Origin of the sequence: Streptomyces humidus, assembly GCF_014649655.1 — a bacterium.
In the GTDB taxonomy this organism is placed as follows: domain Bacteria; phylum Actinomycetota; class Actinomycetes; order Streptomycetales; family Streptomycetaceae; genus Streptomyces; species Streptomyces humidus.
Map to the genome: position 1 here is coordinate 1 of NZ_BMTL01000051.1, position 46071 is coordinate 46071.

Annotated in this window: 46 protein-coding genes and 3 pseudogenes; 17 read left to right on the forward strand and 32 right to left on the reverse strand. The window is 69.2% G+C overall.

Annotated elements, in window-relative coordinates; all coding sequences use genetic code 11:
• Positions 1-705: HpcH/HpaI aldolase/citrate lyase family protein (locus IE239_RS37715; RefSeq protein ID WP_229878654.1), on the reverse strand; the 705-nt coding region annotated here is incomplete at its 3' end.
• Positions 706-783: 78 nt separating this feature from the next.
• Here IE239_RS37715 and IE239_RS37720 point away from each other — a divergent pair.
• The 3 genes from IE239_RS37720 (at position 784) to IE239_RS37730 (ending at position 3784) form a co-directional block, all read left to right on the forward strand.
• Positions 784-1941: an acyl-CoA dehydrogenase family protein gene (locus tag IE239_RS37720; RefSeq protein ID WP_190153976.1), complete on the forward strand. Its 1158-nt coding sequence runs from the start codon at positions 784-786 to the stop codon at positions 1939-1941.
• A gap of 75 nt (positions 1942-2016) precedes the next feature.
• Positions 2017-3066: an LLM class F420-dependent oxidoreductase gene (locus IE239_RS37725; RefSeq protein ID WP_190153977.1), complete on the forward strand. Its 1050-nt coding sequence runs from the start codon at positions 2017-2019 to the stop codon at positions 3064-3066.
• Between the two features lie 7 nt (positions 3067-3073).
• Positions 3074-3784 carry a TetR/AcrR family transcriptional regulator gene (locus IE239_RS37730; protein ID WP_190153978.1) on the forward strand — a complete coding sequence of 237 codons (711 nt, stop codon included), beginning with the start codon at positions 3074-3076 and terminating at the stop codon, positions 3782-3784.
• A 124-nt stretch (positions 3785-3908) separates the two neighbouring features.
• On the opposite strand, the gene IE239_RS42705 is transcribed toward IE239_RS37730, so the two are convergent.
• The 3 genes and pseudogenes from IE239_RS42705 to IE239_RS43420 form a co-directional block, all read right to left on the reverse strand.
• Positions 3909-4163 carry an MDR/zinc-dependent alcohol dehydrogenase-like family protein gene (locus IE239_RS42705; RefSeq protein ID WP_229878655.1) on the reverse strand — a complete coding sequence of 85 codons (255 nt, stop codon included), beginning with the start codon at positions 4161-4163 and terminating at the stop codon, positions 3909-3911.
• 23 nt (positions 4164-4186) lie between these two features.
• Positions 4187-4594: pseudogene (locus tag IE239_RS43415) on the reverse strand (zinc-binding dehydrogenase); the annotation flags it as partial.
• 10 nt (positions 4595-4604) lie between these two features.
• Entirely contained in the window at positions 4605-4820 is a 216-nt protein-coding gene (locus tag IE239_RS43420) for an alcohol dehydrogenase catalytic domain-containing protein (protein WP_350818478.1), read from the reverse strand.
• A 496-nt stretch (positions 4821-5316) separates the two neighbouring features.
• Between IE239_RS43420 and IE239_RS37745 the strand changes: the two genes are divergently transcribed.
• A complete protein-coding gene (locus IE239_RS37745) occupies positions 5317-6309 on the forward strand; it encodes an NAD(P)H-dependent flavin oxidoreductase (RefSeq protein WP_190153981.1) in 993 nt (330 codons plus the stop codon).
• Positions 6310-6461: 152 nt separating this feature from the next.
• On the opposite strand, the gene IE239_RS37750 is transcribed toward IE239_RS37745, so the two are convergent.
• The gene (locus tag IE239_RS37750; protein WP_190153982.1) at positions 6462-6770 is read right to left on the reverse strand and encodes an enoyl-CoA hydratase-related protein; all 309 of its coding nucleotides are present in this window, start codon (positions 6768-6770) and stop codon (positions 6462-6464) included.
• Positions 6771-6925: 155 nt separating this feature from the next.
• On the opposite strand from IE239_RS37750, the gene IE239_RS37755 reads away from it, so the two are divergent.
• The 3 genes from IE239_RS37755 (at position 6926) to IE239_RS42710 (ending at position 8921) form a co-directional block, all read left to right on the forward strand.
• Positions 6926-7642 (forward strand): nitroreductase, encoded by a 717-nt coding sequence (locus tag IE239_RS37755; protein WP_229878656.1) that lies wholly within the window; start codon positions 6926-6928, stop codon positions 7640-7642.
• 44 nt (positions 7643-7686) lie between these two features.
• Positions 7687-8460 (forward strand): enoyl-CoA hydratase-related protein, encoded by a 774-nt coding sequence (locus IE239_RS37760; RefSeq protein ID WP_190153983.1) that lies wholly within the window; start codon positions 7687-7689, stop codon positions 8458-8460.
• A gap of 167 nt (positions 8461-8627) precedes the next feature.
• A complete protein-coding gene (locus IE239_RS42710; protein WP_373308212.1) occupies positions 8628-8921 on the forward strand; it encodes an LLM class flavin-dependent oxidoreductase in 294 nt (97 codons plus the stop codon).
• Positions 8922-9156: 235 nt separating this feature from the next.
• Here IE239_RS42710 and IE239_RS37770 read toward each other — a convergent pair.
• A pseudogene (locus IE239_RS37770) lies at positions 9157-9599 on the reverse strand (transposase); the annotation flags it as partial.
• 1128 nt (positions 9600-10727) lie between these two features.
• On the opposite strand from IE239_RS37770, the pseudogene IE239_RS43425 reads away from it, so the two are divergent.
• From IE239_RS43425 to IE239_RS37800, 6 genes and pseudogenes are all read left to right on the forward strand, one after another.
• Positions 10728-10946: pseudogene (locus tag IE239_RS43425) on the forward strand (alcohol dehydrogenase catalytic domain-containing protein); the annotation flags it as partial.
• 277 nt (positions 10947-11223) lie between these two features.
• A complete protein-coding gene (locus tag IE239_RS42715; RefSeq protein ID WP_268254560.1) occupies positions 11224-11631 on the forward strand; it encodes a zinc-binding dehydrogenase in 408 nt (135 codons plus the stop codon).
• The gene (locus tag IE239_RS37780) at positions 11628-11864 is read left to right on the forward strand and encodes a hypothetical protein (protein ID WP_190153985.1); all 237 of its coding nucleotides are present in this window, start codon (positions 11628-11630) and stop codon (positions 11862-11864) included. The genes IE239_RS42715 and IE239_RS37780 overlap by 4 nt, the downstream gene beginning before the upstream one ends.
• Positions 11865-12085: 221 nt before the next feature.
• Entirely contained in the window at positions 12086-13627 is a 1542-nt protein-coding gene (locus IE239_RS37785; RefSeq protein ID WP_190153986.1) for an acyl-CoA synthetase, read from the forward strand.
• Between the two features lie 137 nt (positions 13628-13764).
• Positions 13765-14268, forward strand: a complete 504-nt coding sequence (locus IE239_RS42720) for an SDR family NAD(P)-dependent oxidoreductase (RefSeq protein WP_229878666.1) — start codon at positions 13765-13767, stop codon at positions 14266-14268.
• Positions 14269-14481: 213 nt separating this feature from the next.
• Positions 14482-14916 carry a nuclear transport factor 2 family protein gene (locus IE239_RS37800; RefSeq protein WP_190153987.1) on the forward strand — a complete coding sequence of 145 codons (435 nt, stop codon included), beginning with the start codon at positions 14482-14484 and terminating at the stop codon, positions 14914-14916.
• A gap of 74 nt (positions 14917-14990) precedes the next feature.
• On the opposite strand, the gene IE239_RS37805 is transcribed toward IE239_RS37800, so the two are convergent.
• The 21 genes from IE239_RS37805 to IE239_RS37905 form a co-directional block, all read right to left on the reverse strand.
• Entirely contained in the window at positions 14991-16133 is a 1143-nt protein-coding gene (locus IE239_RS37805) for a CaiB/BaiF CoA transferase family protein (protein WP_190153988.1), read from the reverse strand.
• Between the two features lie 11 nt (positions 16134-16144).
• Positions 16145-17380 (reverse strand): NAD(P)/FAD-dependent oxidoreductase, encoded by a 1236-nt coding sequence (locus IE239_RS37810; protein ID WP_190153989.1) that lies wholly within the window; start codon positions 17378-17380, stop codon positions 16145-16147.
• Positions 17380-17571, reverse strand: a complete 192-nt coding sequence (locus IE239_RS37815) for a ferredoxin (RefSeq protein ID WP_190153990.1) — start codon at positions 17569-17571, stop codon at positions 17380-17382. The genes IE239_RS37810 and IE239_RS37815 overlap by 1 nt, the downstream gene beginning before the upstream one ends.
• The gene (locus IE239_RS37820; protein ID WP_190153991.1) at positions 17571-18902 is read right to left on the reverse strand and encodes a phytoene desaturase family protein; all 1332 of its coding nucleotides are present in this window, start codon (positions 18900-18902) and stop codon (positions 17571-17573) included. The genes IE239_RS37815 and IE239_RS37820 overlap by 1 nt, the downstream gene beginning before the upstream one ends.
• 23 nt (positions 18903-18925) lie before the next feature.
• A complete protein-coding gene (locus IE239_RS37825; protein ID WP_190153992.1) occupies positions 18926-19789 on the reverse strand; it encodes an SDR family NAD(P)-dependent oxidoreductase in 864 nt (287 codons plus the stop codon).
• Positions 19790-19834: 45 nt separating this feature from the next.
• Positions 19835-21001: an acyl-CoA dehydrogenase family protein gene (locus IE239_RS37830; RefSeq protein WP_190153993.1), complete on the reverse strand. Its 1167-nt coding sequence runs from the start codon at positions 20999-21001 to the stop codon at positions 19835-19837.
• Positions 21002-21003: 2 nt separating this feature from the next.
• A complete protein-coding gene (locus tag IE239_RS37835; protein ID WP_229878661.1) occupies positions 21004-22206 on the reverse strand; it encodes an enoyl-CoA hydratase-related protein in 1203 nt (400 codons plus the stop codon).
• A gap of 77 nt (positions 22207-22283) precedes the next feature.
• Positions 22284-23477: an acetyl-CoA acetyltransferase gene (locus tag IE239_RS37840; protein ID WP_190153995.1), complete on the reverse strand. Its 1194-nt coding sequence runs from the start codon at positions 23475-23477 to the stop codon at positions 22284-22286.
• Complete coding sequence (locus IE239_RS37845; protein WP_190153996.1) at positions 23474-24892, reverse strand: OB-fold domain-containing protein; 1419 nt, start codon at positions 24890-24892, stop codon at positions 23474-23476. Before IE239_RS37845 ends, IE239_RS37840 begins: the two co-directional genes overlap by 4 nt.
• A 5-nt stretch (positions 24893-24897) precedes the next feature.
• Positions 24898-26103: an acetyl-CoA C-acetyltransferase gene (locus IE239_RS37850; RefSeq protein ID WP_190154017.1), complete on the reverse strand. Its 1206-nt coding sequence runs from the start codon at positions 26101-26103 to the stop codon at positions 24898-24900.
• A 5-nt stretch (positions 26104-26108) separates the two neighbouring features.
• A complete protein-coding gene (locus tag IE239_RS37855; RefSeq protein WP_190153997.1) occupies positions 26109-27371 on the reverse strand; it encodes an acetyl-CoA hydrolase/transferase family protein in 1263 nt (420 codons plus the stop codon).
• A gap of 11 nt (positions 27372-27382) precedes the next feature.
• A complete protein-coding gene (locus tag IE239_RS37860) occupies positions 27383-27652 on the reverse strand; it encodes a hypothetical protein (RefSeq protein ID WP_229878663.1) in 270 nt (89 codons plus the stop codon).
• A gap of 11 nt (positions 27653-27663) precedes the next feature.
• A complete protein-coding gene (locus tag IE239_RS37865; protein ID WP_190153998.1) occupies positions 27664-28173 on the reverse strand; it encodes an aromatic-ring-hydroxylating dioxygenase subunit beta in 510 nt (169 codons plus the stop codon).
• Positions 28170-29447 carry an aromatic ring-hydroxylating oxygenase subunit alpha gene (locus tag IE239_RS37870; RefSeq protein WP_190153999.1) on the reverse strand — a complete coding sequence of 426 codons (1278 nt, stop codon included), beginning with the start codon at positions 29445-29447 and terminating at the stop codon, positions 28170-28172. The genes IE239_RS37865 and IE239_RS37870 overlap by 4 nt, the downstream gene beginning before the upstream one ends.
• Complete coding sequence (locus tag IE239_RS37875) at positions 29444-30100, reverse strand: class I adenylate-forming enzyme family protein (protein ID WP_229878664.1); 657 nt, start codon at positions 30098-30100, stop codon at positions 29444-29446. The genes IE239_RS37870 and IE239_RS37875 overlap by 4 nt, the downstream gene beginning before the upstream one ends.
• 330 nt (positions 30101-30430) lie before the next feature.
• Positions 30431-32050 (reverse strand): class I adenylate-forming enzyme family protein, encoded by a 1620-nt coding sequence (locus IE239_RS37880; RefSeq protein ID WP_190154001.1) that lies wholly within the window; start codon positions 32048-32050, stop codon positions 30431-30433.
• 2 nt (positions 32051-32052) lie between these two features.
• Entirely contained in the window at positions 32053-32859 is an 807-nt protein-coding gene (locus IE239_RS37885) for an enoyl-CoA hydratase/isomerase family protein (protein ID WP_190154002.1), read from the reverse strand.
• A gap of 9 nt (positions 32860-32868) precedes the next feature.
• The gene (locus tag IE239_RS37890; protein WP_190154003.1) at positions 32869-33678 is read right to left on the reverse strand and encodes an enoyl-CoA hydratase/isomerase family protein; all 810 of its coding nucleotides are present in this window, start codon (positions 33676-33678) and stop codon (positions 32869-32871) included.
• 1 nt (position 33679) lies between these two features.
• Positions 33680-34462, reverse strand: coding sequence for an enoyl-CoA hydratase/isomerase family protein (locus tag IE239_RS37895; RefSeq protein ID WP_229878665.1), 783 nt, complete (start codon positions 34460-34462; stop codon positions 33680-33682).
• Entirely contained in the window at positions 34459-35232 is a 774-nt protein-coding gene (gene fabG / locus IE239_RS37900) for a 3-oxoacyl-ACP reductase FabG (RefSeq protein ID WP_190154004.1), read from the reverse strand. The genes IE239_RS37895 and fabG overlap by 4 nt, the downstream gene beginning before the upstream one ends.
• On the reverse strand, positions 35232-35684 hold the full coding sequence (locus IE239_RS37905) for a MaoC family dehydratase (RefSeq protein WP_190154005.1): 453 nt from the start codon (positions 35682-35684) through the stop codon (positions 35232-35234). Before IE239_RS37905 ends, fabG begins: the two co-directional genes overlap by 1 nt.
• A 103-nt stretch (positions 35685-35787) precedes the next feature.
• On the opposite strand from IE239_RS37905, the gene IE239_RS37910 reads away from it, so the two are divergent.
• The 4 genes from IE239_RS37910 (at position 35788) to IE239_RS37925 (ending at position 39618) form a co-directional block, all read left to right on the forward strand.
• Positions 35788-36588, forward strand: a complete 801-nt coding sequence (locus IE239_RS37910; protein WP_190154006.1) for an SDR family NAD(P)-dependent oxidoreductase — start codon at positions 35788-35790, stop codon at positions 36586-36588.
• 36 nt (positions 36589-36624) lie between these two features.
• On the forward strand, positions 36625-37230 hold the full coding sequence (locus tag IE239_RS37915; RefSeq protein ID WP_190154007.1) for a TetR/AcrR family transcriptional regulator: 606 nt from the start codon (positions 36625-36627) through the stop codon (positions 37228-37230).
• Between the two features lie 68 nt (positions 37231-37298).
• On the forward strand, positions 37299-38453 hold the full coding sequence (locus IE239_RS37920) for an acetyl-CoA C-acetyltransferase (protein WP_190154008.1): 1155 nt from the start codon (positions 37299-37301) through the stop codon (positions 38451-38453).
• 4 nt (positions 38454-38457) lie between these two features.
• Positions 38458-39618: an acyl-CoA dehydrogenase family protein gene (locus IE239_RS37925; RefSeq protein WP_190154009.1), complete on the forward strand. Its 1161-nt coding sequence runs from the start codon at positions 38458-38460 to the stop codon at positions 39616-39618.
• Positions 39619-40015: 397 nt separating this feature from the next.
• Here the strand turns inward: IE239_RS37925 and IE239_RS37930 are convergent, their stop codons facing one another.
• The 5 genes from IE239_RS37930 to IE239_RS37950 all read right to left on the reverse strand — a co-directional run bounded on the left by IE239_RS37930 (position 40016) and on the right by IE239_RS37950 (position 45715).
• Positions 40016-41098 carry an IS110 family RNA-guided transposase gene (locus IE239_RS37930; protein WP_190154010.1) on the reverse strand — a complete coding sequence of 361 codons (1083 nt, stop codon included), beginning with the start codon at positions 41096-41098 and terminating at the stop codon, positions 40016-40018.
• A 569-nt stretch (positions 41099-41667) separates the two neighbouring features.
• Complete coding sequence (locus IE239_RS37935) at positions 41668-42525, reverse strand: 3-hydroxybutyryl-CoA dehydrogenase (RefSeq protein ID WP_190154011.1); 858 nt, start codon at positions 42523-42525, stop codon at positions 41668-41670.
• Entirely contained in the window at positions 42512-43870 is a 1359-nt protein-coding gene (gene ccrA, locus IE239_RS37940) for a crotonyl-CoA carboxylase/reductase (protein WP_190154012.1), read from the reverse strand. The genes IE239_RS37935 and ccrA overlap by 14 nt, the downstream gene beginning before the upstream one ends.
• 105 nt (positions 43871-43975) lie before the next feature.
• Positions 43976-44818, reverse strand: coding sequence for an SAM-dependent methyltransferase (locus IE239_RS37945; protein ID WP_190154013.1), 843 nt, complete (start codon positions 44816-44818; stop codon positions 43976-43978).
• A 135-nt stretch (positions 44819-44953) separates the two neighbouring features.
• Positions 44954-45715 (reverse strand): thioesterase II family protein, encoded by a 762-nt coding sequence (locus IE239_RS37950; RefSeq protein WP_190154014.1) that lies wholly within the window; start codon positions 45713-45715, stop codon positions 44954-44956.
• Positions 45716-46071: the final 356 nt, after the last annotated feature.

The following is a 46071-nucleotide window of genomic DNA, read 5'->3' on the forward strand; positions in this document are numbered from 1 at the left end:
TGCCTGGATCTGGCACGGGTGGATGACCCACTTGCCGTCGAAGCCCAGTTGTGCGGCGCGGCGCACGCTCTCGGTGAACCGCTCGTCGGCCGCCACCCCGAGGTACGGCCCGTCCACGACCGCCAGGCCGGCACTGCGGGCCGCTGTCACAACGGTGTCCTGCGCCCACAGCCAGGTCTCGGCCGGAATGTCGGCCGCGCGGCCGAGCGAGGCCGCCAAGTCGGCGTAGCCGATGATCAGGGTGGTCAGCCGGGAGGTCACCGCCACGATCTCGCGCAGGTTGGCCAGGCCGGCCGCCGTCTCGATCAGCGCCTGTACAGTGACCGGCTCGACGCATCCGGCAGCAGCCTCCGCCCCCTCCAGGAGCCGGTCTACGAAGGCCAGGTCCCCAGCCGATTCCACCTTGGGCAGAACTATCGACGCCGTGCCACCCTGACGCACGCAGGCGATGACATCAGCGTGGCACCACGGCGTCCGCGGCGCGTTGACCCGTACCGCGATCCGCGGGCCGATCTCCGCCCTCCGGCCCAACCAGGAGGCCACGAGGTCCCGCGCGCAGGCCTTGCCGGCCGGGGGCACCGCGTCCTCGAGGTCGAGCACGATCTCGTCCGCCTCCGATGCGGCCGCTTTCGCGATCTTGCGGTCGTCCGATCCCGGCACCGACAGACACGACCTGATCGCACCCACCGGGTTGCCCTCTGTCATCCGAACCCCTCTCGTCACTTAATTTAATTTAGACTATAATTGGTCGGCAAGTAGCGGAAGCCGAGCGAGGAGACCCGTATGCCCATCCTGGCCGACGAGGAACAGGCCGTCGTCGACATCGTCCGGGAGTTCGTCGACCGGGACGTACGGCCCGTGGTGCGGGAGCTGGAGCACGCCAACGCGTATCCCGATAAGCTGATCGAGCAGATGAAGGCGCTCGGCGTCTACGGCCTGGCCATCCCCGAGCCGTACGGCGACGCGCCGGTCTCCACGTCCTGCTACGTCGGCGTGACCGAACAACTGGCCCGGGGCTGGATGAGCCTGGCTGGGGCCATGGGCGGCCACACGGTGGTCGCCAAGCTGCTGCTCGCCTTCGGTACCGAGGAGCAGAAGAACCGCTACCTGCCGAGGATGGCGACCGGCGAAGTACGGGCCACGATGGCACTGACCGAGCCCGGCGGCGGCTCCGATCTGCAGGCGATGGGCACCGGGGCCCGCCGCCTGCCGGACGGCGGATACGTCGTCAACGGCACCAAGACCTGGATCAGCAACGCCCGCCGCTCGCAGCTCATCGCGCTGCTGTGCAAGACCGACCCCGGCGCGTCGCCCCGCCACAAGGGCATCAGCATCCTGCTCGTCGAGCACGGTCCGGGTCTCACCGTCTCGCGGGACCTGCCCAAGCTCGGCTACAAGGGTGTCGAGAGCTGCGAACTCTCCTTCGACGACTATCAGGCGCCCGCCGAGGCGCTCCTGGGCGGCGTCGAGGGACACGGCTTCGCCCAGATGATGAAGGGCCTGGAGGTCGGCCGGATTCAGGTGGCCGCCCGGGCGCTCGGCGTCGGGCAGGCGGCCTTCGACGACGCGCTGCGCTACGCCCAGGAGCGCGAGAGTTTCGGCAAGCCGATCTGGAAGCACCAGTCGATCGGCAACTACCTCGCAGACATGGCCACCAAGCTCACCGCGGCCCGCCAACTGGTACTGCACGCCGCGGAGAAGTACGACTCCGGAGGCCGCTGCGACATGGAGGCCGGCATGGCCAAGCTGTTCGCCTCCGAGACGGCGATGGAGATCGCGCTCAACGCCGTACGGATCCACGGCGGCTACGGCTACTCCACGGAGTACGACGTCGAGCGCTACCTCCGGGACGCGCCCCTGATGATCGTCGGCGAGGGCACGAACGAGATCCAGCGCAACGTCATCGCCGCCCAGCTGATCAGCCGGGGCGGCCTGGGGTAGCGCCACACACGCGGCACCCCGCCACCGCCGTACATCGGCGACGACCCCACGTTCGCACAACTGAAGGAGGACCGAGTGAAACTGTCGATGCTGCTGTCCAGGTACACCGGTGATCCGGTGGAGACGGCCCGGCTGGTCCGGGACCTGGAGTCTGCCGGCCTGGACATGGTGTGGGTCCCGGAGGCCTACGGCTTCGACGCCATGACGCTCGTCGGCTACCTCGCCGCGACGACCGAGCGGATGCAGATCGGGACCGGCATCGTCAACGTCTTCACCCGCACCCCCACCCTGCTGGCCATGAGCGCCGCCTCCGCGGACAGTCTCTCCCGCGGCCGCTTCGCCCTCGGCCTCGGTGCTTCCGGACCGCAGGTCGTCGAGGGCTTCCACGGAGTGCCGTTCGATCAGCCGCTGCGGCGGATCACCGAGACCATCGAGATCTGCCGCAAGGTGTGGCGCCGGGAGGCACCCCTGACCCACGACGGAAGGGTCTACCAACTCCCCCTGCCCGCCGACCGGGGAACGGGGCTCGGCAGGCCACTACGGCTGATCAACCACCCGTACCGCAACAGCATCCCGGTCTACTGGGCGTCGCTGATGGAGCGCTCGCTGCGCGCGACGGCCGAACTGGCGGACGGATGGCTGCCCTTGTTCTTCATGCCGGACAGGGCGAAGGAGGTCTTCGGACCCGCACTCGCCGCAGGGACCGCACGCCGCTCACCCGATCTGGCACCGCTGGACATCGTCGCCGGCGGCCCGGTCGCCGTCGGCGAGAACCTCCCGGTCGACGATCTGCTCGACCGGGAACGGCCGACTGCCGCCCGGTACATCGGCGGTATGGGCGCCCGTGGCAAGAACTTCTACAACGACCTGGCCTGCCGGTACGGCTTCGAGGCCGAGGCCAAGGTCATCCAGGACCTCTACCTGGACGGCAAGCAGCGGGAGGCCGAGGCCGCGGTCCCCCGGGAGTGGCTGGTCCGTACCACGCTGATCGGGCCGCCCGGGCATGTCGCGGAACGGATCCACGCCTACCGGGAGGCCGGCGTGACCACCCTCAGCCTGGACCCGGTCGGGCCGGACCCGGCCGGCACGGTCGAGGCGGTACGGAGCCTGGTGGACCACCTATAATTGATCCGTGTCTAGAAAATCCGCGGGCAAACCGCCGACCGAGACCTCCGACTCCAAGTCGGCGCGCACCCGCGAACGCATCCTGGACGCGGCGGCCCATGTCCTCAGCCGCAGAGGCTACGCGGGAACACGGCTGAGCGATGTGGCCGACCAGGCACAGATCCAGGCTCCCGCCATCTACTACTACTTCTCCTCCAGGGAAGTGCTGATCGAAGAGGTCATGTGGGTGGGCGTGGCCCGCTTGCGGGAACATGTCGCGGAAGCGCTCGACGCGCTTCCGGCGGACACCACTCCCATGGAACGCATCGACGCGGCCGTCGAGGAACACCTGCGCTATCAGCTGGCGATCTCGGACTTCGCCACCGCCGCGATCCGCAACGCCGGCCAGGTCCCCGAGGACATCCGCACCCGGCAGCTCTCCGAGGAGGGCAAGTACGGGGACATCTGGCGCGCGCTCATCCAGGACGCCCAGAAGGCGGGCGAGCTCCGCGCCGACCTCGAACCCCGGGCCGCCCGCATGCTGGTCCTGGGCGCCCTGAACTGGACGACCGAATGGTGGAATCCCCGCCAGGGCTCGCTCGACGTCGTGGTACGCACCGCGAGGTCCCTGGTGCGAAACGGCCTGGGGGCGCCGGCCGTACAGGAAGAGGGCGCCACCCCGCCGTCAGGGACATCCCGGACCCGGCGCGCGGCCACCACGACAGGCCGAACGGCCTGAGGCGCTCGCGGGCAGGGCTCCCGCTGAGACTGACGTGCCGATCAAACGGACCTGTGAATGGATCGGACTCGCAGACCCGAAGGTCGCAGGTAAGGCATCGCTCGAACAACGGGCCGCCCCGCGCTCATTCGGGCAGTTCGGTGACGAGCTTGCCGAAGTGCGACCCGTTCGCGAGGGTGGTCAGTGCGTCGCCCACCGATGCCAAGCCGGAGAACACGCGGTCGGCCACGGGGGTCACCCGGTGCCGGCCGACCGCGCGAGCCATGTCCTCGAACAGTTCGCGTGAACCGACTGGCACGCCTCGCATGGTGACGGCACGCATGAACACGGGCGGCAGCGAAAGGTTCTCGACGACGGCGCCCGTGACCGAGCCGACCATCGCGACGGTTCCCCCCGGCGCACCGCGCGCAGCGACTCCGGCAGAGTGACGCCTCCCCCGAGTTCTACGACGAGGTCCGCACCGCCACCGTCGAAGATCGTCCTCGCCGTTCGTCCCCATTTCGCGTCGTCGCGGTAGTTGATCAGATGGTCGGCGCCCATCTCGGAAGCGCGTGACAGTTTCGCGTCGCCCTTGGACGTGATCGCGACCTCGGCGCCCGCGAGCTTGGCGAAGCGCAGAGCGAACAGCGCCACTCCCCCGGTCCCGAGAATGAGCACGCGCCCTCCCGGCCGCAATGGCTCAGCACCGCCGAAGAGCGCATTCCATGCTGTGACACCGGCACACGGCAAGGTCGCGGCCTCGACGGCGGACAGGTGCGCGGGGACTTCCACCAGGTCGCGCTCTTCGAAGACGACGTGCTCGGCCAGCACGCCGGGTGTCTCACCCCCAAGGGCGCCGCCGGATTCCGGTGCATGGCCGGCGACCCAGCCCCGGCGCGTGGATCGGCATGACGCGGGTGCCCACCGGAAACTTCGTGGCCCCGGCGCCGGACTCGACGACGGTTCCCGCCGACTCGGACATCGGAACCAGCGGCAGGGCGATCCTCGGGTTGTACTGCCCCGCCACGACCAGAAGATCCCTGCAGTTCAAGGACACCGCCGCCCAAACCCAAGAGCCAGAACAACCTAACGGAGTCCTGCTAGTCGGGGGTTGCCGTGGCGACCGAATTTAACATAGAATAAAAAAATGCTGCATCGACCAACCGCTTCTCGCCGCGCGCGGTCCTCAGGGTCCCCGCGGGCGAGCCGCACTGGATCGACAAGGTGCTCGCCTCAGGCGCCGACTTCGTCACCCCCGACCTTGCGGATGCGGTGGTGCCTGGAATCGAAGTCCGCCGCTCGTGACGTCCTCGCCCACCACGACTGGCCCGACGGGCGTCCCGGTCTCGCCTGCGTGAGATCTCGCAGGGGCACGTGGAGCCCGGGGCGCACGTGGTGATGCCCGTGCGCTTCCGAGCGATGCCGGACGGATGGTGCCGTACTCGCGCTCGTGGCGGGCGCCCTTCGCCCGAACCGGAGCTGCCTCGTCGTCGCGGCGGGGGCGACTTCGACAAGTGTCAGTCACACAGGGATCGACCGTGAGGAAGTACGCCATGTCCGAGCATCGCCTTCCAGCGCGGTTGCGCGACAGGCTGCGGATCCCCGCCATTGCTGCGCCGATGCTTCGTGTGTCCGGGCCCGAGCTCGTTGTCGCCGCTTGCCGCGCAGGAGTGGTGGGAGCGTTTCCCACCGCCAACGCGCGCAGTCCGAAGGAGCTGTCGACCTGGCTCGAACACATCGGATCGGAAATCGACGAGGCGGCAGCACCCGTCGCGGCCAACCTGATTGTGCGCTCACCCAGGTTGAAGGACGATCTGGCAGTGCTGGTCGAGCATCAGGTCCCCGTCGTGATCACGAGCGTCGGTTCGCCGGCTCGTGTCGTCGGCCCGCTCCACGAAGCCGGCAGCCTGGTCCTGGCCGATGTCGCGACACTTCATCACTCGCGCCGAGCGGTCGACGATGGGGCGGACGGTCTGGTTCTACTCACTGCAGGTTCAGGAGGGCAGACCGGCTGGATCAACCCATTGGCTTTCGTGCGCGCTGTCCGGGAGTTCTACGGGGGCCCGGTGATCCTGGCGGGTGGCATCACTGACGGCGCGACACTGGCGGCGATCGAGGTGCTCGGATGCGACCTCGGCTACATGGGCACCGCGTTTCTCGCCACCCACGAGAGCAGGGCAGACCCGGACTACAAGCAGATGGTCGTCGACGCGGATCTTGACGACGTCATCCTCACGAAGGCCTTCACCGGTCTGCCGACCAGCATGCTGCGAGCATCCGTCGCGGCCACCGGCCTCGATCCGTCGAACCTCGACGAGCACGTCACCCCCGCAGAGGCGGCGGGGCTCTTCGGAAGTGCAGGCGCCGGACCGCGTCGCTGGTCCCAGGTTTGGTCGGCCGGACACACGGTCTCCGGTGTGCGGCAGCTGATCTCGACATCGGAGCTCGTCGATCGGTTGTCGCACGAATACGCGCGGGCACGATCGAACCCCGATCGGTCCGCCCCCCTCCCAACTCAGCACCCTTTGACCCAGGATCCATCATGACCCCGGACATTTCACCCGCCCATACCCCGCCGCAACTGTCGACGGTTCCCAGAGATCTCGGAGCGGTCGACATCGCGCTCCGTGCACTGCGTCGATATCCCGACAGGCTCGCCTTTCGGTCAGCTTCGGGGGACTTGACCTACGCAGGCACCTCAGAGATCGGGGTCGGAGTGGCTGTCGCGGTGGTCGGGTCCGGAGTACGAGAACGGCCGGTCGCCGACCGCACCGAGATCAGCTCCGGCGCAGAAGCCTCGCCCAGCCCCGGTCACGATGACGACGCGGACGTCGTCATCGGCCCCGGCCAGCTCGATGGCGCCGACCAGCTCGCGCCGCATGACGTGGGTGAAGGCGTTGAGCCGTTTCGGCCGCGACAGTGTGACGGTGGCGATCCGGTCATCGACGGCATAGGTGATCTGGGAGAACGGAACCTCAGGATGCTCCAACAAATCGGGCACGATCATGACCGCATCATTCCTCGATTTTATGATAGATTAAATTATTGTACGAGGTTGTCCGGCGGTAGGGGACTGTGGCGGGTCCTCGTCGGCGACGGACAGGACTCGGGACCGTCATCGCCGCAACCACTTGTCACCGATTCCGTTGGAGGAGCCCGCACATGACCACAGCTGCCGATGTCCCAAGCCGCGAGGCGCAAGCGGCTGAGACGGAGTTCGACATGGTCGACCGGCTGCTCCGCCGTCGGCACAGCTGCCGTGCCTTCAGCTCCACCCCAGTGCCGCACGAGACCCTGACGAGCCTGCTCGACTCGGCGCAACGCACGGCCTCGTGGTGCAACGTGCAGCCGTGGCAGGTGGTGGTGACATCCGGTACCGCCACCGAGCGCTTTTCGTCGGCGCTGCTCACCGCTGTCATGGGTGGATCGGTGGACCCTGACATCCCGGCACCGACCGAATATCGCGGGGCGTACAAAGCTCGACGCCGCGAGTCGGGCCTCGGCCTCTACAGCAGTCTCGGAATTCCCCCCGACGACCACGAAGCACGTACGAAGCAGACGCTCGAAAACTTCCGATTCTTCGGAGCGCCCCACGTACTGGTCATCCACTCCGAGGCGGCCCTCGGGCCCTACGCCCACGTCGACGTGGGCGGCTACATCGCCAATCTGCTCCTCGCCGCCGAGGCGCTCGGCCTCGCCGCCATCCCGCAGGCGGCTATTGCAATGCAGTCCTCCCTCGTCCACGAGCACTTCGGGCTGGGCGCGGACCGTGTCGTGGTGGCCGCCATCTCTCTCGGTTACGAAGCCGAGCATCCGGCCAACGTCTTCCGCACGGATCGCGCCGACCTCGCCGAGGTCGTCACCTGGGTCAGCTCATGAGCCGGACGACGCTCGACCAACCCGACCCGAATCACGAAGAGAGCATGAACGACCAGGTGCCTGAGGAGTCCGGGGTCCGGACGAACGTGATCGACGACGTCCTCGTCGTCACGCTCGACCGGCCAGCCAAGCGCAACGCCCTGAGCTGGGAGGTGACCGCAGGCCTCGATGCAGCCATGAACCGGCTGGAGGACGATCCCGCTCTCCGGGTCGGCGTCCTCACCGGGGGGACCGAGGTCTTCTCCGCCGGAGCGGACCTCCGAGCCGGCGTCGGCTATCCGACGGAGCGCGGTGGACTGGTAGGCCTGATCCAGCGTCGGCGCACCAAGCCCCTGGTCGCCGCTGTCGAGGGGATGGCACTGGGAGGAGGGATGGAGCTCGTCCTGAGCTGCGACCTCGTCACGGCGTCCAGCACTGCCACGTTCGGGCTTCCCGAGGTGCGGCTCGGCCTGATCCCCGACTTCGGCGGTGCCTTCCGGGCTGCCAAGCTGCTTCCTCCAAACGTGGCGCGCGAGATGCTCTTGACCGGCAAGCCGATCGACGCCGAGCGCGCGGAGCGACTGGGATTCGTCAACCGCATGACCGACCCCGGTGGCGCGCTCGACGCCGCCCTGGCTCTCGCCCGGGACATCAGCGGCAACGCTCCCTTGGCCATCCGGGAAGGCCTCGGCGTCGTCAACTCGCCGTTGCTCTACGACGACGAGGCCGACTGGCTCCGAAGCGATGCGGCGCACCTGCGGCTCATCCTCAGTCGTGACTTCCAGGAGGGCGTCTGCGCCTTCTTCGACCGCCGTAAGCCGGAATGGACGGGGCAGTAGGCCGTGCGAGCGCGCGGAGGACCCGTGCGCGTCGTTGAGCGAAAGGGTCACCGCGTGAAGGCATCTATCGAACGAGTGGCAGTCGTGACGGGAGTTGGCCGGGCCGATGTGCAGCCGCGGCCGGTCGCCGGCGGCGCTTCGCCGGTCGGGATGGACAGCGATTCCCGATCTCTCGCGGCGGAGGGCGTCTCGCGAAGCTTGGGCTCGACACCGGATACTCGGGTGCGAAGCTGGAGCTCCCGGTGGAACTGATCCAGTACGCCGAAAGGATCGGATTCGATTCGGCGTGGGCCAGCGAGGTATATGGTTCCGATGCCATCACCCCGATGGCTTACCTTGCGGCCAAGACGGAACGAATCCGGCTTGGGACAGCCATCATGCAGGCCGCTGGCCGCCCACCCGCCATGTGCGCGATGCAGGTGCAGACCGTCGATGCGATGGCGGGGGCAATCGGTTCATAGCAGGGCTTGGAGTATCGGGACCGCAGATCGTCGAGTGCTGGTACGGCCAGCCTTGGAGGTCGCCCTACTACCGTTTGCGCGACTACTACAATGCCGAAATGGACTAGGGTCGAGCGCCGGAGAACTACGCGCCAGCCATCGCCTTGAGCCTGAGGTTGGCGGTTCCAAGGCGACGAACACCGCTCAGGTCCGGTTGTAAGAGGGCATTTGATCTAGCCGAATTGCCCTTTGAGTTCTAGTAAGTTCCTCGCCAGGTGAGTGTGGTCTCGTCCGTTATGCGCTTGGCGAGGTTGTCGATCGATGCGACGTGGATCATGGCTTCGGAGCTGACGGGGAGGGTCTCGTAGTCGTAAGCGAGCCGCCGGTGCATCAGGATCCAACCGATACCCCGCTCCACTACCCAGCACCTTTCAGGACGTGGAATCCTCGGGTCCCGGGGTTTTTGTCGACGATTTCGACGTCGATTCCGAGCTTCGCGCCGTGTTCGACGACGGCCTTCTTGAAGCCGGTGTCGACCCAGTTCTTGGCGATGGTCGGGTAGGTGTTCTTGGCCTGGTCGAGCAGGCGTATTCCCAGGGCGTTTTCGGAGAGGCTCGCGGCGGTGACAGTCACGGCGAGGATCAGGCCGATCGTGTCGGTGAGGATGCCTCACTTCCGGCCCACGATCTTTTTCGTGGCCCCGCAATGGGTCGTCAGGCACCTCATCAGCGGTCAAGCGGTGCCCCGAAGCCCGGCGGCAACACCCCCCAGGTCATCCACTTCGACAGGGGGCACACAGCCATACCGGACTCGGGGGCCAGGCGCCCCATTGCGGGGCCACGAAAAAGGTAACTGGGCAGGTCCGCCGCTGGCGTATCTCACACACCCCTCCGACAATTTAAAAATCTAATCCAGTATCGAAAATGTAGCGGGCGAGTCTGACTGCTGCAAGGGGAAGCCGCCGGCATGCTACCCATGTTCCGGCCGCGACCACAGACGCGGGAGGGGTGGCCAGAGTGGTCAGTGAGGTGCAACCGAGGTTAGATCGGCGGTTAAGACGCAGGAGGACATGGCCGCATGCCGCCCGGCGGGCCCGGTGACGGGTTCATCGGGCCCGCCTGCGAACGCGAACAGGGTGGGGCGGGCGATCCGCAGGCCCTCGGCCCGTTCCTGGACTTCGGCAAGCCACGCGATGAGGCCGGCGATCGCGGCCTGGGTCTGCTCGCCGACCGGTCAGCACATGGACGGGGGCGTCGATCTTGCCCAGGAAGGTTTTCGCCGCGCTCGGTGTGGTCACACACCCCGCCACGGAGGGCGGTGGCGGCGGTCAGCCGACGCGTCATCACGTCGGCCATACCCCAGCACACGCGGCATTCCGCGCTGGCGGGGCGGTGCTCACAGTCGCGCACCAACCGTCGGTACATCATCAAGATTGCGGCGTTCACGGTAGGACGAGACGCCGTCCAGGCGGGCAGATCGGGTGCTCGGTATCGATCTGCGGCCAGCCGGATCGCAGCTGTTCGGCCACTCGCTTCCCGAGATCCACCGGTCAGCAGGCCCGGTCCACAGGACGATCTACAAACGCCCGGGCGGAACGCCGCCGCAGTACCGCATCACGTGTCTCCACAGGCATGCCTCCAACTTTCGATCGCACCTCACTCTATTATTCTAAACTAGAATAGATTACGCTCCCCAGTGGGACATCGGCTGAAGATGCTCGTCGCGGGAAGGGAGTGAGAGTGCTCGCGCAACAGCTCGGTGAGTTCGTCGGCCCGGAGGGCCTGCGGCTGGTGGAGATCGACGAACCGGACGCCGACGGGGGGGGTGGTGGATCTGGACGCCGCAGGCGTCGGCTACCCCGACCTGCTCCGCACCCGAGGTCTGTACCAGGACAGGAACAAGGTGCCCTGCAACCCGGGCTCCGAGGCCGCGGGCGTTGTGTGCCGCGCGCCCGCGGGCAGTGGGCTGGTACCGGGGCAGTCGGTCGCGGTGCTGACTCCCGGCGGGACCTGGCAGCAGGTCGTCACGGTCGACCCCGGTCAGGTGTTCGCACTGCCCGGCACCGTGCCGACCATCTCCGCCGCCGGGATGCTGGCCAGCTACCTCACCGGCCACTTCGCGCTCACCCGGCGCGCCAGGGCCGAGGCCTGCGAGACGGTGCTGGTGCACGGCGCAGTCGGCGGCATCGGCGCCGCCGCGCTGCACCTGTGCCGCGCCTTGGGGCTGCGCAGCATCGCGGTGGTCAGCGGACCTCGCAAGGCCGAGGCCACGCGGGCCGCCGGTGCCGACCTGGTCGTGAAGGTGGACGGGCTGGCTCGACCGAATCCGCGAGCATACGGGCAGCCGGGGCGTGGACATCGTGCTCGCCCCGGTGGGCGGCGACCGGTTCACCGACTCCCTGCGCGCCCTGGCCCCCGAGGGACGGCTCGTCGTCCTGGGATTCACCGGCGGCGACATCCCGACTGTGAAGGTCAACAGATTGCTGCTGCACAACATCACCGTTCTCGGTGTCGGGCTCGCCGAGGTGCTGCCGAACGACCCGGGCTATCCACGCCGGCAATGGGCCGAGCTGTATCCGCTGCTCGCCGACGGCACACTGACCGTGCCCGAACCGACTGTCCACGACCTGGCCGACGCCGCCGAAGCACTGTCCGAACTGGAGTCCCGCGCAGTGATCGGGAAGATCGTGCTGCTGACACGAGGACCTGGTGAAGGGGCGGGGCAACCGTGAAGAACCTGGTCGGCGCGGAACGGTCCGGGCGGCTGCTGGTCGTGCGCATGTGCCAGGAGAGGAAACGCAACGCCATCGACCGCGCGCTCGCCGACCAACTGGACAGCGCGATCGAGGGGCGCACCCGCCCTTGCCGAACGGATCTGCGTCAACTCCCCCACCGCCGTCCGGGCCTGTCCGGAGGCGATCAACGGGTCACTCATCGCGGATCGAGGAACCGGGCTGGCGCCTGACCGGACAGGCCCGGTCCACCATCACGACGTCCGAGGGTCTCAGGAAGCGTGGCCGCCTCCCTTGAGAAGCAGCCGCCACTCCGGACCGGCCGAGCGAGGCTTAGCGGGGCTTTAGCGCCGCTAAGCGGCGATGGCATGGGAATCCCGTTATCGGACTTGGACCTCACAAGGCCCGCGGCGCAATGAGGCGACGCGGGAATCGCCAGAGGAAGGCGAGAACTATGGCCACGATCGTCTCCGGAGACCGTCGGCTCGACGCGGCGGACCTCCAGCTCAGGAGCAGGCAAGCAGCCACAGGGTTCGCAGCTCTCGGCCTGGGACCGGGTTCCAGTGTCGCGTTCTGCCTGCGCAACGACATCGAGTTCTACGAGGTGAGCCTGGGCGCGGGCCTGCTCGGCGCCTACGCCGTCCCGATCAACTGGCACTTCTCGCCGGAGGAGATGCGGTACATCCTCGAGGACAGTCAGGCCAGGGTGCTCGTCATCCATGCCGATCTCCTGCCGAGGATGCGGAGTGGCTTTCCTGACGGTGTCCAAGTTCTGGTGGTCCCGTCCCCCGCCGCCCTTCGAACGGCATACGGCATCGAGGAGTCCGCCGGCGCCGTTCCGCCAGGAGAGACCTGCTGGCACGACTGGGTCGACGGTTTCGCGCCCCATACCGAGCCGGCCGGGGAGACGCCGATGGCCGTCTTCTACACGTCGGGCACCACGGGACGTCCCAAGGGGGTGCTCCGGTCGGCCTTCACACCGGTTCAGCAGGCCGCACTCGCACGCATTCTGTCCCTCAGCTTCGGCCTGACGATCGTCGACGATCCGGGCGAGATCGTGACCGCCGTGGCCGGGCCGGCCTACCACGGCGCCCCGAACATGCACGCGATGTTCTCCTTCCGGGCAGGGGCGAACATCGTCGTCCTTCCGCGGTTCGACGGCGAGGAACTGCTGCGGGCCATCCAGGACGAGCGGATCACCCACCTCCACCTCGTTCCGGTCATGTTCAACCGGCTGCTCAAGCTGGCACCGGAGGTGCGTGCGCGCTACGACCTCTCCTCGCTGCGGTTCGTGGCCCATGCCGCCGCACCGTGCGCACCCCACGTGAAGCGAGCCATGATCGACTGGTGGGGACCCATCATCCACGAGTACTACGGCTCGACCGAGGGCGGGATCGTGACGTTCTGCGACTCGGCGGAGTCGCTGGCACATCCCGGCACGGTGGGGCGAGTCGTCGACGCTGCCGAGATCCGCATCCTCGGCGAGGCAGGCCGGCGGCTCGGCCCGGGCGAGATCGGCGAGATCGCCGTCCGCTACGCCGGTATCGGTGATTTCAGCTACCACAACGACGACGCCAAGCGTCGCGCGGTCGACCGCGACGGGCTCGTCACGGTCGGCGACGTCGGCTATCTCGACGAGGACGGGTACCTCTACATCTGCGACCGCAAGATCGACATGGTCATCTCCGGCGGGGTGAACATCTATCCGGCCGAGATCGAAGCGGCCTTGAGCGACATGCCCGGGATCGCCGACAACGCCGTGTTCGGTATCCCCGACGAGGAGTTCGGCGAGTCGGTGTGCGCGGTGATCCAAGCCGAACCAGGGCACGCCCCGACCGTGGAGCAGGTGCAGGCGTTCCTGCGCGAGCGGATCGCCGGCTACAAGGTGCCGCGCCGCATCGAGTTCGTTGAGACGCTCCCCCGGGAGGACTCCGGGAAGATCTTCAAACGCAAACTGCGCGCGCCCTACTGGGAGCAGGCCGGCCGCGCCATCTGAGCGGCGAAGACGGTTCCGATCACAGCAATCCGATCTCAGTAAGGAGCCCGGGCACGGCGACACGCTCGTACTCGGCGGGACAGGCGCCGCGGTCCATCGCCGGCACGGCGGTGCTGATCACCGGCGCGGGAAGCGGCATGGGTGCCGCTGCGGCCCGGCTGTTCGCATCGGAGGGCGCCTGGGTAGCGGTCACGGACCGGGACGCGACTGCCGCGGAGGCGGTCGCGTCCGGCATCGTGGCCCAGGGCGGGCGCGGGCGGGCCTGGCGGCTGGACGTCGCGGACGGCACCGAGATCGAGCGCGTGGCCGGCGAGGCCGCCATCGAGTTCGACAGAGCTTTCCAGCCAATGCGGTACCCCGGCCGAGATCACCGGGGGCGGCGCGCCGCCCCCGGCCCCGCCGGACGACGAGCCGCTCACCTTCAGGATCACCTGGTCATCGGGGATCGCGGCGTGTTCGCGGACCACCGGCGACTGCATGATGCCTTGGCTGTTGGTCACGGTGTGGACCGGTATGGGCGGGTGCGGTGCGGAACTCGCGCGAATCCGGAACTCCGGCCATCGTGCGCTCATTGTTGCCCGCCCGAATGCGTTCGAGCGGTTCGCCCGAAATCACGTAGAAGTTGTAGGGCTGCGAGTTGAAGGACGGACGGTGCCCGCATGAAGCGCGAAAGTGGTGAGCGCCTCGCCGTCCGCGAGCAAGCCGCCCTTTGACGAGGAGGAAGCGCGGATGGGATCCCGCTGACGGAGGACAACGCGGCCCGAAGGACGAGCCGGTCAGCAGCCAGAAAGGGGTCTTCCTACTTCGCCGAATATAATCTAACATAGATTAAATTTCTACTCCAAGGAGCCGTCATGACCTCACCTCACCCGTCCGATCCGGCCTTCGCGGACGCCTATGCGCGTGCCTGGACGTCCGATACCGGCAGTCTCTGCGAGTTCTTCGCCGACGAGGGCACGTACACCGACGTCGCCATGGGCACGACGTACAAGGGGCACGAGAACATCAGGCGGTTCCAGCGCTTCATGCTCGGGTTCACCGCGGACTCGGTGATCGAGTTCGGCGCGCTCCTCGCGGCCGACGGCCGCCTGTACGCCGAGTGGCTGTGGAGCGGATCCTTCAGCGGGCCGCTGCGGCTGCGGTCAGGGAGGGTGATCGAGCCGACCGGCGCCAGGTTCAGTGTCGCCGGCATCGCCTCTTGCACCTACGGCGCGGACGGCAAACTGATCAGCCATCTTGACTTCTGGGATCTGGCGACCGTACTCGACCAGGTGGCCGCGGCCGGCTGAGGAACGGTCCCCCACGCATCACCGGTCGGCAGCCGTCGGCGAACGCCCATGTGAGACGCACGATTCCGGGTCTCTCACGCCTGCACGGCGGCCCCCGACCCCAGCAGGTCTTCGGCGCCCTCGACCTCCCACGCCTTCAGGACTTCGGCGGTGTGCCGGCCCGGCACGGGCGGGGGCGATCCGAGGGCGGTGGGCGTGGTCGAGAAGCGTGGTGCGGGCGCCGGCTGGAGGACGCCGTCCTGTTCCACCAGCGTGCCGCGGGCCTTGAGGTGCGGGTGTCCCGCGGCCTCGCGCAGGCTCATCACCGGTGCCACGCACGCGTCCGACGCCGAGAACGCCTGGGTCCACTCGCTGCGGGTGCGGCCGGCGAACGCCCCGGCGATGCGTTCGCGCAGCCGCGGCCACCGGGTGCGGTCGTGCTGGGCGGCCGGGTCCTCGTCGAGGCCCAGGACGGCGAGCAGTTCGGCGTAGAACTTCGGCTCCAGCGCGCCGACGGCCATGTGGCGGCCGTCGGAGGTCTCGTACACCGCGTAGAACGGCGCCCCGCCGTCGAGGAGGTTGACGCCCCGCTCGTCCTGCCACATCCCCGTCGCCAACAACATGTGCGTTCCGGCCAGCAGATGGGCCGTGCCGTCCACGATGGCGGCGTCGACGACCTGCCCCCTGCCGGTGCGCTCGGCCTCGCGCAGGGCCGCCAGGACTCCGATGACCAGGTATGTTCCGCCGCCGCCGAAGTCGCCGACGAGATTGAGCGGGATCTGCGGCGGTCCACCGGCGCTACCGATGGCGTGCAGGGCACCCGTCAGCGCGACGTATCCGATGTCGTGCCCGGCCAATTGGGCCATGGGCCCGTCCTGGCCCCAGCCGGTCATGCGGCCGTAGACCAGGCGCGGGTTCCTGGCGAGGCAGTCGTCTGGGCCGAGGCCGAGCCGTTCGGCGACGCCGGGGCGGTAGCCCTCGATCAGTACGTCGGCCCGGGCCGCCATGTCGAGCACGGCCCGTACGGCGTCGTCCTGCTTGAGGTCGAGCAGGACGGACTTCTTCCCGCGGTTCAGGACGTCGAGGTGTTCGAAGCCCGGGAACAGCCCGCTGCCGCCGGGGCGGTCGATGCGGACCACCTCGGCACCCAGGTCCGCGAGTGTCATCGCGGCGAACGGGCCGGGGCCGAGCCCGGCGAGTTCCAGTACCCTGCATCCGGACAGAGGGCCGCCTGCCATCGTTTTCTCCCTCATGCGTCAGCGGTGTCACGGGCCTTGCGGCGCGTCTGAGCGAACGTGAGGCCGTCTGCCCATGAGGCGCCCCGGGTGATCAGTCCCCGGTATTTCATGATCTCGGTGGGCCTGTTGACGGCCAGGGCCCCCACGAGCCGGTTGTCCGCGCGGTACAGGGCGACGCACTGGTGGTCACGCTCGATGTCGCCGTCGACGACGGCGATCTCGTCCGCGTCGGGAATGCCGACGAACTGGATGCGGGTGTCGTACTGGTCGGACCAGAAGTACGGCACCGTCGAGTACCCTCTGGCCGCCGCCGGGTTCAGGGCGTTGCGGGCGGCCAGGTCGCCCTGTTCGGCCGCGCTGGTCCAGTGCTCCAGGCGCATGGGCCGGTCGAAGAGCGGGTTGTGCCAGCGGGCGACGTCGCCCGCCGCGTACACGTCTTCGGCTCCGGTGAAGAGCGTTTCGTCGCAGACCACGCCGTTGTCCAGGGTCAGGCCGGAGCCCGCCAGCCAGTCGGTGGCGGGCACGGCTCCGGCACCGACCACCACCAGGTCGGCGTCGAGTGCGGTGCCGTCGGAGAGCCGGACCCTTTCGACCCGGCCCTCTCCCTCCAGCGCGATGACGCTCACCCCGCACCGCAGATCGGTGCCGTGGCGCAGGTGCAGGGAGGCGAGGGCACCGCCCATGGTCTCGCCGACGGCGCGCACGAGCGGGGTCGGCTGTGCCTCGACCACGACGACGTCCAGACCGCGCTTCCTGGCGGCTGCCGCCGTCTCGGCGCCGATGAAGCCGGCGCCGACCACCACGGTCCGGGCGCCCTTGTCGAGCGCCCGCCGGATGGCCACCGCGTCGTCCAGGGTACGCAGCGTGTGGACACCGTCCAGGCCCTGCATGCCGGGCAGTTGACGGGCGGTCGCGCCGGTGGCGATGACCAAGGCGTCGTATCCGATGGTCCGTTCGCCGACGCCGACCGCCCGGTTGCGGGTGTCGAGGAAGGTGGCGGGGGTGCCGAGCAGGAGTTCCACACCGAGATCGGTGCGCAGAACCTCCTCGGTACGGAAGGTCGGTGGTGTCCCGTCCGCGCCGATCTCCTCCAGGAACTGCTTCGACAGCGGAGGCCGGTCGTAAGGGAGGTGCGGCTCGGCCCCGACGAGGGTGATCCGCCCGTCGAAGCCGTCCTTGCGTGCGGCCTCGACGGCCCGCAACCCGGCGAGAGAGGCGCCGACGACGACCAGTCGGCGGGCACTCATCAGGGCTCCAGCCGGAGGGCTTCGGTCGGGCAGCCCGCGATGGCTTCCTCGACGTCGGAGAGGGTCCCCGGGGGTACGGTCTCGGTCTTCAGGACGAGTTCGCCGTCGTCGTTCACTTCGAACGCGTCCGGTGCCAGGGACTCGCAGATGCCCAGACCCGTGCACTTGGCACGGTCAACGATGATCTTCATCAGTGCTCCTTCGGGACTCCGGCCGACTCGGCCACGACGCCGACCGGGTAGTGCTGACGGATCTGTTCGACGACGAGCTTCGCGGTCTCGGCGCAGGCCGTGGTGCCGCCGTTGGCGTACTCCTTCACCGCGTCGCCGACGTTCCAGAGGTTGGGGACGGGGGTGGTGTTGGGCAGGTCGAAGCCCGCCACGGCGCGCTGCGGGGGCCAGCCGTCGCGGGTGACGACGGTGGACAGGATGCGGGCTCGATCGAAGCCCGGAATCTGGTCGCGGAGGTCGGCCATGAGCAACTCGGTCTCGACGGCCTCGTCGAAGTCGCCGACTGCCGGCTGGGGGACGGCCGTGCCCACGTAGAGGTGCCAGCCCTCCGGTGCCATCTCCGGGCAGGTCGCGGTGAAGTTGGCGACGTAGCACATACGGCGGGTCTTGGCGAAGCTGAGCAGGCCCGGGGACTCGACCAGGCGCTCCTGGCTGGCGAAGTTGACGGAGATCATCGCGCAGGGCCGGTCGCCGCGGCGCACCGACGTCAGGTACTCCTCGGAGAAGTGTTCCTCGCCGACGAGGGCCACGGTGGCGGCCGGGCCGGCGTCGCTCACCGCGAACCGGCAGCTGACCTCGGCGTCCTGTCCGTCGCGGGTGACGACCGCGCCGGTGACCCGGCCGGCGTCCACCGTCAGCGTGCGCACCTCGCTGTCCAGCCACACCTCGCCGCCGCCGGCGGTGACCACGTCCGCCAGCGCGCGCCAGATCCCGATGGTGCCGTCAGGACAGAACCCGAACTTCTTGAAGGCGCTCTTGCGGGTGAAGTAGGTGAGGAAGACCCGGGCGGGCAGTTCCTCGGAGCTCACCGCGAAGACGGATCCGCACATGTTGCGGAAGATGCCGTGCACGGATTCGTTCTTGGTGTAGCGGCGGATCCAGTCGGCGGTGGACAGCTCGCCTTCCGGCAGGCCGCTGTCCTCGCGGGCGGCGCCGAGGCCGCTGAGGAGTTTGGCGCCCTGACGGGTGAGCTTGGACAGCAGCATGCCCCAGCCACCACCGGTGACGTCGGCGTCCTTGCTGCCGATGCGGTACAGGATGGGCGGGTTGGCCCGGCGCACGTCGAACTTGGCGCCGACCTCCTCGAAGGTCTCCTCGGTGATGCCGCCGACCTCGATGACGATGGCCCCGTTGTTGACCTTGAAGCCGTCGATGTCGTGGGTGGAGGCGCGCCCGCCCACGCGGTCGAGGCGTTCGACGACGAGGGTGCGGTAGCCGTGGTGGGTCAGTCGGGCGGCGGTGAACAGGCCGCCCGCGCCGGCGCCTATGACGAGCGCGTCGAAGGATTTCACGATGGTGTCTCCTGTCCGGGCTCTCAGCCCAGCGGGTTGGTGCCGAGCTCGGAGGCGTTCATGTCCGTGATGTCGGGCCAGCGATCGGCGACGTCCTGGAGGGTCGGGGTGCCGGCGAAGGCCACGCCCTTGGAGACGAATTGCGCCACCCGCTGGACCCGGCCGCCGCCGGCGACCAGCACCGTGCCGGTGTCGGTGCATTCGTCGGTCAGCAGATGGGCGACGACGGGCGCCACGAACTCGGCCGGAAGCCTCTCCAGCAGCTCGGCCGGGGCGACGTCCTCGCTCATGCGGGTCCTGGCCAGCGGTGCGACGGCGTTGGCCAGGATGTTGTACTTACGTCCCTCGACAGCGAGCGTGTTGACCAGGCCGACCAGACCGAGCTTGGCGGCGCCGTAGTTGGCCTGCCCGAAGTTGCCGTACAGCCCGGAGGTGGAGGTCGCCATGACCACCCGGCCGTGTCCCTGCTCCCGGAAGTGCGGCCAGGCGGCCCTGGTGACGTGGAAGCCCCCGAACAGGTGCACGCGCTGCACGGCCTCCCACTGCTCGGCCGTCATCTTCACGAAGGAGGCGTCGCGCAGGATTCCCGCGTTGTTCACCACGCCGTGCACGGCGCCGTACTCCTTCAGCGCGGTGCCGATCACACCCGCGGCGCCCTCCTCGCTGGCCACGCTGTCATAGTTGGCGACCGCCTGTCCGCCCGCGGCGCGGATCTCCTCGACCACCGCGTCGGCCATCGCGCTGCCGGATCCGGTGCCGTCCCGGGCCCCGCCGAGGTCGTTGACGACGACCCGGGCACCCTGCCGGGCCAGCAGCAGCGCGTACTCGCGCCCCAGCCCTCCGCCCGCGCCGGTCACCACGACGACCCGGTCCTGTACTCCTGACATGTGCGTACTCCTCGTTGCTCGGTCGGGGGGGGTCAGTTGGGGGGATCAGTACGAGTTCGGCAGGCCGAGGCTGTGCTGCGCCACGAAGTTGAGCACCATCTCCCGGCTGACCGGGGCGGTGCGCAGCAAGCGGGCGACGAACCACAGGTCGGCCAGGCCGTACTCGCGGGACAGTCCGTTGCCGCCATGAGTCTGGATCGCCTGGTCGAGGGCCTTGAGCGAGGCCTCGGCGGCGGTGAACTTCGCGATGTTCGCCGCCGTCGCGGCGTCCTGTCCGGCGTCGAACAGCTCCGCGCTGCGGGCCGTGGCGAGCCGGGCGAGTTCCACCCCGATGTGCGCCTCGGCGAGGGGATGCGCGATGCCCTGGTGGGCTCCGATCGGAGTCGACCACACGGTGCGTTCACGGGCGTAGTCGCGGGCCTTGGCCACCGCGTAGCGGCCGATGCCGTTGCTGAGCGCCGAGGCGGTGATGCGCTCCGGGTTGAGGCCGGCGAAGACCTGCCGCAGGCCCTTGCCGCGCTCCCCGATCAGCGCGTCGCCGTCCAGCCGGACGTCGTCGAAGAACAGGGTGAACTGCTTGTCGGGGCAGACCAGTTCGGTCTCGATGGGCTGGTACTGCAGGCCGGGCGTGTTGATGGGCACGACGAACAGGGACAGCGGGCTGCGGCCGGACGCCGAGGGGGCGAGATCGCCGTCCCGGGTGACCACGAGCACGGCGTCCGCCTCGTTCAGGGCGGAGATGAAGTACTTGGCACCGGAGATGCGCCAGCCCCCGCCGTCGGAGCGGGCCGTGGTGGTGATGGCGTGACTGTTGGATCCGGCGTCCGGCTCAGTGACGGCGAACGCCATCCTGCGGCGGCCGGAGGCGATGTCCGGCAGCCAGGCCCGCTTCATCTCCGGCGAGGCGTGGGCGGCGAGGATCGAACCGCAGATGGCCGGCGAGATGACGCTGCTGAGGATCGGCATGCCGTGCGCCGACAGCTCCTCAAGGACCACGACGAGTTCGGAGAGGCCCGCTCCCCCTCCCCCGTACTCCTCGGGAAGGTGGACGCCCAGCAGTCCGGCCTCGCCGAGTTCGCCCCACAACTCCTCCAACCCGGCACCGGTCCGGGCCCGTTCGCTGTAGTACGCGTGCCCGTAACGGGCCGCGATCTTGGCGGTGCTCTCCCGGATCAGCCGGTGCTCGTCGCTGTCCGTGATCAGTGCGGTCATCACTACCGTCCCTGGAATGTGGGCTTGTGCTTGTCGATGAAGGCGGCGACGGCCGTTGAGGCGTCGGACGTCCGGGCAGTGCGCGCGATCGCGTCCGCCTCGGCCGTCAACTGCTCGGCCAGCGTGGCCGACCAGGATTCGCGCAGCAGGCGGCGGATCTCCCCGTGCGCGCGGGTGGGGCCGACGGCCAGTCGCCGGGCGGTGGACAGGGCCCCTTCGGCCAGTTCGCCGGCCGGCAGTACACGCGTCACCAGGCCCCACTCGACGGCCTCGTGCGCGTCGAGCACCCGCTGTTCGAGGTAGAACTCGGCGGCCCGTCGGGGCCCGAGGAGCCTCGGCAGGAACCAGGAGTTGCCGCCGTCGCCGGACAGACCGAGCGCCGCGAACCCGGAGGCGAACTTGGTGCCCTCGGCCGCCAGCACGATGTCCGCGCAGTACAGCAGCCCCAGTCCGCCGCCCGCGACGGCGCCGTGCGCGGCGCACACGATCGGCGCGTCGAGCCCGCTGAGGATGCGCAACGCCTCGTGATACGGCGAGATCATCCTGCGCAACGTGCCGGGCAGACCGGCACCGGCGTTGTCCGCGAAGACGGCGATGTCGCCGCCGACGGTCAGTGCGGGGCCGTTGCCCGTGATCAGGACCGCCCGCACCTCCGGATCGGCGGCCAGCCGCTGGGCGATTTCGTACAGGTCGTCAGCCATGGCCTGGTCGAAGGCGTTGCGGACGTGCGGACGGTCGAGGCGGATCTCGGCGAGCCCGTCGGCGACGCGGAAGTCGACGGTCGACAGGTCCCGTCGGGCCCCCAGTGCGTCGGTCCAGCGCGCGCTGTCCGTCAGCTGGACGAGTCCTGTGATCCGATCCTCGTCGAAGCTCAGGAGGTGGAAGAACTCCGCGTCGAGCTTGCCCCCGCCCTGCCGTGCCTCGCCGACGTACCGGCCGGTGACCAAGAGCTGTCCATCGTCCAGGTGACGGTACTCGGCAGGTTCTGCCCGAGCGTCGTAGCTCCGGGCGATCTGGCCCCAGAACTTCCGGCGCATGGTGTCGGCCCCGGCGTACGTCCCACCGAGGCCCAGCGGGAGCCCGTCGGTGGTCCGGCCCTCGAACGCAGGATCCAGGATCTCGTCGAGCCGCTTCCGGTCGCCTGCGGCAAGCGCCCGGTACAGCTCGGCGGCCACCGCCTGTTTCTGGTCGTGTTGCACGCTCACAGCCTCCACCATCGATTTGAATCTAATATAGATAAAATTCTGAAGGCAGGTCAACGCCTCGGTCAACGGCCGCTCACTCAGCCCGGTTCGGGCCCCACGACCGAAACGAACGAGACGCATCCGCCCGGCCGCCCGCCCAGGTTGTGGGTGAGGCCGAGGCGCGGGTCGGCCAGCTGGCGCTCGCCCGCTTCGCCGCGGAACTGCAGCCAGCACTCGTACAGCATCCGCAGCCCGCTCGCGCCGACCGGATGGCCGAAGGACTTCAGCCCGCCGTCCGGGTTCACCGGCAGCCGCCCGTCGAGCTGGAAGGCGCCGTCCAGGACGTCCTTCCACGCCTGGCCGCGCTCGGCGAACCCGAGGTCCTCCATCAGCACCACCTCGGTCGGCGTGAAGCAGTCGTGCACCTCGGCCAGCGAGATCTGGCTGCGCGGGTCGCTGATCCCCGCCTGCCGGTAGGCGTCGGCGGCGGCGTGGACCACCTCGGGGAAGGTGGTGTAGTCGTAGCCAGGGTCCATGGCGCCCCGGGCCGGTCCCGCGACCAGGGACAGGCCCTTCACGTACATGGGCCGGTCGGTGTACCGCAGGGCGTCCTCGGCCCGGACGATCAACGCGCAGGCCGCGCCGTCGGAGACCCCCGAGCAGTCGAAGACCCCGAGCCGGCCCGCGACCAGAGGCGCCCGCTCGATCTTCTCCTTCGAGACCACCGAACGGAACTGCGCCTTGGGGTTGAGGGCCCCGTTGGCGTGGTTCTTCCACGCGACGTGCGTCATCGCCTCTCGCATCGCGGCCGGATCCACCCCGTACCGGTCGCAGTACGCCGGATCGAGCAGGGAGAAGGCGGCCGGCGCGGTCAGCGACAATTCGGGGGCCGTGCCGTCGCCAGGCGGGTCGGAGCGCAGCAGCCCGGAGAAGCCGGAGTCCTTGAGCTTCTCCACGCCGACTGCCATCACCCGGTCGTACGCTCCCGAGGCGACCGCGTAGCAGGCGTTGCGGAAGGCCTCGGAGCCGGTGGCGCAGTAGTTCTCCACCCGGGTGACGGGCTTGTAGTCCAGGGACAGCGGACGGCTCAGCGTCATCCCGGACTGCCCGGAACCGAGGGTGCCCAGCCAGTACGCGTCCACGTCCTCGGCGGCCAGCGCCGGGGTCGCCGCGAGACACTCCCGGGTGGCGTCGAGCAGGAGGTCGTCGGCCGAACGGTCCCAGTGCTCGCCGAACGGGGTGCATCCCATACCGACGACCGCCACCCGGTCGCGGATCCCGTTGCTGCTCATCCCGTGCCCTCCCTGCTACTCACGTCCGCTGCCGTACGGGCCGTCAAACGGGCCTTCCAGAAGTAGTTGTGCACTCCCCCGGCGGTGTGCAGCCGCCGGAAGACCGGCTCGACCCGGGTACCGACGGCCAATTCGTCCGCCGCCCCGTCGGCGATCTCCAGCGTGCAACGACCGCCGCCGTCGAAGTCGACCACCGCGTCGATCAGCGGCGGCGAGGGCGAGTACGCGAGCCGGTCGACGGTGTACGTCGCCACCGTTCCGCGTGCTCCGGCCAGCGCCACGGGCATCATCGCGTCCACCGCCCCGCACTCCTTGCACACCCGCGCCGGCGGCAGGTGGACGAAGCCGCAGTTCTCGCAGCGGCTGCCGGTGAAGCCGAACTTCCAGCGCTCCCCGCGCGCGGACGGCGGGCCCGCCGGACGGTCGGGTTCGGGCCGGCGCGGGGGCTCGCGGTCCAGCCACCCCCGCCAGGTCAGGTACGTCGTATAGGAGACGGGCCGTCCCGCCGCGAGTTGCCCGGCGAGGGGCTCGGGCTGTCTGGCCGCGGGGAGCCGGTCGGTGGTGCGCAGCAGTACGGCGTCGCAGCCGTCGGCCGCCGAGAGCAGCAGGATGGTCTCGTCGGCGCCGACGCGGTCGAGGGCGTCGGCCAGGGCGAGCCCCGCGTCGGCCGCTCCGGTGTGGCCGAGGGGTGAGCCGCTCACAGACAGGCGTGCGGGGAAGAGCTTGGTGGCGCGCTTGCGGACGGCGGCGTTCGGCGAGACGAGCAGCACGTGGTCGGGCTGTCCGGTGCCGGCGGCCTTCAGGGCGCGCTGTCCGGCGTCCTCGATGAGCGGCAGATAGCGCTCCAGGCCGAACCGCTCCTCCCACTGCTCGCCTGCACGGTTCTCCGGAACCCGCCAGCGGTCCAGGAACTCGGCGGTGGCAGCGGTGTGGGCGACGATCTCGGCGACCGCCTCGTCCGCCGCGCCGAAGAGGAAGGCCGCCGCCCCGTCTCCCCCGTCCCGCTCGTCCGCCGAACCGGGCCGGCCGGTGCGGACGTCGGAGAGCACGGCGAGCCCGCCACCGAGACAGGCGGCGCGCAGCGCGGCGATCCCGGAGCGCGCGGAGCCGGCCAGGTCCGTCGCGAAGGCTTCGTGCGGCAGGCCGAGAGCAGCGTGCAGGGCGGCGGCGTTGGTCTTGTCGAGATAGGCGGGAGAGGTGGTCGCGAAGTACAGCGCGTCGGGCGCGCCGCGCCCGGGCAGGGCGCGTCGGGCCGCTTCGACGCCCATGGTGGTGCTGTCCTCGTCGAAGGAGGCGGCGATCCGCGCCCCTCGCCCCGCCTTGATGCCGAGCGCGGTGCCCAGCTCCTCGCGCTGAAGGCGGTGTCGTGGGAGGTAGGCGGCGTAGGAGACGATGCCGTAGGGGCTCGGGCTCATGATGTTCACGCCGCCTCGAAGATCGCGGCCATGCCCTGGCCGCCGCCGATGCACATGGTTTCGAGCGCGTATCTGCCGCCCCGGCGCCGCAGTTCGTGCAGCATCGTGGCGAGGATGCGGACCCCGGTGGCGGCGATGGGGTGGCCGAGCGAGATGCCCGAGCCGTTGACGTTCAGCCAGTCGTTGTCCTCGTCGTACTTGAGTCCCCAGCCCTTCAGGACGGCCAGCACCTGGCAGGCGAACGCCTCGTTCAGCTCGACCAGGTCCAGGTCGTCGAAGCCGATCCCGGTCCTGGCGAACAGCTTGGCGACCGCCGGGACCGGCCCGATGCCCATCATCGAGGGCTCGCAGCCGGCCGCCGACCAGCCGCGCAGGAAGCCGATCGGCTCCAGGCCGAGTGCGTCGAGTTTGTCCTCGGCGACCACCAGGCAGGCCGCCGCGGCGTCGTTCTGCTGGCTGGAGTTGCCCGCGGTGACGGTGCCGCCCGGGAGCACCGTGCGCAGTCCGGCGAGGGTGTGCGGGGTGGAGTCGGGGTGGATGCCCTCGTCCCGTCCGAAGGGCAGGGGCTCGCCTCGCCGCTGGGGTACCTCGACCGGCACGATCTCGTCGGTGAAGCGTCCTGCTCCCCAGGCCGCGGCGGCGCGCCGGTGGCTGCGGGCCGCGTACGCGTCCGCTTCCTCCCTGGTGATCGCGTATCGCTCGGCGAGGTTCTCAGCGGTCTCGACCATGCCGCTGATCGGGCCGAACCGCTCCTGCGGCTGGGAGCGTTCACGGCCGCGGTCGAGCCGGTCGTGGAGCTGTACGGAGCCGGAGCGGGTGCCCCAGCGGACGTTCGTGGAGTAGTGCTCGATGTTGCTCATGCTTTCCACGCCGCCCGCCAGCACCACGTCGGCGGCGCCGGTCTGCACCATCATCGCCGCGGTGACCACGGCCTGCAGTCCGCCGCCGCAGCGCCGGTCGAGCTGGAAGCCGGGCAACGCGACCGGCAGTCCGGCGTTCAGGGCGGCCCAGCGTCCGATGCACGGGGCCTCAGAGTTGGCGTACGACTGGGCGAAGGAAACGTCCTCGATACGCTCCGGGTCGATGCCGGAGCGCTCCACCACCGCCCTGATGACGACGGCCGCCAGGTCGTGTGCGGGGAGCGCGCGCAGCGTCCCGCCGAAGGCACCGACCGGGGTGCGCAACGGTGCGACGATCGCGGCTCGGGGCATAGCGGTCATGCCGGGGCTCCTTGCTCTTCGAGCGCGGCTTCCAGCGCCGCACGGTGGTCGGGGTGAGCGATGGCGAGCATCCGTTCACGGCGTACGCGCAGGGGTTGTCCGCGCAGGTCGGCGACCCCGTACTCGGTGACGAAGAGTCCCGCGTCGCTGCGTGAGGTGCTCACCGGGCCGGACAGCCGGGCCACCACACGACTCGCGGGGCCGGCGGTGGAGGGCAGGGCGACTACGGGCAGGCCGCCCGGGGACCTGGCGGCCCCACGCAGGAAGTCCCCTGCTCCGCCGACCGCTCCGATGTAACGCCCCCCGGCCAGTTCGGAGTTGACCTGTCCGGAGAGGTCGACCTCGATGGCCGAGTTGATGGCGACCAGCTGGTGCTGCGCCGCCAGCGTCTGCGGGTCGTGGGTGTAGCCGGTGTCGCGCAACTGGATCGCCGGGTTGCGGTGGGCGAACCGGAACAGCCGCCGGGTGCCCATCAGCAGCCCGGCGACCGCTTCGCCCCGGTCGAGCGTCTTGCGGGCGCCCGTGACGACGCCGGCCTCGATCAGGTCCATCGCCGCGTCGTTGATCAGACCTGAGTGGATGCCGAGGTCACGGCGGTCGGTCAGCAGGCCGAGCACGGCCTCGGGGAGCGCGCCGACGCCGAACTGGAGCGTGGCGCCGTCGTCCACCAGGCCCGCCACCCGGGCCGCGACGCGTGCGGTGACGCTGTCCGGTGTGCCGGGCCGCAGTTCGGCGGGCGGGCGTGAGGTGCGGACCACCACGTCGAGATCGGACGCACCGAGCGTACGGGGGCCGTACGTGTACGGGACCTGGTCGTTCACCTCGGCGATCACCACCCGGGCGGTGCGTAGGGCCGCCCCCAGGTAGTCGTCGGCCAGGCCGGGGCTGTAACGGCCGTCGCCGTCGGGCGGCGGGAGCTGGACGAGCACCACGTCCGCGCGCAGAGGGCCCGCACCGAGCAGGCCGGGGAGGCTGGAGTAGGGCGCGGGCAGCACATCCAGCCGCCCTGCCCGGTGCAGGGCCCGGTTGCCGCCGCTGCCGATGTAGGAGACGAAGGACACCAGGTCGGCGTGGTCCGGGCGGACGGTGTCGGTCGCCGGGATACCGAGGAAGCACCTGAAGTGCCCGATGTCGGCGCGCTGTTGCATCAGCCGCTCGGTCAGGGTCTGTGGCTCGGCGCATGCCTGGCCCCAGACGACGGTGTCGCCCTCCCGTATGTACCGGGAGAGGTCGAGCGCGTCGGGTGTGACGTCGTCCATGTCCCGGCCCGTCAACTGCCCGCGTCGTCGTGCCAGCGGTGCGCCGACGGATCCAGCAGCCGCCGCAGATCTCCGTCGGGGAGCCACACGAGGGTCTCGAGTTCGAGCGCGTCCAGATACCGGACCCGTCCGGTGCGCCGGTCCTCCAGCCGCAGCCGGGGACCGTTGGCCGCGGTGTCGATACTCACCGCGACCTCGGCGAATTCGCTGCCCACGGTCCCGGTCAGGGACTTGGTCCCGCTCTCGGTCTCGATTCCGGTGTCAGTCTCGGTCTCGGTCATCTGTACGGTCCTCAGATCAGGAAGGCCAGGGTGGGCAGCGCCCGGTCGTGGTTGACCAGGACGACCTTCTTGTACGCCAGCCGGATCTGCTCGTCGACGACGCGCAGCCGGTATGTGGTGCGGCCCGCCCAGGTCTCGTTGCCGCGCTCACGGGACTCCACCAGGACGAAGTTGGCGGCGACCGTGATGTCGCCCGACTCGCGGGCCCCGTCGGCGTCATCCAGGATCTCCACGTTGGAGACGATCCGGCGGAGGTTCGACGGTGGTGACTGTGAATAGCGCTTCCCGGTCCTGAGCTGCTTCAGGCGGGTCGCGATACGGCTGCGGTTGTCGCTGATCACCGACATCCGCTGGACGGAGTCACCGTCCGGGGTGCCCGCGGGCACCCAGTAGAGGGCGTCATCGGTCCACAGCGCCTCCCAGGCGTCGTAGTCGTGCTCGTCCGCGTGGCGCGCCTCTCGGTAGAGGAACTGCTCGACCTGGCGCAGGTCCAGTGCCGTCGGGGTGGCTGCTGCGGTCACTTCTCCGCCTCCATCAGGTTCCGGTAGTGGGACCAGAAGCCCCGCATCCCTGTCTCGTCGGTCGCCGTGCCGATACGGAAGCCGTTCTCGTCGGCCCGCTCTCGCTCCACGCCCCGGCGGATGTCGACCCATTCCGGGTCGCGCAGGGCGACGCCGCGTTGGTTGCGTTCGTACATCTCGGTGTCGTCGGCGAGCAGCATCCCGGCCGGGCCCACGGAGCCGACGCACTGCGACACCATCCGCCGGTTCAGCTCGGGTGCGCCCTTGAACTGGACGGCGGTGGAGTGCTGGACACACTCACCGACCGACAGCGGCTGGATGACGAAGAGCTGGATCTCGGCGATGAACAGGTTGGGAAAGATCATCACGTGCGGGGAACCCTCGATGAGGATCTCCTCAGCGGCCGGTCCATGCAGCTCCCGCATGCGTGCCACGTAATCGGGGACCCTGTCCTCGGTGGTACCGAACCAGCGCATCGGCTCGGCGAAGCGGCGGAACTCGGGCCGCAGGTCGTTCTCGCTGTGGCCGCCGCCCAGATCGCGGGTCACGGCGGTGGAGTTGTCGCTGTACAGGGCGCCGATCGGGCTGCCGGTGACGCTGAAGATCGAGCCGTGCACGAACTGCGGGTGGTAGCCGTCCGTCTCGTTCTCCGCCAGCAGCTTCCAGTTGGCGCGGGTGCGGTGCTTGAGCCAGCCGGCGGTGAGCTCGACCTCGCCCTCGGGGGAAAGGCGCGCGAGCCGGTCCAGTTCCCCGGCGGCGGCGCCGAGGTGTTCGGCGAGTGTCGGGCCGTCGGGCGCGAAGCTGCCGAAGACGAAGCCCTGGTGGGAGGCAACCCTGGGGATCCGGCCGAGGCCGAGGGCGAGCTTGCCCTTGCCTCCGTAGCCCTTGTTGTAGGGGTAGCCGAGAAGGTCTCCGTTGTTGCGGTAGGTCCAGCCGTGGTAAGGGCAGCGGAAGGAGTTGGAGTTGCCGCTCGGCGCGTCGCACACCAGGTTGCCGCGGTGGGCGCAGCGGTTGAGCAGCAGGTGCACCTCGCCGTCGCGGTCGCGCGTCATGACGACGTCCTGCGGACCGATGTTCTTGCGTACGTAGTCGCCCGGTTCGGGCACCTCGCTGACATGCCCGACGTACACCCAGGTGCGGTACCAGATGTGCTCCAGTTCCTCCGCGAAGATCTCCGGGTCGGTGTAGAGCGACCCGTGCACCCTGGTCGGCTGGATCAGTCGTGCGTACTTGTCCGTCTGTTCGTGTGCCGTCTCCGGCAGCGTGGCCGTCATGCTCCGCCATCCTCGATTCGCTTCTGGGCGTACTGCGCCAGCCGGAACTTCTGCACCTTGCCGGTGGGCGTGGTGGGCAGTTCGGCGGCGTCCAGGATCAACACGTGCTTGGGGACCTTGAACCGCGCCAGCCTCTCCTTGCACAGTGCGATGACCTCCGCGGCGGTGAGGTCCGTGCCGGGTGCGCGGACCACGCAGGCGCAGCCTGCGTCGCCCCAGCGCTCGTCGGGCACGCCCACCAGATACACCTGGGAGATCGCGGGGTGGCCGGTGAGCAGGTCCTCGATCTCCTTGGGCATGACCAGTTCACCGCCGCTCTTGTACAACTCCTTGGTGCGGCCGGTGACTTCGAGGTAGCCGTCGTCCCGGACCCGGCCCAGGTCACCGGAGTGCACCCAGCCGTCGCGCAGGGCCTTCGCGGTCTCCTCGGGCTTCTTCCAGAAGCCCCGCATGTGCGTCGGGCCCCGGGAGACCTCGCCCTCCGCTCCGGGAGGGACGTCCTCGCCGGTGAGCGGGTCGATCACCTTGTACGTGACGAGAGCTCCGTCCGGCAGACCGGCCGGGCCGGCCGTCTTGGGTCTGCCGACGGTACCGGCGTGCCGGTGCAACGGGTCCTCTGGGAGGGTGAGCGTCATCGCTCCGATGGCGGTCATGGAGATCAATACGGAGCACTCCGACTGGGCCAGGACGTAGGCCAGGGCGCACGCCGAGTGCGACGAGGCCGTCCGCGAGGCGGGCGGACCACTCGGCCGTCTCGGCGTAGCCCACGGTCCGCTCGTCGGTGATGACGAAGGGACGGTCGCCATACCGCGCGGCCCAGTGGTCGAGCCACCCGTCGAGGGTCCGTGGCGTCCAGCGCTCGAACCGGGCATGCAGGTGTTCGCGGCGCCGCTCGATGTCCGATGCCATGGCCACATCCTTTTTGAATTGATGTTAGATTAAACGACGAGTGGAGGAGTCGGCAACCGCTGGTTTCCGCGAACTCACCCGAGAGGGCGCAGGATCCCCGCAGCGACGGCCTCGCGCAGCTTGAACTTGCGGACCTTGCCCGCCGGCGTGACCGGCATCTCGTCGGCGGCGTACCAGTGCTGCGGGACCTTGTACTTGGCCAGCCGACCGCGGCAGTGGGCAACGAGAGCGTCGCGCAAGCCGTCGTAAGGCTCTCCTCGGAGCCGTACGACGGCTGTGACCGCCTCGCCCCACTGCTCGTCCGGCAGGGCGATCACGGCCGCCTCCAGCACGGCCTCGTGCCCGAGCAGACACGTCTCTATCTCGACCGGTGCGATGTTCTCGCCACCGCGGATGATCAGATCCTTCAGCCGCCCGGTGATGGTGATCACACCACGCTCGTCCATGACGCCGAGGTCACCGGTGTGCACCCAGCCCTCGGCGTCGACCGTGCGCGCGGTCGCCTCCGGGTCGTGCAGGTACCCGATCATCTGCTGGTAGCCCCGTGCGCAGATCTCCCCCGATGCGCCGAGCTGCTGCACTGCGCCGGTGATCGGATTGACGATCTTGCATTCCACCTGCGGCAGCGGCCGGCCCACCGTGTTCGCAAGGTCCTCAGGGGTGTCCGAACGCCCGGTGGCTGACAGCGTCGGCGCCAGCTCCGTCTGGCCGTACAGGTTGTGCACGGAGGCTCCGAACACCTGCCGTGTCGTCTCGATCAACGCGGCGGGCACGTTCGCGCCGCCCACCATGACCGTGCGCAGCGCGGCTGCCGTACCGCCGGTGTCGCGGGCGGCCTCGACCAGTGCGCCCAGTATCGCTGGTACGCAGAACAGAACGGTGGCCTGCTCTTTCTCCATCAGTTCCAGTACGGGTGCGGGCCGGAAGTGTTCGACGAGCAGCATGCAGCCGCCCAGCCACAACGATCCGAGGGTGGCCACCACGCAGCCGGCCGTGTGGAACATGGGCAGCGGGTTGACCTGCACCGCGCCCGGCTCGGTCTCCGCCCTCTCCACGGTCAGCTTCGCGACATTGACGAGGGAGCGGTGGCGCAGCAGCACGCCTTTGGGCAGGCCGGTGGTACCTGAGGTGTACTGCAGCATCACCGGTGCGTCGGCGTCCCGGACGGCGGCCGTGGCGGGCGGGTCCGCCGATTCGGCCAGCCAGCGGTCCCGTGCGGACAGGGAGACGACCTCGCGCAGTGCGGGGCACCGGGACGGGACGGAGGCGGCGACGGCCGCGAGGTCGTAGTCGCGGCTGACGTCCGCGTGCAGGAGCACGGCGGCCCCCGAGTGGTTGACGGCGTAGACCAGTTCGTCGGCGCGCAGCACCGGGTTGAGCGCGACGAGCGTCACCCCGGCCAGCGCGGCGCCGTACTGGATGACCGGCCACTCGATGACGTTCGGCGCCCACAGGGCGACGAACTCCCCGGGCTCGGCCAGCCGCAACAGGGCGGTGGCGACCCTCCGGGCCTCGGTGTACAGGTCCTGGTAGGTCAGCCGGCACTGCTCACCAGTGCCGTGCGCGGTGCCGACCAGGGCGAGGGCGTCGCCGTGGGTACTGGCGCGTTCGGCGAGCAGCGAGCCGACGGTGTACTCCACCAGGGGCACGCTGTCGTCTCTTGACCACAGTGATGTGGTGAGCGGCTCTCTCATGTTCAGCACCCCTTGAATACGGGCCGGCGTCGCTCGTGGAAGGCGGCGACACCTTCGGCGAAGTCCGCCGAGTCGAACAGACGGGTCTGGTGCTCGACCTCGCGATCGAGCGCCGCGCGCGGATCGCCCGCCTGGCAGGCGCCGAGCATCATCTTGATCGCGGACAGTGCGAGCGGCGGGCCCTCAGCGATCCGTTCGGCATCGGCCAGTGCCCAGTCCAAGGCGTTCCCCGGCTCGACCAGTTCGTCGGCGAGCCCGAGAGCGAGGGCTTGCGGGCCCTGGATCCGGCGGGGCAGCAACAGCAGCTGACGGGCCGCCGCGAGTCCGGTTCTGGCCGGCAGCGATACCGATATCCCCATGTCGCCGGCGAGTCCGACGCCGGTGAACGCCGTGTTGAAGGACGCGTCGGACGCGGCGACGACCCGGTCGCAGGCCAGCGCGAGCGCCGCCCCGGCGCCGTACGCGAAGCCCTCGACCGCCGCCACCACCGGTGTGGGCCCATCCCAGACGGCCCGGATCACCCGCTGGGCGGCCTGAGCCCTGGGGCGGGTCTCGTCCGGGCCCTGTCGGCGCATGGTGGAGACGTCACCGCCGGAGCAGAAGGTGCCACCGGCGCCGGTCAGCACGATCGCGCGTACGGAGGTGTCGGCCATCGCGGCTTCCAGCTTCTCCGCGAGCACCACCCGCAGGGCCAGATCGATGGCGTTGCGCTTGTCCGGCCGGTTCAGGGTCAGCACGCGGACCGGGCCGTGGTCCTGGAGCAGCACGATGTCGTCATCGCTGCCATCGCTGCCATCGCTGTGCGTCATGGCGTCCCCTCACCGTCCCGTGAAGACCGGCGGCCTGCGTTCGAGCACCGCCGCGAGCCCTTCCCTGGAATCGGCGGTGCCGGACAGTTCGGCGACCGTACGGGCCTCCTCGGACAGCCGTTCCGCCACTCCGGCGCCGACGCCGCTCCACAGCAGCCGCTTGGTCGCCGCCAACGCGAGAGGGGCGCCCGCGGCGAGGTCGCGGGCGAACGCGAGGGCCTCGTCGAGCAGCCGATCGTCCGGTACGACCCTGGTGAGCAGCCCCGCGTCCAGCGCCTCGGCGGCGGTCAGGGTGGGGTTGGCCAGCAGGATCTCCATCGCCTTGCGCAGGCCCACGAGCTGGGTCAGCGTCACCGACACCCCTGCGTCGGGCGCCATACCGACCCGGACCGCGCCCGACATGAACTTCGCCGACTCGGCGGCGAAGACGAAGTCGGCCGAGCAGACCAGCCCGAACCCGCCCCCGCCGGCCGCGAAGCCGTGCACCGCGGCGATGACCGGGGCCCGCAGCTGCAGGAGCGCGGAGGTGCAGATCTGGAGCCAGGAGGTCGCCTCCCGAAGATAGTCCGGAAGGCCTTCGCCCTTGGCGGCGAAGGTGTGGACGTCGCCGCCCGCGCAGAAGTGCCGGCCCTCTCCGGTGATCAGCACCACGCGCACGCCGGGTTCGGCGTGGCAGCGCATGACGGCCGCGTGGAGCGCCTGGAGCAACGGTACGTCCAGGCCGTTGGACGCCTCGGGACGATTGAGCCGCAGTCGTGCGACGCCGTCGGCGTCCAGGTCCAGCAGGACCGGCCCCGAGTCGATCAGTTTGTCCGTCATCTCAAGTGCCTTTCGTGCCTTTGGCCGTGAAGGTGCTGATCCCAGCGCCCGCCGCCGCCCCGCCGATGTGGTCAAGTACCGCGGCCTGCTCCAGGACGAGACCGTCCTCCAGCGGCAGCCGCAGCCCCTCATGCACCAGGTGCTTGGCGGTGGCGAGCGCCTGCTGGTCCTTGCCGCCGAGCCGCTCGGCGAACTGTGCGACCGCCTCCTCGAACCCCTCGTCCGGCAGGCACCGGTAGGCCAGCCCCCAGTCGACGGCCTCGGCGGCGGTCAGCCGGTCTCCGGTGAGGATGTGCGCCAGGGCCCGCTGGCGCCCCACGAGGCGGGGCAGCCGCTGGGTGCCGCCGCCACCGGGAATCTGGCCGAAGTTCGTGTGTGTGTCGGAGATCGTGGCCCGTTCGTGCACCAGCGCGATGTCGCAGGACTGCATCAGTTCGAATCCGCCGGCCATCGCGTAGCCCTCGACCACCGCCACCACGGGGACGGGCAGGGTCGCGATCACCGCGCAGGCCCGGCCGAAGTTGTCGAAGAGCGGCGCCATCGTCTCCGGCCCCCCGGCCCGCAGCCGCTCCAGTTCCCTGAAGTCGCCGCCGACCGAGAAGTTGCCGCCCGCGCCGCGGATCAGGATGACCCGCGCCGAGGCGGCGAGTTCCGTCAGCGCGTCCCGCAGTTGGCGGCCGAGTTCGACCGTGATCGCGTTCATCGCTTCGGGACGGTCGAGCAGGATGTGGCCCACCGCACCGTCCGTGCGGGTTCGTACGACGTGTGCGACCTGGGTACTCACATCAATCGCCCGCCGCCCACTTCCAGGACCGCGCCGGTCATGTAGCTCGACAGATCGGACGCGAGGAACAGGACGGCCCCGGCGACCTCTCTGGGCTGCCCCGCCCGCTTCATGGGGATGTCGGCCTCGCGTGCCGCGAAAACCTCCGGCGGCATCGCCTCGGTCATGGCGGTACGGATCAGGCCCGGCTGCACCGCGTTGACCCGGACTCCGCGATGGGCGAGTTCCTTGGCCGCCGCCTTCGTCAGACCCACGATGCCCGCCTTGGCGGCGCTGTAGTTGGTCTGTCCGGGGTTGCCGGACTTCCCGGACAGCGAGGAGATGTTCACGATCGATCCTCGTCCGGCCTCGCGCATCACCGCTGACGCCGCCCGCAACCCGAGCCAGGTCCCCTTGAGGTGGACCCCGATCACGGCGTCGAAGTCCGCGGCGCTCATTCTGCGCAGCGAGGCATCGCGGGTGATGCCGGCGTTGTTGACCAGGATGTCCAGGGTTCCGAAACGCTCGGCGGTGTGCCGCACCGCGTTCTCGACCGACATCTCGTCGGTGACGTCGCAGCCCAGCCCCAGTACGGAGCCAGCGTCGCCGCCTGCGATCTCCGCCGCGGCCTTCGCCGCCCGCTCGGCGTCCACATCGGCCAGGGTCACGCGCGCGCCGTGCTCGTGCAGAAGCCGGGCGATCTCCAGTCCGATCCCCTGGCCGGCACCGGTCACGATCGCGGACCGGCCCGCCACCAACCCGCCCACCGGCGCGCCCGTCAGCCCGCCCATCAGCCGACGTACCGCACGACGGAGTCGACCACGCAGGCGGGCTTCGTGCCGCCCTCGATCTCGATCACGGTGGACAGCTTCAGCTGGACCGCGCCGTCGAGAGGCGTCGCCTCGGCGATCCGGGAGGTGGCTCGCAGCTTGGAACCGACCGGCACGGGGGCCGGGAAGCGGACCTTGTCCAGCCCGTAGTTGACCGCCATGCGGACGCCATCGACACGGTAGATCTGCTGCAGGAACGCCGGCAGCAGGGACAGGGTGAGCAGACCGTGGGCGATGGTGCCGCCGAAGGGTCCCTGGGCGGCGCGCTCGGCGTCCACGTGGATCCACTGGTGGTCACCGGTGGCGTCGGCGAACCGGTCGACCCGCTCCTGGTCCACCGCGACCCAGTCACTGCTGCCGAGGGTCTCCCCCGCCGCGGTTGCGAGTTCGGAGAGGCCGTCGAAGATCTTCATATTTCACTCCGGGGCTGGTCAGAATTTTGAATCTAATCTAGATTCATAAATGTCGAGGGTCAACGGTTGTGAAGCGGCCGAGGTGCGAGGGAGCGGAAAGAGCATGGATCTGGGACTCGGCGGCGCGCGGGTGCTGGTCACCGGCGGCGCCTCCAACATCGGCCGCGGAATCGTGCACGGCTTCGCAGCCGAAGGCGCGCGCGTGCTGATCTGCGACATCGACGGCGACCAGGCCGCGAAGGTGCGGGTCGAAGCGCTGGTGCGCGGGGCGGCCGACGCCGAGGTCGCCGTGGCGGACCTGGCAGTCGAAGGATCGGGCAGGGCCATGGTCGACCGGGTCGTCGAGGCCTGGGGCGGGATCGACGCCCTGGTGAACAACGCGGGCCTGAGCCTGCCGGGATTCATCACCGAGGACACCGACCGCGACGGCTGGCGGCGCATGGTCGACGTCAACCTGTTCGGCGCCGTCGAGTGCACCCAGGGCGCCCTCGCCGCGATGCGGGGGACGGGAAGCGGATCGATCGTGTTCATCTCCAGCGACGCGGCCTTCGGCGAAATACGGCAAGGGGTGTACGGGGCGACCAAGGCCGCGCTGATCGCGCTGGCCCGCACCGTCGCCCGGGAGCACGGCCGACACGGCATCCGGTCGAACGTCGTCTGCCCCGGACTGGTGCTCCCCGAGAGCCACGACGCGATCGGCACCGGCAGCTTGTGGTCGGTCGGCGGCCAGGACGCCGTCTTCGACGACCGGCAGATCGAGGCGGTGCGCAAACAGATCCCGCTCCGCCGGCTCACCACGGCCGAGGACGTCGCCGACGCCGTGGTCTGGGTCTCCTCGGAGCGCGCAGCCCGGCAGGTGACCGGCCAGGTCTTCTCCGTCAGCGGCGGCTACTCGATGCCGTAGGAGGCACTCTCTGTGGACACCACCGGCAGGAACAGCATGACGAAACCGGTACCGGAGGCGAAGTCGGCGACCACCCGGGACCGGATCCTCGGCGCCGCGGCCCAGGTACTGAGCCTCAAGGGCTACGCAGCGACCAGGCTTTCGGACATCGCCGACCTCGCCGGACTGCGTCCGCCCGCCGTCTACTACTACTTCCCCTCCCGCGAACTACTGATCACCGAGGTCATGGTGGTCGGCCAGCTGCGGCTGCGGGAACACGTCGAGACCGAGCTGGCCGCACTGCCCGACAGCACACCACCGATGGACCGGATCTGCGCCGCCGTGCAGGCACATCTCCAGGTCGCGCTGGACCTGTCGGACTTCGCCACCGCCGTCACCCGCAACAGCGGCCAGCTGCCCGACGAGGTACGCGCCCGGCTGCGCGAGGAGAGCGGCGCCTATCTCGCGCTGTGGCGGGACCTGCTGGCGACCGCGAAGGCCGCGGGAGCCATCAGGGACGGCCTGGACCTGCGTGCGGCTCGCATGCTGGTCATGGGCGCCCTCAACTGGACACCGGAGTGGTGGAACCCCCGACAGGGTTCGCTGACCGCCGTCATCCGCACTGCGCAGGGCCTGGTGCGACACGGACTCGGCACGCCCTGACCTCTGGGCCCGCCGTCACCCACATCCCCTTCCCCCTCACCCCACATCCCCTTCCACTGGAGGACCTCATGCCCGAGGCGTACATCATCGACTCGCTGCGCACCCCTGTCGGCCGGCGCGGTGGCGGCTTCGCCCAGACCCATCCGGCCGATCTCGGCGCCCACGTCATCCGTTCCCTGGTCGGGCGCGGCGACTTCGACCCGGCCGCGATCGACGACGTCATCTTCGGCTGTCTGGACCAAATCGGCTCGCAGGCCGGCGACATCGCCCGTACCTGCGCGCTGGCCGCCGGACTGCCCGAGTCGGTGCCCGGTGTGACCATCGACCGGCAGTGCGGCTCGTCCCAGCAGGCCGTCCACTTCGCCGCGCAGGCCGTCATGTCCGGCACGGCCGATCTCATCGTGGCCGGCGGCGTGCAGAAGATGAGCCAGTTCCCGATCCTGTCCGCGTTCGGCGCCGGTGAGCCCTACGGCGCCACCGACCCGTGGACCGGTTCCCGGGGTTGGCAGCATCGCTACGGCGACCAGGAGATCTCCCAGTTCCGCAGCGCCGAGATGATCGCGGAGAAGTGGGGCCTCGAGCGGTCCGTGATGGAGGAGTTCGCGCTGGAGAGCCACCGGCGTGCCCTGGCCGCCCAGACGGAGGGCCGCTTCGACGCCGAGATCATGCCGTTCGACGGAGTCACGGCCGACGAGGGCCCACGTCCCGACACCACCCTGGAGAAGATGGCGGGGCTCAAGACGCTGACGCCTGGCGGGAGGCTGACCGCCGCGGTGTCCAGCCAGATCTCCGACGCCGCCTCCGCGATGCTCATCGCCTCCGAGGCGGCCGTGCGCACGCACGGGTTCACACCCCGAGCGCGTATCCACCATCTGTCGGTACGCGGCGCCGACCCCGTGATGATGCTGGCCGCCCCCATCCCCGCCACCGAGCACGCCCTGAAGAAGGCCGGACTCACGATCGGCGACATCGACCTGGTCGAGATCAACGAGGCCTTCGCCTCCGTCGTGCTGGCCTGGCAGGCCGACCTCGGAGCCGACCCGGCCCGGGTCAACGTCAACGGCGGCGCCATCGCGCTCGGCCACCCGCTCGGTGCCACCGGCACCCGGCTGATGACCACCCTGCTGAACGAACTGGAGCGCACCGGCGGCCGCTACGGCCTGCAGACCATGTGCGAGGGCGGCGGCCAGGCCAACGTCACCATCATCGAGAGGCTCGGCTGATCCAATGCGACGAGATCTGTACACCGAAGACCACGAGCAGTACCGCGAGACCGTGCGCGAGTTCCTCGCCCGCGAGGTCGTCCCCCACCACGACCGGTGGGAGTCCGACCGGTGGATCGACCGCAAGGTCTTCGCCGCGGCCGCGCAGCAGGGAATCTACGGCCTGCAGATCGGCGAGGAATACGGCGGCGCCGCCGAGAAGGACTACCGCTACCGCATGGTCGTCTGCGAGGAGATCGCTCGCGTCCACGCGCTGTCCTTCGGCCTCACAGTCGCCCTGCAGGACGACCTGGTACTGCACTACCTGCTGGATCTCACCAACGACGTGCAGAAGCGGCGCTGGCTGCCCGGCTTCGCCTGCGGTGAAACCATCGGCGCGCTCGCGATGACCGAACCGGGGACCGGCAGCGACCTGCGGGGCATCCGCACCTCAGCCCGCCCCGATGGCGACGACTGGATCCTGAATGGCCAGAAGACCTTCATCTCCAGCGGGATGATGGCAGACCTGGTGATCGTCGCCGCGCGCACGGACCCCGACGCCGGGTCGCGCGGTTTCAGCCTCCTCGTGGTCGAGCGGGACATGCCGGGCTTCACCCGTGGCCGCAAGCTGGACAAGATCGGACTCCCCGCTCAGGACACCGCCGAACTCTACTTCGAGGACGTACGCGTGCCGGCCGACAACGTGGTCGGCCTCCCGGGCACGGGCCTGCAGCAGCTCATGAGCCATCTGCCCAGGGAACGGCTCGGAGTGACCGCCATGGCGATCGCCACCAGCCGGGCGATCTTCGACCTCACCCGCGACTACTGCTTCGACCGCCGGGCATTCGGCAAACCCGTCGGTGACTTTCAGCACATCCGCTTCGAGCTCGCCGAGATGGCCACCGAGATCGATGTGGCAGAGGCCTACGTCGACCGCTCGGTGCGCGCCTACAACGCGGGCGAGCTGACCCCGGTGGACGCGGCCAAGGGCAAGTGGTTCGTGAGCGAGCTGCAGAAGCGGGTCGTCGACCGGTGCCTGCAATTGCACGGCGGCTACGGCTACATGAAGGAATACCCGGTCGGCCGGGCATACGTCGACACAAGGATCCAGACGATCTACGGCGGCACCACCGAGATCATGAAGGAGCTCATCGGACGTGACCTGGCGTCGAAGGGCCGTGGCTGAGGTCTGCGTTCGGGCATGCGGCGAGATGTCCTGGGACGGGATCGTGGTCACTGCGACCACGGCCTCGGGACGAGACCACCAGAGGCGACGCTGCGGCAGCGAATCGTCAAGGCCGCCCCAGGTGAAGGGATCACCTCGAGCGATGTTGCGGTCCCATCACCCGCCGCCGACACCGACGTAGGCGAGCAGCACGGCGGGACCTGCCTGGGAGATCGCCGTGCCGCTGCCGACCACCAATCCGCCGACGGGCGCCGCCGATGGCGATCAAGTTCTTCACCCACCTTGCGACGATCGAGGTCGGCGTCTCGTTCTACGTCATCCGTCCTGAGCGTCACAGGCCCGACGAACAGCACGACGCGCCACTGCCAGGCCAGTGCCCCGAGGCTGCTATGTCGTGTCAAGCCGCTTGAGTACGTTCCTTGATGCTCCCGATCTTGGTTCGGTCAGTCCGCTCGAGGATCTTGAAGATCTGGCGACAGATGGCGCGCTTGAGGCATCGTTGCGCATCGCGGGAGGTCTTCCCTTCGGTGATTCTGCGGGCGACGTACGCCTTCGTGGCGGGGTCAAGCCGCATGCGGATCAGGGTGACGGTGTGCATGGCCCGGTTGAGCTGCCGGTCTCCGCTGCGGTTGAGCCGGTGCCGGTTGGTAAGCCCAGAGGAAGCGGGAATCGGCGAGACGCCGGCGAAGGACGCGAAGGCTGCTTCCGACCGGAAACGGCCCTGGTGGGACCAGCTGACCAGGATCTGAGCGGCAGTTATCGGACCGATGCCGAGCAGGTCGAGGAGCTCGGGCGTCAGCTCTCTGACCAGGGCGAGGATTTCGTTCTCGAGGTCTTTGGCCTCGGCTTGCAGGGTCTGGATGCGCTGGGCGGTGGACCGAAGGGCCCGTATCGTCATCCGGTGCTCAAGGTTCCGGGCCGGGCGGTCCCGGAACTGAGCACAGCAGGTGATCTGGGCCGGGCGCTTGAGTTTCCGCAGTTCGGCGCGGAGGTCGTCTGGCGCGGACACGATCAGGGCCTTGAGCTGGTTGATCGCGGCGGTGGAGGCGAGGACCGCTCCTTGGCGGGTGGCGAGCAGGACACGCAGCGCCTCGCGCTCGCCGCGGAGCCGGGGCTGGATCAGATGCTCGGTGGCAAGAGCTTCCTTGGCGGCCCGGATGGCGTCGAGCATGTCGGTCTTGCGTCCGCCTCGGTTGGCGACCCGCTTGGGCCAGCAGACCTCGACGACATGCTCGCCGGCCTGGTCAAGGAAGGACGCGAGTCCGGCACCGTAGCTGCCGATGCCTTCCAGCGCCCAGCAGCGCCGGCCGGGGACGTGTTCACGGGCGAAGTCCAGCAGGCGCCGGTAACCGCGGGCGTTGGCTGGGGAATCAGTGCTGGCCAGGACGGCACCGATAGGGCTGACGGCGGCAGCCGCGAGGGTGTCACGGTGGGTGTCGACGCCGATGACGCCGTCGACTTGTTCTGCAAGCATGGTCACGCGGCTGTTCTCCTTCGTAGGCGGACGACCGTGGTCGGCATCGGCCTGGATGGAGTCACCGCGTGGCGGAACTGTGATGAGTCACGCCGCAAGGCGGACAAGCTGCTGATCAAGCCAACGGGTGGGCCAGGTCGGCGCCGATGTCCGGCAGACATCTCGGGGGAACGGCAGCCCCTCACGGGGCGCCAGTTATGTTTCGAGTCATGCCGGATCATCGGCGCCGAGACTGGCAGCCATCCCGGGCCGCAGAAGAACTCTCACAGAAGCTGCTATGCAGCCGGTGCAAGTTGTACCAGCCGAGAAGAACAGCCGGGTCTGGCGGCCAACTACCATGCTGGCGCAGTGAGTTGAAGCCATCAGAGTTTACTGGAGGTCGCCAAGAGGCTTGCTGAACGCGCGCCAGGGCCGCTGACGCGGTTCTGGAGGAGGCGCGGTGGCATCTCGGGGACTTTGGGACCGGAGCAGTGACCGACAGCAGCAGCGCGAGCAGATCGGCTGGGGCATTGGGGCCCGGCTCGCCCCGCCGGCGCCCCACGATGCGGGCCCATGGCCTGGTGACGGGAACGGCTTCAGTCGTAGGCGTAGAAGCCCTTCTTCGTCTTCCGGCCGAGGATACCGACGTCGACCATGCGCCGCAGAAGCGGTGGAGGCGCGTACTGCGGTTCACGGAACTCGCCGTGCAGGGCCTCGGCGATGGCGACCACCGTGTCCAGGCCGATGAGGTCGGCGAGACGCAACGGGCCCATCGGGTGGGAGCAGCCGAGGACCATCGCGTCGTCGACGGCGCCGGCGGCGACGCCGGTCTCCAGCATGCGGATCGCGGCGAGTAGGTAGGGGATTAGGAGGGAGTTGACTATGAAGCCGGCCCGGTCTGGGGCGTGTACGGGGGTCTTGCCGAGCGTCTCCCTGACGAACCGTTCGGCGGCGCGGCGGGTGTCGTCGCCGGTGAGCAGGGAGCTGACGATCTCGACAAGGGGCAGCGCGGGAGCCGGGTTGAAGAAATGAACGCCGACGACCCGTTCAGGAGAGGCCGTGGCGGCGGCGATGCGGGCAACGGGCAGAGAGGAAGTGTTGGTGGCGAGGACCGCGTCAGGGCGGTTCATCGTCTTGTCGAGGAGGGAGAAGACGGTCAGTTTCGCGGTGATGTCCTCGGTGACGGACTCGATGACGAAGCCATAGTCCTCGAAGGCGCCGAGATCCGTGGTGAAAGAGATCCGGCCGAGGATCTCCTCGCGCTCCACCTCGGTCGTGCGGCCCTTGCGGACCGCAGAGTCGAGGGATTTCAGCAGTCGTCCGCGCCCGCGCCTCGCCGAGTCTGCGGAGGCGACGGCGGCCCGGACGAGCACCCCCTTGCGGGCACATACCTCCGCGATGCCCGCGCCCATCGTGCCGCAGCCGATGATTCCGACCTTGTCATACACGGGCATGTTCGGCCTCCATTGTGCCGTGGTCGAGGAAGGGGTTGAGACGTTGCACCCCGATGCGCGCGCGCAGGGCGGGGTCCGTGACGCCCAGGCCGGTGAGCGGGGCAAGGCAGAGCACACCGACCTTGCCGATGTGCCGGTTCTGCTGGACCCAACGAGTGGCCTCGGCGACTTCGCTGAGCGGGAAGACCGAGGAGAGCACGGGCACCAGCTGTCCGAGCCGGAACAGCCGGTTGCACTCGGCCTGTTCCTGAAGGTTGGCGGCGTGGCTGCCGACGATCCGCTTGAGGTTCATCCAGAGATAGCGGTTGTCGAAGTCGTGCTGGTAGCCGGTGCTGGAGCCACAGGTGACGACGGTGCCACCACGCCGGGTGACGAAGACCGAGATACCGAAGGTGGCCTTGCCGATGTAGTCGAATGTGATGTGCGGGTCCTCCCCGGTCGCGGAGCGAATGACGCGGCCCAGCCGTTTGCCCATCTCGATGGTCTCCGCACCAGAGGAGGGCACCGCGCCAAGCCCGATCTCCTCACGGTTGATGACAACGTCACAGCCCAGGTTGCGCAGGCGGGCGGCCTTCTCCTCGGAGCCGACCACGCCGACGGCGACTCCCCCGCCGTTCTTCACGAGTTGGACGGCGTAGGCGCCCAGGCCGCCCGTGGCGCCCCAGATGAGAACGACGTCGCCCTGCTTCATCCGGGCGCCCCGGTCGCTGACCAGCATGCGGTACGAGGTGGAAGCGCACAGCATGGTGCAGGCGGCCTCCTCCCACGTAAGGTGCGGGGGCTTGGGCAGCAACTGGCTCGCCCTGACCACGGCGTAATGGGCGAGGCCACCGAAGTTGGTCTCGAATCCCCAGATGCGTTGTTCGCCGCCGAGCATGCCGTCGGCGTGCGTGGCGGGTTCCTGGTCGTCGACGTGCACGCAGGAGACGACCACATGGTCACCGACCCGCCAGCGGCGTACGCCCTGGCCCACCCGCACGATCACCCCAGAGGCGTCGGAGCCGAGAACGTGGTACGGCAGGTCGTGCCGAGCGGCGCTGCCGCCCTGCCGGCCGAGTCGCTCGAGAAACGTGAATGTGGGCAGAGGTTCGAAGGTCGCGGACCACACGGTGTTGTAATTGATCGAGCTGGCCATGACGGCGACCAGCACCTCGTCGACGTCGAGTACCGGCATGGGGACCGGACCCACCCGAAGACTCCGCCGTACGTCCCTGTCCGCCATGCCATCGAAGACGGACACGTCTTCCGCGCGCAGATGCGCCGCGAGATATTCCGCAGGGAGCGATTCCTTTTCGAGAGTCTCGGGAGCTGCCCCGCCAAGCACTGCTTCAGTCAGAGAATCCATGTTCGTAACGCTAAATGCAGATATCTCTCCCCACCAACCCCTAACAAAAATGGGGGACTTCGCGGTTGATCCGCTGTTAGGGGGTGGTTAGGGGAGTCGCGGCGGTCAGGCCTGGGCCACGAGGATGACGTAGCCGTATTCGGTGATCTTCTCGGGTGCGGCCAGCATCGCCTTGATGATGGCGGCGCCTTCGGCACCGAACCGTTCGACGAGTTGCGCCTCATCGCCCACGAGCGCCTCACGCTGGCGCAAGATCTCTTCACGCCAGCGGGGGACTCCGTAGGAAGTCTGCTCGGTGATGTCTCGCAGCTGGACCACCTCGACCCCTGCTTCGGCACACAACTCGCGGTAGTCCTCGGCCTTGGGCAGCGGGATCGCCCGGTGAACCTGCTGGATGTCGGGCGCCTGCCAGCGCACCCCGTCGACGGGAGCAGGCTCCAGCAGATCCGTCAGCGCGATCCGGCCGCCGGGACGCACCACGCGGGCCATTTCCTTGAGCGCCACCGCGCGTTCCATATAAGGCATTGACTCCAGGGCGAGTACGGCATCGAAGGAGTCGTCGGGGTACGGCAAAGCCATCGCGTCCGCGAGTTCGAACCGCACGGCACCGGTGGCTCCCGCCTCGGCGGCCCGCGCCGAAGCCTCCTCCACCTGGCTCTCACTCACCGTGACGCCGAGCACTTCAGCCCCGGTGCGGCGATGGAGCCGCAGGGCCGGTTTGCCCACGCCGCAGCCGAGGTCCAGTACCCGGTCCCCTTCGGCCACGGACAGCGCGTCGATGAGTAGATCGGTGAGCCGGTCGGTGGCCTCGGCGACCGAACTCTGGTCGTCCGGGCTTTCCCAGTAACCGAAATGGAAATTGTCGTCCCAAGTACTGCTGAAGACCCAGCTGATCGAGTTGTAAAGACGTGCCACCAACTCCGTATCAGCCTCTATGCGTGACGCCATGTACATCCCCTTCCCTCACGTCAGAACACTCGGGCAAGCCATCATTGCCCGAATTCTCTTTAGATCACCGCTTAATGATGCATGATCACTCAAGAAACCCAACCGCCTCCTATTCCGCCCCTAGCAATGGAGCGACTACTTCACGGCGACTTCCTCGGCCAATTCCCGGTGAACGGGCTCGGGGTTGTCGACGAGATAGAAGTGTCCACCCCGGAAGACTCTCAGTCGGAACGGCCCGGTGGTGTATTCCCCCCATGCAGCGACATCGTCGACGGGCGCTTTGGGGTCCGCGTCTCCGGTAATGGCGGTCACGGGGCAGGTCAGAGGCTCACCGGGCTCATGAGCGTAGAGTTCGACAGCACGGTAGTCGGCGCGGATCGCGGGCATGGCCAGGGCGAGGATCTCGGGGTCGTCGAGGGCGGCGGACACCGAACCGCCGAGCGCCCTCAACTCCGCGACCACGCCTCGATCGTCGAGCAGATGGACCCGTTCGCCCCGCTCCGGGCCCGGAGCACGCCGGCCCGACACGATCAGCTTGTGCGGACTACCGTCCCGCGTGCCGCGCTGGAGGCGTCGGGCCACCTCATAGGCGACACAGGCGCCCATACTGTGACCGAACAGCACAAGCGGAAGGCCGTCTTCGCTCGCCGCCAGTACCGGCGCGATCCGGTCCGCGAGCTCGGCGATGCTCGTCACACACGGCTCCAACCTGCGGTCCTGCCGTCCGGGATACTGCACCGCCAATACATCGACCGAGGGCGCGAGCGCATGCGCCATGCGGACGTAGGTGCTGGCGGTGCCGCCCGCGTGCGGAAAGCAGACGAGCCGAGCGGCGGCCTGGGGCGCGGGGGCGAACCGGCGCAACCAGAGGTCACGGTCGGCGACCGATGGGGTCACAACGGGTAGCCTCCAGCTCGAGTCAGGGCCTGTCGAGTGCGAGGCTATAGATCTTCGGCACGCCTCACCTCCCCTAGCGAGCCCTCAAGGACCCCTAAGGAAAGCCCCACTCGGCCGCACGATTCGAACACAGAGGGGACACGGCGTCCTCCTTCGAGACCGAGACCAAGCTCCAGCCTCCGACGGCAACCGCCGCGTCATCACGCAAACGTTAACCTCGCGCTTTCACGAGGTGGGCTGTCCGACTGGTGATCGCAAGAGCAGAAAGTGCCTCTGACCAGCAATGCCGGTGATTTAGGGCGTTTTCGCAGGTGAGGATCGGTGTTCGGGGTTCCGTGTGATCTTGAGTGTGTAGC

What these genes read in the sequence shown, in the direction of transcription:
- IE239_RS37920 (WP_190154008.1), top strand. Translation starts at nt 37,299, where the DNA reads ATGCCCGAGGCGTACATCATCGACTCGCTGCGCACCCCTGTCGGCCGG.
- IE239_RS37810 (WP_190153989.1), bottom strand. Translation starts at nt 17,380, where the DNA reads ATGAGTGCCCGCCGACTGGTCGTCGTCGGCGCCTCTCTCGCCGGGTTG.
- IE239_RS37760 (WP_190153983.1), top strand. Translation starts at nt 7,687, where the DNA reads ATGAACGACCAGGTGCCTGAGGAGTCCGGGGTCCGGACGAACGTGATC.
- IE239_RS37750 (WP_190153982.1), bottom strand. Translation starts at nt 6,770, where the DNA reads ATGATCGTGCCCGATTTGTTGGAGCATCCTGAGGTTCCGTTCTCCCAG.
- IE239_RS37805 (WP_190153988.1), bottom strand. Translation starts at nt 16,133, where the DNA reads ATGGCAGGCGGCCCTCTGTCCGGATGCAGGGTACTGGAACTCGCCGGG.
- ccrA (WP_190154012.1), bottom strand. Translation starts at nt 43,870, where the DNA reads ATGGATTCTCTGACTGAAGCAGTGCTTGGCGGGGCAGCTCCCGAGACT.
- IE239_RS37890 (WP_190154003.1), bottom strand. Translation starts at nt 33,678, where the DNA reads ATGACGGACAAACTGATCGACTCGGGGCCGGTCCTGCTGGACCTGGAC.
- IE239_RS37910 (WP_190154006.1), top strand. Translation starts at nt 35,788, where the DNA reads ATGGATCTGGGACTCGGCGGCGCGCGGGTGCTGGTCACCGGCGGCGCC.
- IE239_RS37815 (WP_190153990.1), bottom strand. Translation starts at nt 17,571, where the DNA reads ATGAAGATCATCGTTGACCGTGCCAAGTGCACGGGTCTGGGCATCTGC.
- IE239_RS37855 (WP_190153997.1), bottom strand. Translation starts at nt 27,371, where the DNA reads ATGGACGACGTCACACCCGACGCGCTCGACCTCTCCCGGTACATACGG.
- IE239_RS37830 (WP_190153993.1), bottom strand. Translation starts at nt 21,001, where the DNA reads ATGACCGCACTGATCACGGACAGCGACGAGCACCGGCTGATCCGGGAG.
- IE239_RS37845 (WP_190153996.1), bottom strand. Translation starts at nt 24,892, where the DNA reads ATGAGCCCGAGCCCCTACGGCATCGTCTCCTACGCCGCCTACCTCCCA.
- IE239_RS37925 (WP_190154009.1), top strand. Translation starts at nt 38,458, where the DNA reads ATGCGACGAGATCTGTACACCGAAGACCACGAGCAGTACCGCGAGACC.
- IE239_RS37915 (WP_190154007.1), top strand. Translation starts at nt 36,625, where the DNA reads ATGACGAAACCGGTACCGGAGGCGAAGTCGGCGACCACCCGGGACCGG.
- IE239_RS37785 (WP_190153986.1), top strand. Translation starts at nt 12,086, where the DNA reads ATGGCCACGATCGTCTCCGGAGACCGTCGGCTCGACGCGGCGGACCTC.
- IE239_RS37825 (WP_190153992.1), bottom strand. Translation starts at nt 19,789, where the DNA reads ATGTCAGGAGTACAGGACCGGGTCGTCGTGGTGACCGGCGCGGGCGGA.
- IE239_RS37935 (WP_190154011.1), bottom strand. Translation starts at nt 42,525, where the DNA reads ATGCCCGTGTATGACAAGGTCGGAATCATCGGCTGCGGCACGATGGGC.
- IE239_RS37945 (WP_190154013.1), bottom strand. Translation starts at nt 44,818, where the DNA reads ATGGCGTCACGCATAGAGGCTGATACGGAGTTGGTGGCACGTCTTTAC.
- IE239_RS37720 (WP_190153976.1), top strand. Translation starts at nt 784, where the DNA reads ATGCCCATCCTGGCCGACGAGGAACAGGCCGTCGTCGACATCGTCCGG.
- IE239_RS37860 (WP_229878663.1), bottom strand. Translation starts at nt 27,652, where the DNA reads ATGACCGAGACCGAGACTGACACCGGAATCGAGACCGAGAGCGGGACC.
- IE239_RS42705 (WP_229878655.1), bottom strand. Translation starts at nt 4,163, where the DNA reads ATGGTCGGCTCGGTCACGGGCGCCGTCGTCGAGAACCTTTCGCTGCCG.
- IE239_RS37875 (WP_229878664.1), bottom strand. Translation starts at nt 30,100, where the DNA reads ATGACCGCCATCGGAGCGATGACGCTCACCCTCCCAGAGGACCCGTTG.
- fabG (WP_190154004.1), bottom strand. Translation starts at nt 35,232, where the DNA reads ATGGGCGGGCTGACGGGCGCGCCGGTGGGCGGGTTGGTGGCGGGCCGG.
- IE239_RS37850 (WP_190154017.1), bottom strand. Translation starts at nt 26,103, where the DNA reads ATGCCCCGAGCCGCGATCGTCGCACCGTTGCGCACCCCGGTCGGTGCC.
- IE239_RS37755 (WP_229878656.1), top strand. Translation starts at nt 6,926, where the DNA reads ATGACCACAGCTGCCGATGTCCCAAGCCGCGAGGCGCAAGCGGCTGAG.
- IE239_RS37885 (WP_190154002.1), bottom strand. Translation starts at nt 32,859, where the DNA reads ATGACGCACAGCGATGGCAGCGATGGCAGCGATGACGACATCGTGCTG.
- IE239_RS37745 (WP_190153981.1), top strand. Translation starts at nt 5,317, where the DNA reads ATGTCCGAGCATCGCCTTCCAGCGCGGTTGCGCGACAGGCTGCGGATC.
- IE239_RS42720 (WP_229878666.1), top strand. Translation starts at nt 13,765, where the DNA reads ATGGGTGCCGCTGCGGCCCGGCTGTTCGCATCGGAGGGCGCCTGGGTA.
- IE239_RS37880 (WP_190154001.1), bottom strand. Translation starts at nt 32,050, where the DNA reads ATGAGAGAGCCGCTCACCACATCACTGTGGTCAAGAGACGACAGCGTG.
- IE239_RS37870 (WP_190153999.1), bottom strand. Translation starts at nt 29,447, where the DNA reads ATGACGGCCACGCTGCCGGAGACGGCACACGAACAGACGGACAAGTAC.
- IE239_RS37800 (WP_190153987.1), top strand. Translation starts at nt 14,482, where the DNA reads ATGACCTCACCTCACCCGTCCGATCCGGCCTTCGCGGACGCCTATGCG.
- IE239_RS37840 (WP_190153995.1), bottom strand. Translation starts at nt 23,477, where the DNA reads ATGAGCAGCAACGGGATCCGCGACCGGGTGGCGGTCGTCGGTATGGGA.
- IE239_RS37905 (WP_190154005.1), bottom strand. Translation starts at nt 35,684, where the DNA reads ATGAAGATCTTCGACGGCCTCTCCGAACTCGCAACCGCGGCGGGGGAG.